The sequence below is a fragment of the Streptomyces sp. Inha503 genome (genome assembly GCF_047215865.1).
GTDB lineage: Bacteria > Actinomycetota > Actinomycetes > Streptomycetales > Streptomycetaceae > Streptomyces > Streptomyces lycopersici.
On the sequence record NZ_CP178360.1, the window covers coordinates 2,519,293 to 2,576,963 of the forward strand.

A 57,671-nucleotide genomic window follows, 5' to 3' on the forward strand; every position below is an offset into this window, starting at 1 on the left:
GATGCCGTAGCCACCGGGGTACGCACCCATGAAAACACCGGTATCAGTACCGCGTACGGAACCAGGCTCGATCCCGGCCCGCTCGAACGCCTCCCAGGACACCTCCAGCACCAGCCGCTGCTGCGGATCCATCGCCAACGCCTCACGCGGACTAATCCCGAAGAACGAGGCATCAAAACCACCCGCAGCATCCAGGAAACCACCCCGCAAGCGATAGGAGTCACCAGCTGCGGGCCCAAACAGACCCTCCACATCCCAGCCACGATCAGTGGGGAAACCAGAGACCGCATCCGTACCCGACTCGACCAAGCGCCACAGATCCTCCGGCGACGACACCCCACCCGGCAGGCGACACGCCATACCCACGATCGCCAACGGCTCGTCCTGCCCCACCACCGACACCGACGTAGGGACTGCAACAGGGGTTTCACCGACGAACAACTCCCCCAGCCGAGCAGCCAAGGCCGCCGGGGTCGGGTAGTCGAACACCAACGTGGCGGGCAACCGCAACCCCGTCGCCTTCGCCAGACGGTTCCGCAACTCCACCGCAGTCAGCGAATCCACACCCAGATCCCTGAACGCACCAGCCGCCGGAATCGTGCTGGCGTCGGCATGTCCCAGAACCGTCGCGGCGCCGTCACACACCACCTTCAGCAGCGCCTTCTCCCGCTCCACAGGCGCCAACCGAGCCAGCCACCGCACCGACGAACCGCCGGTAGAAGCAGCCCGCCGGGCAACCGGACGCTGCAACAAACGCAACAACGCCGGAACCTCGACATCACGCACAGGCTCCATCGCCGCAGCGAGCAAAACTGGCTCACCATGACGTGACGCCGCCTCAAGCAAACCCATCCCACGACCCGCAGAGATGGCCCGCAAGCCACCACGCCGGATCCGGTCACGATCCGTCTCAGTCATTTCGACGGTCAGACCACTGGCGTCCTCCCACAAACCCCACGCCACCGCCAGCGCAGGCAGACCCTCAGCACGACGCTGCTCCGCCAACGCATCCACGAACGCATTGGCCGCCGCATAATTACCCTGCCCCGCACTACCGAGCACACCAGCCGCCGAGGAATACATGACGAACGCCGCCAGATCGGCATCACGGGTCAGCTCATGCAGGTACCAGGCCCCGTCGGCCTTGGGCCGCAGCACCGTCTCCAGCCGCCGCGCACTCAGGGACTCCACCACACCGTCATCGAGTGCACCGGCGGTGTGAATCACCGCGGTCAACGGGTGTTGCGGTGATACACCGGCCAGTGCGCGTGCCAGCTCGGCGCGGTCCGATACGTCGCAGGCCGCGGTGTCGACCTGGGCGCCGAGCTCGGTGAGTTCGTTGATGAGTGTTTGGCCGGGGGTGGTGCGGGAGAGCAGCAGCAGATGGCGTGCGCGGTGTTCGGTTACCAGGTGGCGGGCGAGGATGGCTGCCAGGACGCCGGAGCCGCCGGTGATCAGGATGGTGCCGTCGGGGTCGGGCCGGCGGGGGATGGTGAGGACGATCTTGCCGATGTGGCGAGCGCGACTCATCCAGCTGAACGCATCACGAGCCTGACGGATGTCCCAGGCCCGCACCGGCAGGGGTTGTAGGACACCCTGTGCGAACAGAGTGAGCAGCTCAGCGATAATATCCCGCAGCCGGTCCGGGCCGGCGTCCATCAGGTCGAACGCCTGGTAGCTGGTACCCGGCCGCTCGGCGGTGACCTGCTGCGCATCGCGGATGTCGGTCTTGCCCATCTCCACGAACCGGCCGCCGCGGGGCAGCAGATCAAGCGAGGCATCGACAAAGTCACCACTGAGGGAGTTCAGGACGACATCGACACCCCGCCCGTGTGTGTTGTTGAGGAAGGTTTCCTGGAAACTCAGCGTGCGGGAGTCGGCGATGCGGGTGTCTTCCAGACCGGCTTCACGCAGGACGTGCTGCTTACCGGTACTGGCCGTCGCGAAGATCTGCGCACCCAAATGACGGGCGATCTGGGTCGCCGCCATGCCCACACCACCCGCCGCGGCGTGGATCAACACCGACTCGCCCGCACTCAGCCCGGCCAGATCCACCAACCCGTAATACGCGGTGGCGAACACCACCGGGACGGATGCCGCCGTAGTGAAGGACCAACCATCAGGAATCACACCCAGCATCCGACGATCAGCGATCGCGACCGCCCCGAACCCGCCGCCCACAAGACCGAACACTCGGTCTCCCGGGGCCAGATCCTGTACCTGCGGGCCGACCTCGAGCACCACGCCCGCGGCCTCACCGCCTGCCAGGCGTTTGTCGTCGACCATGCCGAGTGCCACGACGACATCGCGGAAGTTGAGCCCCGCGGCGCGTACGTCTATGCGTACTTCGCCGGGTTGCAGGGGCCGTTCGGCGGTGTCGGTGGGTACGAGAGCGAGGTCTTGCAGGGTTCCGCTGCGGGGTTGTTCCAGCAGCCAGGCACGACTGTCGGGAATCGTCAGCGGGCTGCTTTCCGGCGCATTCGCCCGCGCCAGCCGCGGCACCTCGAACCGGCCGTCGCAGACCCGTAGCCGCGGCTCATCGAGCCCGATGGTGGCCGCCAGCTGGTCCGGGGTGAGGGTGTCGTCGTCGCTTTCCACCAAAACGAACCGGCCCGGGTGCTCCGACTGGACCGAACGCATCAACCCCGACACCCCGGCGGCGGCCAAACCAGTTCCGGTCCGTACAACCAGCGTGCTGTCGGTGAAGCGTTCCCCGGCCAGCCAGGTCTGGACTGCCTGAAGAACCTGGGCGGTCAGCGTACGGGTCTGTGCCAGCGGGTCCAGCGGATCCAGCGGATCCAGCCGGTTCTCGCTGCGCTCGGGGAGTGCGGTGAAGACCACCACCTCGGGCACCGGCACATCTCCGCCCGACACCAGATCCTCGAACCGGCCAACCGTCAGACCGCTCTCCTGAGGGGCCGGGATCTCCGTCCACGTCAAGGCGAGCAGGTCATCGGCAGCGGTACCGAGCGCATCGGCCGTCACCGCCCGCGTTACGAGCGAGCCGACGGTAGCCACGGGCTGGCCGCCGTCGTCGGCGACCCGCACACTCCAGCCGTCCGCCGCCTGTGTCACCGCCACACGCAGCATCGCCGGCCCCGTGGCGTGGACCCAAACCTGGTTCCAAGAGAACGGCAGCCGCACACCCTGCTCGGCGGCGGTGTCGAGTGTGTTCAGATTGCTGGCGTGCAGAGCGGCGTCCAACAGCGCCGGATGTACCGCGAACCGTGCCGCCTCCTGCGCCTGCTCCTCAGCCAGAGCAACCTCGGCGAAGACAGTGTCCCCGTCGCGCCACGCAGTCCGCAGCCCCTGGAAGGCGGGACCGTACTCATAACCGGCCCCGGTCAGCTGGTCGTAGAAATCGCCCAGGTCCACCGACTGTGCCCCTGCGGGAGGCCAAGCAGCAAGCTCCGGCAGCGAGACCGTCGAGTCAGAGGCACTGACTGTCGCCGTGACGTGCCGGGTCCAGGTGTCCGTGTCGTCCCCCTGGGAGAAGACCGTCACCGCCCGGCGTCCGGACTCATCAGCCTCGGCAACCGATACGGACAGTTGCACACCGCCGGACGACGGCAGCAGAAGCGGGGTTTCGATCACCAGCTCATCGACGACGTCACACCCCACCTCATCGGCGGCGCGGACGACCAGCTCAACAAACCCGGTACCGGGCAGCAGCACACTGCCCCGCACCGCGTGATCAGCCAACCACGCATGCGTGGCCAGCGATACCCGCCCGGTCAGCACCACACCGTCGGAGCCGGGCAGCGCCACTACCGTGCCCAGCAGCGGATGTCCATCGGCGGTCGACCGGTCCACGCTCTTGAGCCAGTACCGCTGATGCTCGAAGGCGTACGTCGGAAGATCCAGCACCCGGCCCGGGACATTGCCCAGCACCGCGGGCCAGTCGACGGTCACGCCCTCGACAAACGCTTGCGCCAGAGCGGTGAGCATCCGTGCGGCGCCCCCGTCGTCACGACGCAACGTGGCAACCGAGACGACATCGTCGTCCATCGCCTGCAACAACACCGGGCTGGCGCTGACCTCGACGAACACGGTGTCACCCTGGGCACGCAGCTCGCCCACCGCAGAGTCGAAACCCACCGGTTCACGCAGGTTCCGGTACCAGTACTCCGCATCCAGGGGGCCCTCGACCCACGTTCCATCCACGGTCGACAGCCACGGCACCACCGGAGCCTGCGAACCGATACCCGCGGTGACACCCAGTAGCTCGTCACGGATCAGCTCGACATGCGGGGTGTGCGAGGCGTAATCGACGGCGATCCGCCGCACCCGCCCCCCTCGCGCCTCATGAACCGCCAGCACACGGTCCACCGCATCCGGCTCACCCGCGATCACCGTGGACGCGGGACCATTACAAGCCGCGATCCACGCCCCCTCGATCAACTCGACATCCCGCGCGGGCAACGCAACCGATGCCATCGCACCCCGGCCCGCCAGTCCCCGCGCGATCACCTGACTGCGCAACGTCACGATCCGCGCCGCATCCCGCAACGACACCGCACCCGCCACACACGCCGCGGCAATCTCACCCTGCGAGTGACCGACCACCGCATCCGGCCGCACACCGGCCACCTCCCACACCGCCGCCAGGGAAACCATCACCGCCCACGACGCAGGCTGAACCACATCGACCCGGTCCACCACCACCGGATCATCCAGCACCGCAAACAGATCCCAGTCCACAAACTCACTCAACGCCGCCGCACACTCGGCCATCCGCTCCGCGAACACCACCGACGAACCCCGCAGCGCACTGCCCATCCCCAACCACTGCCACCCCTGACCCGGGAACACAAACACCACCCGGGGGTCGGACACAGCAGCGCCGGTGCCAGTGCCGGTAACAGTGTCGTCGCCCAGCAGCACAGCCCGATGCTCGAACACCGACCGCGTCACCGCCAGCGTCGACCCCACAGCCCGCATATCCACCCCGGGCGACCCCGCCAGATACGCACGCAACCGGCCCTCGACCTCAGCCAGAGCGGACTCGGTCTTGGCCGACACCACCAGCGGCACCAACTCCGACGCCACCACGGGCGTCACAACAGGCTGGGCCTCCTCCGAAGCCTGAGCCGGTGCGCTCTCCAGGATGACGTGAGCGTTCGTGCCGCTGACCCCGAAAGCCGACACACCCGCCCGGCGCGGCCGACCAGTGACGGGCCAGGACTGGTTCTCCGCCACCAGCTCAACCGCGCCCGCCGACCAGTCCACATGCCGCGACGGCTCATCCACATGCAACGTGCGCGGCACCAGCCCGTGCCGCAGCGCCATCACCATCTTGATGACACCCGACACACCCGCAGCAGCCTGCGCATGACCGATATTCGACTTCAACGAGCCCAGCAACAACGGCTGCTCACGATCCTGGCCGTACGTGGCGAGCACGGCCTGGGCCTCGATCGGATCACCCAACGTCGTACCCGTGCCATGCGCCTCGACCACATCCACCTCAGCCGTGGTCAAACCCGCGTTGCTGAGAGCGGCCCGGATCACCCGCTGCTGCGAAGGACCGTTCGGCGCGGACAGGCCGTTCGACGCCCCGTCCTGGTTGACCGCCGAGCCCCGCACCACCCCCAACACCTGGTGGCCCTTGGCCTGAGCATCCGACAAACGCTCAACCAACAGCACACCGACACCCTCGGCCCACCCCGTGCCATCCGCGGCGTCGGCGAACGCCTTGCACCGGCCGTCACCCGCCAGGCCACGCTGCCGCGAAAACTCCACGAAACTTTGCGGCGTCGCCATCACCGTGACGCCTCCGACCAGGGCCAGCGAACACTCACCCTGCCGCAGGGCATACCCCGCCTGGTGCAATGCCACCAACGACGAAGAACACGCCGTGTCCACCGTGATGGCGGGGCCCTCAAGACCGAAGAAGTACGACACCCGCCCCGACAGCACACTCGCCGCACCAGCAGTCGCCCCAAAACCCTCAAGGTCAGCACCGGCGCCGTAACCACCGGGGAAACCGCCCATGAAGACACCGGTGTCGCTACCCCGAACGGAACCGGGCTCGATCCCCGCCCGCTCGAACGCCTCCCAGGACACCTCCAACAGCAGCCGCTGCTGCGGGTCCATCGCGAGTGCCTCACGGGGACTGATCCCGAAGAACGAGGCATCGAAGCCACCTACGGAGTCCAGGAAACCGCCCCGCACGCAGTACGACTTTCCGGACGCGTCCGGATCCGGATCGAACAGGCCCTCGACGTCCCAGCCACGGTCGGTGGGGAAACCGGAAATCGCGTCCGTACCCGACTCGACCAAGCGCCACAGATCCTCCGGCGACGACACCCCACCCGGCAGGCGACACGCCATACCCACGATCGCCAACGGCTCGCCTTGCCCCACCGCCGACACCGACGTACGTACCGGAGCAGCGCTCTCACCCGTGAACAGCTCCCCCAACCGGACGACGAGCACGGCCGGAGTCGGATAGTCGAACACCATCGTGGCGGGCAGCCGCAGATCCGTCGCCTTCGCCAGGCTGTTGCGCAGTTCCACCGCGGTCAGTGAGTCGATGCCCATCTCGCGGAACGTCTTGTCAGGTGCGTACCGATCGGCCGCGGAGAGGCCCAGAATGTCCATGACGCAGCTGCGGACCAGATCGCGCAGCGCCTGCTCTCTGGCGGCCTCTGCGGCCAGCAACTGCCGTGACCACGCTTGCTGTTGGGTGTTGTCGGTTTGCGCACCGACCAAGTTCCGGAGGAGCGGTGGAAGCGTGTCGGCCGCGGCCAGTGCTCGCAGACCGACGGTGTCCAGACGCGTGACAATGTGAGCCGAGTCGGCGGAAGCCATCGCGCGGCCCAGCAGGGGGCCTTGGACCACGACCGCTTCGGCTTCGGGTATGCCCCAGGCGATCGTCGTGGTCGGCAGGCCTTCGGCGCGGCGGCGCCGGGCGAGGGCGTCCACGGAGGCAGGCGCGTCTTGGCTGAAGACAACGAAGGCGGCGAGGTCGAGGCGTTTCGTGAGGCGGTGCAGCTGGTGGCTCTCGTGAGCAACGGCGGGACCGCCGGTGTGGATCACTGCGGTGAGGGGGTGTTCCGGTGATATCCCGGCCAGCGCGTGCTCCAGCCCGGCACGATCCGACACGTCACGGACCGCCGTGTCGACCCGGGCGCCCGACTCGATCAGCTCGTTGATCAGTGCTTCGTCCGGGGTGCTGCGGGAGAGCAGCAGCAGATGACGCACGCCCTGTTCGGCCACCAGATGCCGGGCGACGGTTCCCGTCAGGACGCCTGACCCATCGGCGATCAGGACCGTACCGCCGGGGTCGAGTTGCCGGGGAATGGTGAAGGTGATCTTGCCGGTGTGGCGGGCGCGGCTCATCCAGCTGAATGCATCGCGGGCCTTGCGGATATCCCAGGTCAGTAGGGGCAGCGGTCGCAGCACACCCTGTGCGAACAGGGCGAGCAGCTCGGCGATGATCTCTCGCAGCCGGTCCGGACCGGCGTCCAGCAGGTCGAAAGCTTGATAGGTGGTACCAGGCCGGTCCGCGGTGATCCGGTCCGCGTCGCGGATGTCGGTCTTGCCCATTTCCAGGAACCGGCCGCCGCGGGGCAGCAGGTCGAGGGAGGCGTCGACGAAGTCACCGCTGAGAGAGTTGAGGACGACGTCGACGCCCTGGCCGTCGGTGGTGTTCAGGAACGCTTCCCGGAAAGCGAGTGTGCGGGAGTCCGCGATCCGGGTGTCCTCCAGGCCCGCCTCACTCAGGATGTGCTGCTTGCCCGCGCTGGCGGTCGCGAAGATCCGCGCACCCAGGTGCCGGGCGATCTGAGTCGCCGCCATGCCCACACCACCCGCGGCGGCGTGTATCAGGACGGACTCGCCGGCGCTGAGGCCGGCCAGGTCCACCAGCCCGTAGTAGGCGGTGGCGAACACGATGGGGATGGAGGCCGCCGTCGCGAACGACCATGTATCGGGTATCGCACCGAGCAGACGGCGATCGGCGATCGCGACCGTCCCGAACGCACTTCCCACAAGCCCGAAGACCCGGTCTCCCGGGGCCAGGTCGGATACTTCCGAGCCGACCTCGAGCACCACGCCCGCGGCCTCGCCCCCCATCAGGCCCTCACCTGGGTACGTACCCAGAGCAATGAGAACGTCGCGGAAGTTCAAACCCGCGGCGCGCACGGATATCCGCACCTCGCCGGGGTGCAAGGGCCGCTCAGCGGCATCGGCGGGTACCAGGGCGAGGTCTCGCAGGGTTCCGCTGCGGGAGTGCTCCAGCAGCCACGCACGGTCCTCGGGGATCGTGAGCGAGCCGCTGTCCGGGGTGTTCGCGTGGGCCAGTCGCGGGACGAGTGGATTGCCATAGCGCAGCGCTACCTGTGGTTCTCCGAGCCCGGCGAGAGCGGGCAGGAGGGTGTCGTCGTCTTCGCCGTCATTGACGTCGACACCGTCATCGTCATCGACGTCAATGACGACGAAGACGCCGGGGTTCTCCGTCTGTTCCCTGCGGATCGCGTCCCATGCCGCCGCGTGCTCGGGGACCGGGATGTCGGAGGGACCGGTGTGCACGGCACGGCGGGTGACGAAGACGAGTGTCGAATCGGCACGCCGCTTGTCGGCGAGCCAGGACCGCGCGAGATCGCGGACCGCGTCGGCCAGGTCGGCGTCGTCGGACGCCAGGGAGTCGACGCGTACGACCACATGGCCGTCCGGGGAGGCCTGTTCCGGCAGTTCGAGGGGAATCCACTCCAGCCGGTGCAGGGTTTCGCCGCCGCTCGCTCCGGCGAGCAATTCGGCCGGTTCCTCCGTGAGGGAGGAGCGTTTCACCTTGCCGGACGCGGTCCGCGGGATGGCGTCGACCCGGTAGATCTCCTCTGGCACCTTGAAGTACGACAACCGTTCGCGGCACACGGTGAGCACCATGTCGGCGTCGACACCGCCCGTTTCCGGCACGACGTACAGCACGGGAACCTCGCCGAGCACGGGGTGCCGCTTGCCTGCCGCTGCCGCATCCTTGACCCCGGGCACGTCGAGCGCGACGGCCTCGATCTCGTGCGGGTGGATGTTCTCACCACTTCGGATGATGAGTTCCTTGATCCGGCCGGTGATGGTGACGTGTCCCGTCTCGCTGCGGCGGGCCAGGTCACCGGTGCGGTACCACCCGTCCGAGAGCACCTCGGCCGTGGCTTCGGGCTGCTCGTGGTAGCCGATCATGATGCTCGGCCCGCTGGCCCACAGCTCGCCCTCTTCGCCGTCCGCGACGTCGGCGCCGCTGATGGGGTCGACGAAGCGCAGGGACAGCCCCGGGACGGGGAGGCCGCACGAACCGGGGACCCGTTGTCCGCTGAGCCAGTTCACGGTGAGGGATCCGCTGGTCTCGGTGCAGCCGTAGGTGTCGAGCAGTGGTACGCCGAAGACGTCCTCAAAGCCCTCGATGAGGGAAGCGGGCGCGACGGAGCCGGCGACCAGGCCCATTTTCAGCGACGATGCCCGCGGTTCGAACGTGTCGGCGGCTCCCAGGAGATAGCGGAACATCGTCGGCACGCCGACGAGCACGGTGCACGGATGCTCCGTGAGCTCTTCGAGCACCTCGCTCGCCACAAAACCGTTCATGATCCGCGCAGTCGCGCCGACGGCGGTGGTGGCCAAGACACACAGGTGGAGGGCGAGGCTGTGGAACAGCGGCGCGGGCCAGAGCAGAACGTCGTTCTCGGTCAGCTCCCAAGCGGGGATATCGCAATACGCCGCGGACCAGAGGCCGCTGCCCTGGGTCGACAGGACGCCCTTCGGGGTGCCTGTGGTGCCGGAGGTGTAGAGCATCCAGGCTGCTTCGTCGAGCCCCAGGTCGTCGCGTGCTGACTGTTGGGGCTCGGCGGTGGCCAGCTCAGCGAATGAGCGTACCCCGGGCGGAATTCGTTCCTCACCCACCAGAACGATGGTCACAGCGGGGGCCGTGCGACGCACATCGTCGAGATGAGCGGAGTCAGTGATGACGACTACGGCGCCGCTGTCCGACAGGAAGTGGGCGACCTCGGCCTCGGTCGCGTCCGGGTTGAGCGGTACGGCCACCGCGCTGGCCCGGGTGATCGCCAGATAGCTTTCGATGTTCTCGACGCGGTTCCCCAGCAGGATCGCGACTCGGTCGCCCCGGTCCACGCCCATGTCCACCAGGTGCCCGGCGATCCGCCCGGTCCGCACGGCCAATTCGGCATGCGTCAGTGCGAGCCGCGAGTCCACGTACGCCATTTTGCCGCCGAGGCGTTCAGCATTCGCGCGAAGCAGATCATAAATGGGCCGTACCAGTTCCGCGCGTGACATTAATACACCTTCCGGCAAAGTACGGTGTTCTGATACCTCTAAACCGACCCTAAACCGACCCTAATCAGCCACCAGCGATGCACACCGACAATCTCTTCCGAACGATAGCAGCCTCACGGAGAAGTCCTCCATACCCCTCCACCCCCTATGTTGATCACCGCTCGATGCACGATTCAGCAGGCAGGAAGCCTAGGGGGTTGCGTGGACTGCGACCTGGGGTGTCTTCTTGGATCAAGTCACGCTCGGCCCTTCGGGCCATCTATTACGCCGCAGTCCAGCCGCGCCGCGAGAAGGTGCACACAGGTCACGGGGAGGACCCCGGAAACCGTCCATCGGATTTGTTTGGAAAGGCCGTCTCCGACCGCAGCTAACGAACGCCTTTCCAGGAGAGGTGAATGGCTTCCGACAGTCCCCGCCCAAGGCCTGTTAAACCAGCTTTCGCTGCTTCGCGGACTCGGCGTCAGCGTCGCAGAATTGACGAGGGCGGCATCAGTCGCGCGGATCGGAACGGGCCACTTCCGGCGTCTTTCTCGCAGCAACGTCTGTGGCTCATGCAGCAGCTCGCGCCCGACAGCAATTCCTATAACCTGCCACTCGTGCAGCGGCTGCGGGGCGCCCTGGACACCACGGTCCTCAGGCGCGCTCTCGGCCTCGTCGCAAGCCGTCATGAGGCGCTTCGGACCGCATTCGACGCGGAGGACGGCGAGCCACTCCAGCGGATCCAGCCCGCGGATGTCGTGTGCCTGCGAGAACTGGACGCTCGGGACGAGGACCACGCCAGAGCCTTGGTCCGGCGGGAGACAGCCGAGCCATTCGACCTGCACACCGGTCCCGTGATGAGAGCGTTGCTGGTACGGCTCGCCGACGACGACCACGTACTGGCGCTCACGGTGCATCACATCGCCGGCGACGGCTGGTCGCTGGCCATCCTGCGGATGGAACTCTCTGCCCAGTACGCGGCGCTGCTTCGCGGTGCGGAGGCCGATCTGCCCGCGCTCCCGTCGCAGTACGCGGACTTCGCCCAGTGGGAACGCAAGGCGTTGTCGGGCACCAAGCTCCGGAAGCGGCTGGACTACTGGCAGGAGAACCTGCGGGATGCCCCGATGGTGCTGGGGTTGCCGGCCGATCGGCCACGACCGCCGGTCGGCAGTTCGGACGCGGGCACGGTGGCGTGGTGCCCGCCGACGGAATTGGTGACCGCGGCCAAGGAGCTGAGCCGGTCGACGGGCACCACGCTGTTCATGTCGCTGCTGGCCGCCTTCCAGGTGGTGCTGTCCCGCTACGCGCGCACCGATGACGTCCTGGTCGGCACCCCGATCGCCAACCGCAATCACGCGGAGGTGGAGGGGCTGATCGGCATGTTCGTGAACACGGTGGTGCTGCGCGGCGATCTGTCAGGCGATCCGACCTTCCGCGAGCTTCTCCTGCGGACCCGTACGAACGCCATGGGCGCGTTCGCCAACGCCGAGCTGCCGTTCGACCTCCTCGTCGAGAAGGTCGCACCGCAGCGCGACCTGTCGGCGAACCCGGTCGTGCAGGTGCTCTTCCAGCTGATGCCGCTGGTGTCGAGCACGCTTTCGCTGCCGGGAGTCGCGGCCGAGCCTTTCGATATGAACCAGTTCTTCACCCGCATGGACCTGGAGTTTCATGTCTACGAGGATCCCACCGGCGACAGGTTGACGGGCGAGGTCTGGTACAGCCGAGCGCTGTTCGACGAGGCTCGTATGGAACGAATGCTGGATCAGTTCACGCTCGTCCTGCGCGGCGTACTCGACAACCCGGACGATCCGATCTCGCAGATTTCACTCGCGTCGGAGGTCGATACCGACCTACCGACGGTGGAATCGAACGAAACAGACCGAGCCTTGCCGTTCGATTCGCTGCCGGAATTGCTGGCGGACGCGGCAGCACGAAACCCCGATGCGATTGCCGTCGTCGATGAACGAGTCACGCTGACCTATGCCGAACTCGGCGGGCGGGCCAATAAGATGGCGCACCTACTGCGGCACAGAGGCGTTCGCCCCGGCGAACTCGTCGGTCTCTGCGTCGACCGGGGCGCCGATATGATCGTGGGAATGCTCGGCATTCTCAAGGCCGGTGCGGCCTATGTGCCCATCGACCCCGAGCATCCCATCGAGCGCACCCGTTTCGTGTTGGACGATTCCAACATATCCACGGTCATCGCACAGGAGGAACACCGGGCTCGATTCTCCGATGTCCGCGACATCGTTCTCCCGGACGACCCCGGCCTCGAAAGTCAGCCCGCAAGCGCGCCCGATGTGACGACCGACCGCAACAGCCTGGCCTATGCGATTTACACCTCCGGTTCCACGGGCCGTCCCAAGGCCGTACTCATGCCCGGCATCTGCGTCGTCAACCTGCTGCTGTGGCAGGAACGCACGATGGGTCGCGAGCCGGCCAGTCGCACCGCCCAGTTCATCACCGCGACGTTCGACTACTCGGTTCAGGAGATCTTCTCCGCGCTGCTCGGGGGCACGCTTGTCATTCCCCCCGACGACATACGGCTGGACCCCGCGCGACTCGCACAATGGATCGACGACAGCCGTATCACGCGTATCTACGCACCCACTACGGTGCTGCGCGCGCTGGTCGAGCACGTCGACCCGCACGGCACCGGCTTGTCGACATTGCGACACCTCTGCCAGGGCGGCGAGGCGCTCGTATTGGACGGCAAGCTGCGAGAGGTGTGCCTGCACCGCCCGCAGCTGCGGGTGCACAACCACTATGGCCCGGCGGAGAGCCAGCTCGTCACGGGCTACACGCTTCCCGAGGATGTCTCCGCCTGGCCGGCCACAGCCCCCATCGGGAAACCGATCGACAATACGCGCATCCACCTTCTCGACGACGCACTTCGTCCCGTACCCGACGGCGTACCGGCGCAAGTCTGCATATCGGGGATCGGTCTCGCCCGCGGCTATCTGGCCCGGCCCGAACTGACCCAGCAACGATTCATCACGCAACGATTCATCACCGAAGGTACCGGCTCGGAGCCGAGGATGTACCTCTCCGGCGACCTGGCCCGGCGGCTGCCGGACGGAAATCTCGAGTTTCTCGGGAGAATCGACGACCAGGTCAAAATCCGGGGCATCCGAATCGAACTCGGCGAAATCGAGACGATCCTGAACGAACACGCGGCCATCACTCAGGCCGCGGTGACCGTCCGAGAAGACGACCGCGGCGACAAACGACTGGTCGCCTACGTGGTGCCCCACTCGGATGGCAGGGACCTCGCCGTCGAATTGCGCGGTCATGTCGAGGCGCGGCTCCCCTCTTACATGGTGCCGTCCGCGTTCATCGTCCTGGACAAGCTGCCGCTGACGACGAGCGGAAAGACCGACCGGCGTGCGCTCCCCGCCCCGGAAAGCTGGTCACCGGCCCCCACCTTGCCAGTCTCCCCGCGTAACGCGACCGAATCCACGGTTTGCGGGATCTACGCTGACGTGCTCGATGTGCAGACCGTCGGCGTGCACGACGATTTCTTCGCTCTCGGCGGCCACTCGTTGCTCGCCTCCCGCGCCGTCTCGCGTATCCGTGCCGAGTTGGGCCGCGATCTACCGCTTCGTACGCTGTTCGACGCCCGGACTCCCGCTTTGCTCGCCCAGGCCATCGGGTCAATGCCGTCGAGGGACGTGCCCGTGCTCACGGCAGCGCCTCGGACCACGCCCGCACCGATCTCGCTGGCCCAGCAGCAGTTGCTCATGATGAGTGATTCGCTGCTCGACCTGGGTGCGTTTCCCGTCTGCCCGTACGGATTCCGGCTACGCGGCGAGATCGACCGCGGCGTACTCGACAGCGCTCTGACCCGGATCGTCGCGCGTCACGAGCCACTGCGAACAGGGTTCCGCGACGACGGCGACGGCTTCGTGCAGATCGTCCGCGAGCCGGCGCCGGTGAGGGCCGATTTCATCGAGGTGACCGGGAAGAACACGACCGACCGTGAAGCGGCGGCAGCAGAAGCGGCAGCAGAAATCGCCAAGAAGGAACTGGAACGCCCCTTCGACCTGGTCGACGGTATTCTGCTCCGCGCCGTTCTGCTGCGTCTGGAGCAAGACGACCACATCCTTGTCCTGATGTTGCACCACATCGCGGGCGACGGCTGGTCCTTCGATGTTCTGGTACGTGAACTGTCCATGCTGTATACCGAGTTGGCTGGCGGACCTGCCGCCAGGCTGGCGGAAGTCGACACGACGTACTCGGACTTCGCCCTCTGGGAGCACAAGGCCCTGTCCGGGCCCACTCGCGAGGAACACGACGCCTATTGGCGAGAGCACCTCAAGGACGCCGTCGCACTGGAACTGCCCACCGACAGGCCGCGAAAGCTTGCGGATCCAATCGGGAAATCCCTCGAATGGACGGTTTCCCCGGACGCGACATCCGCAGCGCGGAGGCTCGCGCAGGCAGAGGGCGTGACCCTTTACGAAACCATGCTCGGAGCCTTCACGCTGGCCGCGGCCGGGGCATCAGGTCTGGACGACATTTTGGTGGCGACTCCCTTCGCGAACCGTGGCCGACCCGAGATCGACCATCTGATCGGCTTCTTCGCCAAGGTCGCCGCCCTCCGTATCGATCTCTCCGACGATCCGACGTTCCGCGAGGTTCTGCGACGCGTCCAGACGGCAGTCCTGGGTGCCCACGCGCATCAGGACCTCCCTTATGCGGCGATGCAGGCCACGTCATCCGAACTTCCGCCGCCGCTGGTGCAGTTCCAGCTGATCAGCTCGCTGACCTCAGATCTCGTCCTGCCTGGCATCACCAGTGACCGCTTCGGGATGGCCGAGGCCGATCTGGGGGTCGGGAACGGCGAACTCGCCATCTGGCTCTTCGACGACGACAGTGCCCTGCACGGCACTGTCGTATTCGACGGATCCCTATTCGACCCATCGAGGATTCAGAGCCTCCTTTCCTCGGTCGAGTCGACGTTGCACGTTGTCTCTGCCACCCCCTCCGTACGCGTATCCAAGGCATACGCAGCAAACGGCCACGCAAGGAGATAGCGCCATGCCTGAGCAAGACAAAGTGGTCGAGTATCTTCGCTGGGCGACCGCAGAGCTGCACACGACCCGCGCCAAACTGGAAGCACTCACCGCCGCCAGCACCGAACCGTTGGCGATTGTGGGTATGGCGTGCCGTCTGCCGGGTGGGGTGTCGTCGCCGGAGGATCTGTGGCGCTTGGTCGAGTCGGGTACGGACGCGATTTCCGGTTTCCCCACCGACCGTGGCTGGGACGTGGAGAACCTGTACGACGCTGATCCGGACGCGTCCGGAAAGTCGTACTGCGTGCAGGGTGGTTTCCTGGATGCCGCGGCTGGCTTTGATGCCGGATTCTTCGGGATCAGTCCGCGTGAGGCGTTGGCGATGGATCCGCAGCAGCGGCTGGTGCTGGAGGTGTCCTGGGAGGCGTTCGAGCGGGCCGGGATCGAGCCCGGTTCCGTACGCGGTACTGATACCGGTGTCTTCATCGGCGCCTACCCCGGCGGCTACGGTGCCGGCGCGAGTGCCGACCTTGAGGGTTATGGCACCACATCCGGTCCCAGTGTGCTCTCCGGCCGGGTGTCGTACTTCTTCGGTCTCGAAGGCCCCGCCATCACGGTGGACACGGCGTGTTCGTCGTCGTTGGTGGCGTTGCACCAGGCGGGGTATGCGCTGCGGCAGGGTGAGTGCTCGCTGGCCCTGGTCGGTGGTGTCACCGTGATGGCCACGCCGGACGTCTTCACCGAATTCGCCCGGCAGCGCGGCTTGGCCGCTGACGGCCGCAGCAAGGCGTTCTCGGACAGCGCGGACGGTGCCGGATTCTCCGAGGGCATCGGTGTGCTGTTGGTGGAGCGTCTGTCCGATGCTCAGGCCAAGGGCCATCAGGTGTTGGCGGTGGTCCGCAGCTCGGCGGTCAATCAGGACGGTGCGTCGAACGGGCTGACCGCCCCGAATGGCCCTTCCCAGCAGCGGGTGATCCAGGCCGCGCTCGGCAACGCCGGTTTGACCACGGCTGAGGTGGATGTGGTCGAGGGACACGGTACGGGTACGACGCTGGGTGACCCGATCGAGGCCCAGGCGCTGCTCGCCACTTACGGCCAGGACCGTGAGCGGCCCCTGCTGCTCGGATCGCTGAAGTCGAACATCGGTCATACGCAGGCTGCTGCGGGTGTGGCGGGTGTCATCAAGATGGTGATGGCCCTGCGGAACGGTCTCGTGCCGCGCACGCTGCATGTCGATGAGCCGTCGCGCCATGTGGACTGGACGGTGGGTGCGGTCGAGTTGGTGACGGCGAACCAGCCGTGGCCGGACACCGACCGACCACGCCGGGCAGGCGTGTCTTCCTTTGGGGTCAGTGGCACCAATGCCCACGTCATCCTGGAAGGCGCACCCTCCACGCAGGCTGCGGACGATGTGCGGTCTGTGGAGACGCCGGTGGTGGGGTCGGAGCTGGTGCCCCTGGTGTTTTCCGCCAAGACGCTGCCCGCCCTGAACGGGTACGAAGACCGGTTGCGTGCGTATCTGGCGGGGTCGCCCGGGGTGGATCTGCCGGCTGTGGGAGCGACGCTGGCGGTGACGCGGTCGGTGTTCGAGCACCGGGCGGTGCTGCTGGGGGACGATACGGTTACCGGGACTGCGGTGTCTGATCCTCGGGTGGTGTTCGTCTTCCCGGGGCAGGGGTCGCAGCGTGCTGGTATGGGGGAGGAACTGGCCGCCGCGTTCCCCGTCTTCGCGCGGATTCATCAGCAGGTGTGGGATCTGCTGGATGTGCCCGATCTGGAGGTGAACGAGACCGGTTACGCCCAGCCCGCGTTGTTTGCGTTGCAGGTGGCTCTGTTCGGGTTGTTGGAGTCGTGGGGTGTTGGGCCGGATGCGGTGATCGGCCATTCTGTCGGCGAACTCGCCGCCGGATACGTCTCCGGGCTGTGGTCGTTGGAGGATGCGTGCGCTTTGGTGTCGGCGCGGGCTCGTCTGATGCAGGCTCTGCCTGCGGGTGGGGTGATGGTCGCTGTTCCGGTCTCCGAGGAAGAAGCAGAAGCGGTTCTGTGTGAGGGTGTGGAGATCGCTGCGGTCAACGGGCCGTCGTCGGTGGTTCTCTCCGGTGATGAGGCCGCTGTGCTGCGGGCCGCGGCCACGTTGGGGAAGTGGACGCGGTTGGCGACCAGCCACGCGTTCCATTCCGCCCGTATGGAGCCCATGCTGGAGGAGTTCCGGGCGGTCGCCGAACGTCTCACCTACCAAACGCCCCATCTCACCATGGCCGCGGGCGAGCAGGTGACCACACCCGATTATTGGGTGCGGCAGGTCCGGGATGTGGTCCGGTTCGGGGAGCAGGTGACCTCGTTCGAGGACGCGGTGTTCCTCGAGCTGGGCGCCGACCGGTCACTGGCCCGCCTGGTCGACGGCATCGCGATGCTGCACGGCGACCACGAGACACAGGCCGCGATCAGCGCCCTGGCCCACCTGTACGTCAACGGCGTGACTGTGGACTGGCCTGCGGTGCTGGGCGATGCCCGGGGCCGGGTGCTGGATCTTCCGACGTACGCCTTCCAGCATCAGCGGTACTGGCTCGAGGGCGCGGACCGGTCGGCTGCGGGTGGTCATCCGCTGCTGGGTGAGGCGGTGCGGCTGGCCGAGGCCAGTGGGGTGCTGTTCACGGCCCGGGTGTCCCGGAGCGGTGATCTGTGGCTGCGGGACCAGGCGGTTCTACCCGCAACGGCGTTGGTGGAGATGGCGCTGGCAGCAGCGGACGAGACCGGCTGCGGCCTCGTTGAGGAACTCACCGTGGAAGCGTTGCTGCTGCTCCCCGACAACGGCGCCGTCCAGGTACAAACCTGGGTGAGCGAACCAGACGAGACCGGACGGCGCCGACTCAGTATCCACGCCCGTTGCAGCGACAGTGAGCCCTGGACCTGCCTGGCCACCGCGACCCTGGCCACCGCGACCCTGGCCACCGCCACCCGCAGGGTGTCCGGCTGGCAGGCCGATGGGGTGTGGCCGCCGTCTGGTGCGGTCCCGGTCGGGGCATCGGTACCGTCGCTGCGCGGGGTGTGGCGCCTGGGCCGCGATGTATTCGCCGAGGTCGCTCTGGACGACACTCACGACGCCACCAGGTTTGTGCTTCATCCCGGTCTGATGGCCGCCGCGCTCACCGCCGTAGGCGAGGAGACCCCCGCCGTGTGGCAGGGCCTGACCCTGCACGCCGGCAACCCCGGCGAGCTGCGCGTCCGCCTCACCTCACACGATGACGGCACCCTGTCCGTGGACGCCACCGACAGCACGGGCCTGCCCGTCCTGACCGCCCGCTCCCTCACCCCGGGCACCGTCCCCGTCTACGAACCTGCCACCAGCACCGACGACCTGCTCACCCTGACCTGGACAGAAATCCCCACCCCTGAGCAGACCGGCCTGACGGTCGGCCGGTTCGAAGACCTGGTGCCGGAGGGTGATGTGCTGGTGCCCGGGGTGGTGGTCTTCACCGCGCTCCCCGACAGCAGCGAGAACCCGCCGAACCCGCTGGAACAGACCCGCGTACTGACCGCCCAGGTTCTGCAAACAGTCCAGGCGTGGCTTGGCGGGGATCGCTTCACCGACAGCACGCTGGTCGTACGAACGGGCACCGGGCTGGCGGCTGCCGCTGTGTCGGGGTTGATGCGGTCGGCGCAGTCCGAGCACCCCGGCCGGTTCGTCCTGGTCGAAAGCGACGACGACACCCTCACCCCGGACCAACTGGCCGCGACCGTCGGACTGGACGAGCCACGGCTGCGGATCTGCGACGGCCGGTTCGAAGTGCCACGGCTGACCCGTACGCATGCCGCTGAGCCTGAGGCTGAAGGGGTTTGGGATCCGGATGGCACGGTTCTGATCACTGGTGGTTCGGGTGTGCTGGCGGGGATCGTCGCCCGGCATCTGGTGGCCGAACGCGGCGTGTGTCACCTGCTGCTGGTCTCCCGCAGCACCCCGGACGGGGCACTGATCGGCGAGTTGGCCGAGTTGGGTGCCGCGGTGGAGACAGCGGCCTGTGACGTGTCCGATCGTGCTGGGCTGGCGCAGGTGCTGGCGGGTGTGTCGTCGGAGCATCCCCTGACGGCCGTGATCCACACGGCGGGTGTGGTGGATGACGGTGTGGTGGAGTCCCTGAGCGCGCAGCGGCTGGAGACGGTGCTGCGGCCCAAGGCCGATGGCGCCTGGCACCTGCACGAACTCACCCGGGACGCCGACCTGGCGGCGTTCGTCATGTACTCCTCGGCCGCTGGTGTGCTCGGTAGTGCGGGGCAGGGGAACTACGCGGCGGCCAACGCGTTCCTGGATGCGTTGGCGGAGCAGCGTCGTGCTGAGGGCCTGCCCGCGCTCTCCCTGGCGTGGGGTCTGTGGGAGGACGCGAGTGGTCTGACGGCGAGGCTGACCGATACGGACCGGGGCCGGATCCGGCGCGGTGGTCTGCGGGCCCTCTCCGCCGAGCACGGGATGCGGCTGTTCGACACCGCCTCACGCCACGACGAACCGGTTCTGGTAGCCGCGGCGATGGAGCCCGTACGGGAAGCCGAAGTCCCGGCGTTGCTCCGGTCGTTGCACCGCCCGATCGCCCGCCGGGCCGCTACCGCTGGCGGAGCGCGGTGGCTGGCGACCCTGACACCAGCCGAACGGGAGAAGGCACTGCTGAAGCTAGTGTCTGACAGTGCCGCCGTGGTTCTGGGACACGCCGACACCAGCACCGTTCCGGTAACCGCGGCGTTCAAGGATCTGGGCATCAATTCGCTGACCGCGGTGGAGTTGCGCAACAGCCTGGCGAAGGCGACGGAGCTGCGGCTGCCCGCCACGTTGGTGTTCGACTACCCCACCCCGGCCATCCTGGCCGCCCGGCTGGACGAGTTGTTCACCGGCGAGAACCCTGTCCCGGTACGCGGGCCGGTGTCGGCGGTTGCGCAGGACGAGCCGTTGGCGATCGTGGGCATGGCGTGCCGCCTGCCCGGTGGTGTGTCGTCGCCGGAGGATCTGTGGCGCCTAGTCGAGTCGGGTACGGACGCGATTTCCGGCTTCCCCACCGACCGTGGCTGGGACGTGGAGAACTTTGACCCGGCCGGTAAGTCTTACCGCGCTGAGGGCGGCTTCCTGGACGCTGCGGGCGGTTTCGACGCCTCGTTCTTCGGGATCAGCCCGCGTGAGGCGTTGGCGATGGACCCGCAGCAGCGGCTGGTGCTGGAGGCGTCCTGGGAGGCGTTCGAACGGGCCGGGATCGAGCCCGGTTCCGCACGCGGTAGCGACACCGGCGTCTTCATGGGTGCGTACCCCGGTGGCTACGGCATCGGTGCCGACCTCGGCGGCTTCGGCGCCACCGCCAGTTCGGTCAGTGTCCTGTCGGGTCGGGTGTCGTACTTCTTCGGTCTAGAGGGCCCCGCGTTCACAGTCGACACAGCATGTTCGTCATCGCTGGTTGCCCTGCACCAAGCCGGGTATGCCTTGCGGCAGGGTGAGTGTTCGCTGGCTCTGGTCGGCGGTGTGACCGTGATGGCCACGCCGCAGACTTTCGTGGAGTTCTCGCGCCAGGGCGGCCTGGCCTCCGATGGCCGGTGCAAGGCGTTCGCCGATGCCGCGGACGGCACGGGATGGGCCGAGGGCGTCGGCGTCCTGCTGGTAGAGCGTTTGTCTGACGCGCAAGCTAAGGGCCACCAGGTGCTGGCAGTGGTCCGTAGCTCGGCGGTGAACCAGGACGGGGCGTCGAACGGGCTGACCGCGCCGAATGGTCCTTCGCAGCAGCGGGTGATCCAAGCCGCTCTCAGCAACGCGGGCTTGACCACGTCCGAAGTGGATGTGGTCGAGGCGCATGGCACGGGTACGACGTTGGGTGACCCGATCGAGGCGCAGGCGCTGCTCGCGACCTATGGTCAGGATCGTGAGCGGCCGTTGCTGCTGGGTTCGGTGAAGTCGAATCTGGGTCATACGCAGGCTGCTGCCGGTGTGTCGGGTGTCATCAAGATGGTGATGGCACTCCGGCACGGTCTCGTGCCGCGCACGCTGCATGTGGATGAGCCGTCGCGGCATGTGGACTGGTCGACGGGTGCGGTTGAGCTGGTGACGGAGAACCAGCCGTGGCCGGATTCGGGTCGGCCGCGTCGGGCAGGTGTGTCGTCGTTCGGGATCAGTGGCACCAACGCCCACGTCATCCTGGAAAGCGCACCTCCCGCGCAGGCTGTGGAGAACACGGTGGTCGAGCCGGCGCCGGAGTGGGTGCCGTTGGTGATCTCGGCCAGGACGCAGTCGGCTCTGGCGGACTATGAGGGCCGGCTACGTGCGTATCTGGCGGGGTCGCCCAGAGTGGATATGCGGGCAGTGGCGTCGACACTGGCGGTGACACGGTCGGTGTTCGAGCACCGGGCCGTACTCCTCGCTGACGATACGGTCACCGGGACTGCGGTGTCTGATCCTCGGGTGGTGTTCGTCTTCCCGGGGCAGGGGTCGCAGCGTGCCGGTATGGGTGAGGAACTGGCCGCCGCGTTCCCCGTCTTCGCACAGATCCATCAGCAAGTGTGGGACCTACTCGACGTGCCCGATCTCGATGTGAACGAGACCGGTTACGCCCAGCCCGCTTTGTTCGCTTTGCAGGTGGCTCTGTTCGGGCTGCTGGAGTCATGGGGTGTTGGTCCGGATGCGGTGATCGGCCACTCTGTCGGCGAACTCGCCGCCGGATACGTCTCCGGAGTGTGGTCGCTGGAAGACGCCTGCACATTGGTGTCGGCACGGGCCCGCCTCATGCAGGCCCTGCCCCCCGGTGGGGTGATGGTCGCCGTCCCGGTCTCCGAGGAAGAAGCAGAAGCGGTTCTGTGTGAGGGTGTGGAGATCGCGGCGGTCAACGGGCCGTCGTCGGTGGTTCTCTCCGGTGATGAGGCCCCCGTACTGCGAGCCGCCGCTACGTTGGGGAAGTGGACGCGGTTGGCGACCAGCCACGCGTTCCATTCCGCCCGTATGGAGCCGATGCTGGAGGAGTTTAGGGCGGTCGCCGAAGGCCTGACCTACCGGACACCGCATCTCACCATGGCCGCGGGTGATCAGGCTGCGACCGCTGAGTATTGGGTGCGGCAGGTCCGGGATGTGGTCCGGTTCGGCGAGCAGGCCGCTTCCTACGGTGACGTGGTGTTCGTCGAGCTGGGTGCCGACCGGTCGCTGGCCCGCCTGGTCGACGGCATCGCGATGCTGCACGGCGACCACGAGGCACAGGCCGCGATCAGCGCCCTGGCCCACCTGTATGTCAGCGGTGTGGCTGTGGACTGGCCTGCGGTGCTGGGCGATGCCCGGGGCCGGGTGCTGGACCTTCCGACGTACGCCTTCCAGCATCAGCGGTACTGGCTCGAGGGCGCGGACCGGTCGGCTGCGGGTGGGCATCCGCTGCTGGGTGAGGCGGTGCGGCTGGCCGAGGCCAGTGGAGTGCTGTTCACGGCCCGGGTGTCCCGGAGCGGTGATCTGTGGCTGCGGGACCAGGCGGCCCTGCCCGCCACCGCGTTCGTGGAGATGGCACTGGCAGCAGCGGACGAGACCGGCTGCGGGCTTGTCGAGGAACTCACCGTGGAAGCGTTGCTGCTGCTCCCCGACGACGGCGCCGTCCAGATACAAACCTGGGTGAGCGAACCAGACGAGACCGGCCAGCGTCGGCTCAGTATCCACGCCCGTAACAGCGACGGCGAGCCCTGGACACGCCTGGCCACCGCGACCCTGGCCACCGCCACCGGCAGGGTGTCCGGCTGGCAGGCCGGGGAGGTGTGGCCGCCGGCCGGTGCGGTCCCGGTCGAGACCCGAGTACCGTCACTGCGGGCGGCCTGGCGCCTGGGCGGCGACATCTTCGCCGAGGTCGCCCTGGACGACACCCACGACGCCACCACATACGCCCTGCACCCTGCCCTCCTGCCCGCCGCCCTCACCACCGCCGGTGAGGAGACCCCCGCCGTATGGCAAGGCCTGACCCTGCACGCCCGCAACCCCGGCGAGCTGCGCGTCCGCCTCACCTCACACGATGACGGCACCCTGTCCGTGGACGCCACCGACAGCACAGGCCTCCCCGTCCTGACCGCCCGCTCCCTCACCCCGGGCACCGTCCCCGTCTACGAACCGGCCACCAGCACCGACGACCTGCTCACCCTGACCTGGACAGAAATCCCCACCCCTCAGCAGACCGGCCTGACCACAGGTCGCTTCGAAGACCTGGCCGACAGCGATGTGCCGGTGCCCGAGGTGGTGGTCTTCACCGCACTCCCCGGCAACGGCGACCCGCTGGAACAAACCCGCACGCTGACCGCCCAGGTTCTCCAGGCAGTCCAGACCTGGCTGGCCGGGGAACGCTTCACCGACAGCACACTGGTCGTGCGAACCGGCACCGGGCTGGCCGCTGCCGCCATCTCGGGGCTGATGCGATCGGCACAGTCCGAACACCCCGGCCGGTTCATCCTGGTGGAAAGCGACGACGACACCCTCACCCCGGACCAACTCGCCGCCACCGTCGGACTGGACGAGCCACGGCTGCGGATCAACGACGGCTGGTACGAAGTCCCACGACTGAGCCGAATCACCCCTGAACCCCCCTCTGATGAGATTTGGGATCCGGATGGCACAGTTCTGATCACGGGCGGTTCCGGCGTCCTGGCGGGGATAGTCGCCCGGCACCTGGTGGCCGAACGCGATGTGCGTCATCTTCTCCTGGTCTCCCGCAGCACCCCGGACGAGCCACTTATCGGCGAGCTCGGTGAACTGGGCGCCCAGGTGGCCACGGTGGCCTGTGACGTGTCCGATCGTGACGGGCTGGCGCGAGTGCTGGCGGGGGTGTCACCGGAGCATCCCCTGACGGCCGTGATCCACACCGCGGGCGTGCTCGATGACGGTGTCGTCGAGTCTTTGAACCGGCAGCGGCTCGACACGGTAATGCGGCCCAAGGCCGACGGTGCCTGGCATTTGCACGAACTCACCCGGGATGCCGATCTGGCGGCGTTCGTCATGTATTCCTCGGCTGCCGGTGTCATGGGTGGTGCGGGGCAAGGTAACTACGCTGCGGCGAACGCGTTCCTGGATGCGCTGGCCGAACAACGCCGAGCCGAGGGCCTGCCCGCGCTCGCACTCGCCTGGGGCCTCTGGGAGGACACCAGCGGCCTGACCGCCAAACTGACTGGCACCGACCACGGCCGAATCCGCCGCAGCGGCCTGCGAACCATCACCGCCGAGCACGGAATGCGGCTGTTCGACACCGCGTCGCGCCACAGCAACCCGATTCTGGTAGCCGCGCCGATGGACCCGGTTCGGGACGCCGAAGTCCCCGCGCTACTCCGCTCGTTGCATCGCTCGGTCGCCCGGCAGGCCGCCTCTACCGGCGACTCGTCAGCGCAGTGGCTAGCGGTCCTGGCACCGGCCGAGCGGGAGAAGGCACTGCTGAAGCTGGTGCGTGACAGCGCCGCTCTGGTCCTGGGACACGCTGACGCCAGTACCATCCCCGTAGCCGCAGCATTCAAGGATCTGGGTATCGATTCACTGACCGCGGTGGAACTGCGCAACAGCCTGGCGAAAGCCACAGGCCTGCGGCTGCCCAACACGACGGTGTTCGACTACCCCACCCCGGCCATCCTGGCCGCCCGGCTGGGCGCGCTGTTCACCGGCGAGAACCCCGTACCGGCACGCCCGTCAGTGTCGGTGGTGGGGCAGGATGAGCCGTTGGCGATTGTGGGTATGGCGTGCCGTCTGCCGGGTGGGGTGTCGTCGCCGGAGGATCTGTGGCGCTTGGTCGAGTCGGGTACGGATGCGATTTCCGGTTTCCCCACCGACCGTGGCTGGGACGCGGAGAGTCTGTACGACCCGGACCCGGATGCGCCGGGGAAGTCGTACTGCGTGGAGGGCGGCTTCCTCGACAACGCGTCCAGCTTCGACGCCTCGTTCTTCGGGATCAGCCCGCGTGAGGCACTGGCAATGGATCCGCAGCAGCGGCTGGTGCTGGAGGTGTCCTGGGAGGCGTTCGAACGGGCCGGGATCGAGCCCGGTTCCGTACGCGGCAGCGACACCGGCGTCTTCATGGGCGCCTACGCCGGTGGCTACGGTACCGGTGCCGACCTCGGCGGCTTCGCAGCCACCGCGAGCGCGACCAGTGTCCTCTCCGGCCGGGTGTCGTACTTCTTCGGTCTAGAGGGGCCCGCGTTCACAGTGGACACGGCGTGCTCGTCATCACTGGTGGCTTTGCACCAGGCCGGGTATGCCCTCCGGCAGGGTGAGTGTTCACTGGCTCTGGTCGGCGGCGCCACCGTGATGGCCACACCACAAAGCTTCGTGGAGTTCTCCCGCCAGCGCGGCCTGGCAACCGACGGCCGGTGCAAAGCCTTCGCCGACGCCGCAGACGGCACAGGATGGGCCGAGGGCGTCGGCGTCCTGCTGGTCGAGCGTTTGTCTGACGCGCAAGTTAAGGGCCACCAGGTACTGGCAGTAGTCCGCAGCTCAGCGGTCAACCAAGACGGGGCATCCAACGGGCTGACCGCACCGAACGGTCCTTCGCAGCAGCGGGTGATCCAAGCCGCTCTCAGCAACGCCGGTCTTGCGGCGCATGAGGTGGATGTGGTGGAGGCCCACGGCACGGGTACGACACTGGGTGACCCGATCGAGGCCCAGGCGCTGCTCGCCACGTACGGCCAGGATCGTGAGCGGCCCCTGCTGCTGGGCTCGCTGAAGTCGAACATCGGCCATACCCAGGCCGCCTCGGGTGTGTCGGGCGTCATCAAGATGGTGATGGCCCTGCAACACCACACGGTCCCCCGCACCCTGCACGTGGATGAGCCGTCGCGGCATGTGGACTGGTCGGCGGGTGCGGTTGAGCTGGTGCGGGAGAACCAGTCCTGGCCCGAGGGCGACCGGCCCCGCCGGGCCGGCGTGTCGTCCTTCGGCGTCAGCGGCACCAACGCTCACATCATCCTGGAGAGCGCACCCGCCCAGCCTGCGGAGGAGGCGCAGCCCGTAGAGGTGCCGGTGGTGGCCTCGGATGTGCTGCCCCTGGTGGTATCGGCCAAGACCCAGTCCGCTCTGACCGAGGCCGAGGACCGGCTGCGCGCCTACCTGGCGGCCTCGCCCGGGGTGGATCTGCGTGCTGTGGGGGCGACGCTGGCGGTGACGCGCTCGGTGTTCGAGCACCGTGCCGTGCTCCTCGGCGATGACACCGTTACCGGCACCGCCATGCCCGACCCCCGGGTGGTGTTTGTCTTCCCGGGTCAGGGGTGGCAGTGGCTGGGAATGGGCAGTGCGCTGCGGGAATCCTCGGTGGTGTTCGCCGAGCGGATGGCCGAGTGCGCGGCCGCCCTGCGTGACTTCGTGGACTGGGACCTGTTTGCGGTGCTGGATGATCCGGCGGTGGTGGACCGGGTCGATGTGGTCCAGCCCGCCTCCTGGGCGGTGATGGTTTCCCTGGCCGCGGTGTGGCAGGTGGCCGGTGTGCGGCCGGACGCGGTGATCGGCCACTCCCAGGGCGAGATCGCCGCAGCCTGCACAGCCGGTGCCGTATCGCTACGTGACGCCGCCCGGATCGTGACCTTGCGCAGCCAGGCGATCGCCCGGGGCCTGGCGGGCCGGGGCGCGATGGCATCCATCGCACTGCCCGCACACGAGATCGAGCTGACCGACGGCGCCTGGATCGCCGCCCACAACGGCCCCGCCTCCACCGTCATCGCGGGCACCCCGGAAGCGGTCGACCGTGTCCTGACCGCTCATGAGGCCCAAGGGACGCGGGTGCGGCGGATCACGGTCGACTATGCCTCGCACACCCCGCACGTCGAGCTGATCCGCGACGAACTGCTCGACATCACCGCCGGAATCGACTCGCAAGCCCTGGTGGTGCCGTGGCTGTCGACCGTGGACGGCACCTGGATCGAGGGCCCCCTCGATGCGGAGTACTGGTACCGGAACCTGCGCGAACCAGTCGGCTTCGCCCCCGCCATCAGCCAGTTGCAAGACCAGAGCGAGACCGTGTTCATCGAGGTCAGCGCCAGCCCGGTGCTGTTGCAGGCGATGGACGACGACGCGGTCACGATTGCCACGTTGCGCCGCGACGACGGCGACGCCACCCGGATGCTCACCGCCCTGGCACAGGCCTACACCCACGGCGTCACCGTCGACTGGCCCGCCATCCTCGGCACCACCACAGCCCGGGTACTGGACCTTCCGACGTACGCCTTCCAGCACCAGCGGTACTGGCTCAAGAACGTGGACCGGTCGACCGTCGACGGTCATCCACTGCTGGGCACGGTAGTGGCACTGCCCGGCTCCGACGGTGTGGTGCTCACCGGGCGGGTATCACTGGCCACCCACACATGGCTGGCCGACCACGCGGTCCGGGGCAGTGTCCTGCTCCCCGGTACCGCATTCGTGGAACTGGTCGTCCGCGCCGCCGACGAGGTCGAATGCGACACCGTCGACGAGCTCGTAATCGAAACCCCGCTCCTCCTGCCGCAGACCGGGGGCGTGCAACTATCCGTGTCCGTCGCCGAGGCCGACGAGTCCGGACACCGCGCCGTGACGGTCTTTTCTCGGGCGGACGACACGGACACATGGACCCGACACGTTTCCGCCACGATCAGCGCCTCTGACGCACCCCTCCCGCTGCCGGAGTCCGGCACCTGGCCACCAGCCCAGGCCCAGCCGATGAACGTGGCCGACTTCTACGACCAGCTGATGGCAGAAGGCTACGAGTACGGTCCCGCCTTCCAAGGGCTGCAAGCCGCGTGGCACGACGGGGACACCGTCTACGCCGAGGTCGCTCTGGCCGAGGAACAGGCACAGGAGGCGGCACGATACGCCGTACACCCGGTCCTATTCGATACGGCCCTGCACACCTGCACTCTGAACACACCCGACGCCGAGCAGGGTGTGGGGCTGCCGTTCTCCTGGAACCACATCCAAATCCACGCCGCCGGCCCGGCCACACTGCGTGTCACGGTGATACAGGAAGGGGACGGCTGGAGTGTGCGGGTCGCCGATGACACCGGCCGACCCGTGGCCACCATCGGTTCCCTCATCACCCGGCCGGTAACCGCCGACACACTCGGCTCCACCACGGACGACCTGCTCACCCTGACGTGGACGGAAATCCCGGCCCCCCAGGAAACCAGCCTGACCATGGGCAGGTTCGAAGACCTGGCGGACGACAACATGCCGGTACCCGACGTGGTGATCTTCACCGCACTCCCCACCAGCAGTGAGAACCCGCTGGAACAAGCCCGCACCCTGACCGCCCAAGTCCTCCAGGCAGTCCAGACCTGGCTGGCCGGGGAACGCTTCACCGACAGCACCCTGGTCGTACGGACCGGCACCGGGCCGGCCGCCGCCGCAGTGTCGGGCCTGATGCGATCGGCCCAGTCCGAACACCCCGGCCGGTTCATCCTGGTCGAAAGCGACGACGACACCCTCACCCCGGACCAACTCGCCGCCACCGTCGGGCTCGACGAGCCGCGCCTGCGAATCAACGACGGCCGGTACGAGGCAGCACGCCTGGCCCGGACCAACACCCCCGAACACAGCCCGCTGACGATCCCCGACAATCGTGCCTGGCTGCTGGAACACTCCCGCAGCGGAACCCTGCAAGACCTCGCCCTGGCACCCACCGACACCGCCGAACGGCCCCTGCAACCCGGCGAAGTACGCATAGACATACGCGCCGCGGGGCTCAACTTCCGCGACGTGGTCGTGGCACTCGGCATGGTCAATGACAACCGGCCGACGGGCGGCGAAGCGGCCGGGGTCGTACTCGAGGTCGGCTCCGCTGTATACGACCTGGCTCCGGGAGACCGCGTCTTCGGCGTGGTGGCAGGCTCGTTCGGGCCGGTCGCGATCGCCGACCGTCGCCTGCTCGCCGTGATGCCTGATGGCTGGTCCTTCACTACGGCGGCATCCGTCCCGGTGGTGTTCGCCACCGCGTATTACGGACTGGTGGATCTGGCCGGGCTGAGCGCCGGTGAGTCGGTGCTGATCCACGCCGCAGCGGGCGGTGTGGGCATGGCGGCGACCCAGATCGCCCGTCATTTGGGTGCGCAGATCTACGCCACCGCCAGCACAGGGAAACAACACATCCTGCGCGAAGCCGGTCTGGAAGACACCCGCATCGCCGACTCCCGCACGCTGAGCTTCCAGGAAACCTTCCTCAACAACACACACGGCCAGGGCGTCGATGTCGTCCTGAACTCCCTCAGCGGTGACTTCGTCGATGCCTCCCTCGACCTGCTGCCCCGCGGCGGCCGGTTCGTGGAGATGGGCAAGACCGACATCCGCGATCCGCAGCAGGTCACCGCCGAGCGGCCGGGTACCAGCTACCAGGCGTTCGACCTGATGGACGCCGGCCCGGACCGGCTGCGGGAGATCATCACCGAAATCCTCACCCTGTTCGGACAAGGCGTCCTACAACCCCTGCCGGTGCGGGCCTGGGACATCCGTCAGGCCCGTGATGCGTTCAGCTGGATGAGCCGCGCCCGCCACATCGGCAAGATCGTCCTCACCATCCCCCGCCGGCCCGACCCCGACGGCACCATCCTGATCACCGGCGGCTCCGGCGTCCTGGCAGCCATCCTCGCCCGCCACCTGGTAACCGAACACCGCGCACGCCATCTGCTGCTGCTCTCCCGCACCACCCCCGACCCAGCACTGATCGACGAACTCGCCGAACTGGGCGCCCGGGTCGACACCGCGGCCTGCGACGTATCGGACCGCGCCGGGCTGGCACGCGCACTGGCGGGCGTATCACCGCAACACCCCCTGACCGCCGTGATCCACACCGCCGGCGCACTCGACGACGGCGTCGTGGAGTCCCTGACCACACAGCGACTGGACACCGTGCTACGGCCCAAGGCAGACGGCGCCTGGCACCTCCACGAACTCACCCGGAACACCGACCTGGCGGCATTCATCATGTATTCCTCCGCCGCCGGGGTCATCGGTGGCGCGGGGCAGGGCAACTACGCCGCAGCCAATGCCTTCCTCGACGCCCTGGCCGAACAACGCCGGGCCGAGGGCCTGCCCGCACTCGCACTCGCCTGGGGCCTGTGGGACGACACCAGCGGGCTCACCTCCAGGCTGACCGACACGGACCACGATCGGATCCGGCGCAGCGGCATGCGAACCATCACCGCCGAGCACGGAATGCGGCTGTTCGACGGCGCGTCGCGCCACGGCGAGCCGGTCCTGTTCGCCGCGGCGATGTCTCCGGTGCGGGACGTCGAGGTCCCCGCGCTGCTGCGTGGACTTCAGACGGTGAAACGGCCGCAGGCCAGGACCGCGGCACGTGACGACGTCGGCTCGCAGCCCCTGAGCGCTCGTCTCACCGGCCGTACGAGCGTCGAGCAGCACCGCGTCATGCTCGAACTCGTGCTGGGAGAGGCGGCCTCCGTACTCGGCCACGGCTCGCCGGACGCGATCGCGACGGACACGTCGTTCAAGGATCTGGGCATGGATTCGCTGACGGCGATCGAACTCCGTAACCGCCTCATGGCGGAAACCGGGCTACAGCTTCCCGCCACGATGGTGTTCGACTACCCGACGGCGAACGCTCTGGCCACGCATCTGCTGGACAAGCTCGATATCCCGCCCGTACAGCAACACCTCGATCCACCGGCGCCGAGCACGGGCACCGGCCCGGCCGAACCGGTGGTGGATGAGCCGTCGGCGAATGAGCCGATCGCCATCGTGGCGATGGCGTGCCGGGTGCCGGGCGGGGTCAGTTCGCCGGAGGGGTTGTGGCGCCTTGTGGAGTCCGGTACTGACGTGATCTCCGGTTTCCCCACCGACCGTGGCTGGGATGTCGAGGGCCTGTTCGATCCGGACCCGGACGCCCCTGGTAAGTCGTACTGCGTACAGGGGGGCTTCCTGGACACCGCGGCCGACTTCGACGCTCCCTTCTTCGGTATAAGCCCGCGTGAGGCGCTGGGCATGGATCCGCAGCAGCGGCTGTTGCTGGAAACCACCTGGGAGGCGATCGAGCGCGCGCGGATCGATCCGAAGTCCCTCCGCGGCCGCGACGTGGGCGTGTACGTGGGTGGCGCGGCACAGGGTTACGGAGTGGGCGTCGACCAGCAGCGCGACAACGGGATCACCGGTAGCTCGGTCAGCCTGCTGTCAGGGCGGGTGTCATACGCGCTCGGGTTGGAGGGGCCGGGGGTCACGGTGGACACCGCGTGCTCCTCCTCCCTGGTGGCGCTGCATCTCGCGAGCCAGGCATTGAGACAGCGCGAGTGCTCGCTGGCGCTGGTGAGCGGGGTCTCGGTGATGTCCTCGCCCGCGATGTTCGTGGAATTCTCCCGCCAGCGCGGCCTGTCATCCGATGGCCGGTGCAAGTCGTTCGCCGCATCGGCGGACGGCACGATCTGGTCCGAGGGCGTGGGTGTCCTGGTGGTGGAGCGTCTTTCCGACGCCCGCCGGCTGGGGCACCGGGTCCTCGCCGTCGTCCGGGGCAGCGCGGTGAACTCCGACGGCGCGTCGAACGGGCTGACCGCGCCGAACGGCGCGTCCCAGAAGCGGGTGATCCGGCAGGCGCTGGCCGGGGCCGGTCTCACCGCGTCGGACGTGGATGTGGTCGAGGCGCACGGCACCGGCACAAAACTCGGCGACCCGATCGAGGCAGAGGCCATTTTGGCGACGTACGGGCAAGAGCGGTCGACGCCCGCCTGGCTCGGTTCGCTGAAGTCGAACATCGGTCACACCATGGCGGCGTCGGGCGTGCTCGGCGTGATCAAGATGGTGGAGGCGATGCGGCACGGTTCGCTCCCCCGCACGCTCCACGTGGACGACCCATCGCCTCACGTGGACTGGACGTCGGGAAGTGTCGCGCTGCTGACGGAGCACCAGCCATGGCCGGACGACGCCAAGCCGCGCAGGGCCGGTGTGTCGTCGTTCGGGCTCAGCGGTACCAACGCGCACGTAGTGCTGGAGCAGTACCAGGCGCCTGCCCCGTCAGCCACGCCGGTCACGCCGGTCACGCCGGTCACGCCGGTCACGCCGGTCACGCCGAACGAGCCCCGACCGCTGCCGTGGGTCTTGTCCGCGCAGAGCCCGAAAGCGCTGCGAGAGCAGGCCGGGCGGCTGTACGCCTCCCTCGCCGAGGACCCGGAGTGGAACTCGCTGGACATCGGATACTCCCTGGCGACCACGCGATCGGACTTCGCCCACCGGGCAGTCACGGTGGGATCCGGCCGGGAGGACTTCCTGCGCGCGCTGTCAAAGCTGGCGGACGGCGCCTCCTGGCCCGGCCTCACGACCGCGACCGCCAAGGCCCGGCGCGTTGCCTTCCTGTTCGACGGGCAAGGCGCCCAGCGGCTGGGAATGGGCAAGGAGCTGTACGACAGCTCCCCCGTCTTCGCCCGTGCCTGGGACACGGTGAGCGCCGGGTTCGACAAACACCTCGACCACTCGCTGACGGACGTCTACTTCGGTGAGGGCGGTTCGACGACGGCCGAACTCGTGGATGACACCCTCTACGCGCAAGCGGGCATTTTCGCGATGGAGGTCGCGCTGTTCGGGCTGCTGGAGGACTGGGGCGTGCGCCCCGACTTCGTCGCCGGGCATTCCATCGGTGAGGCAGCCGCCGCGTACGCAAGCGGGATGCTATCGCTCGAACACGTCACCACTTTGATCGTCGCCCGGGGGCGGGCGCTGCGGGCGACACCGCCGGGGGCCATGGTCGCACTGCGGGCAGGCGAGGAAGAGGTGAGGGCGTTCCTCGACCAGACCGGTGCGGCGCTGGATCTGGCGGCGGTCAACAGCCCCGAGGCCGTCGTCGTGTCGGGTGAGCCGGACGCGGTGGCGGGCTTCGAAGCCGCGTGGGCGGCGTCCGGGCGAGAGGCCAGGAAACTGAGGGTCCGCCATGCCTTCCACTCCCGCCATGTGGAGGCCGCGCTCGATGAGTTCCGTACGGCACTGGAATCCCTGAAGTTCTCCGCCCCGGCGCTGCCGGTGGTGTCGACCGTGACCGGGCAGCTGATAGATCCGGATGAGATGGGCACGCCGGAGTACTGGTTGCGTCAGGTCCGGCAACCCGTCCGCTTCCAGGACGCCGTCCGCGAACTGGCCGAACGGGGGGTGGGCACATTCGTCGAGATAGGGCCCTCCGGGGCGCTCGCGTCGGCCGGGATGGAGTGTCTGGGCGGCGACGCCTCGTTCCACGCCGTGCTGCGCCCGCGGTCGCCGGAGGACGTCTGTCTGATGACGGCCATCGCGGAGCTGTACGCGGGCGGGACGGCGATCGACTGGGCGAAGGTCTTGTCCGGCGGCCGGGCGGTGGATCTGCCGGTCTATCCGTTCCAGCACCAGTCCTACTGGCTGGCCCCGGACGCTGCCCCGGACGCCACGGGCGCCACAGCTGTGGCGCCCGTGGTCGAGGAGGAGGACGGTGAGTATGACGAGCCCTCCTATGCGGATGAGCCCCGCACCATGCTGGAACTCGTTCATATGGAGGTGGCGAGCGTCCTGGGCATGACCGACCCCGGCGTCATACTCGACGACTCGTCCTTCCTGGAGTTGGGATTCGACTCGCTCAGCGCCGTTCGGCTGCGCAACCGGCTGTCGAAGGCCACCGGACTCGACCTGCCGTCCACTCTGCTGTTCGAGCACCCCACGTCGGCCGAATTGGCCTCGCACCTGGATGCGCTGCTCGACTCCGATATTGACGCGGCCGGCGTTTGTGCACTTCTGGAAGAGATCAACGAACTGGATACAGAAGCCGTCGACATGACCGCGGCGGAACGCCAGGCCATCTCCGTACTACTGGAAAAGCTCTCAGCAAAATGGAAGACCGGGGACGAGTAAGAGGACGTCCCATGTGACGCGTCTACTCGTACTTGACATATCGGCCGGGCAAGAATCATTAAGGAAATGATGGAATGGGCAACCGTCTAAAGTTCAAATTTGCCGGACAGCTCCTCGAAGCTGTCAATCCGCGCCTTCAGGGCCACCCCTACGACGTACTGATGCGCCTCCTCGAGGGCGGCCGCATCGAAAACGTACTGGAATTGTGCGGCGGGACCGGATTCGCATCGCGAATGCTGGCCGAAAGGCATCCGAAGGTACAGGCCACCTCCATCGATCTGTCACCCGAGCTGACCGCGGTGGGCCGCCGCAAGTTGGCCTCGCGGGGGGTCGACAACGTCACCCTGGTCGAGGGTGACGTCGCCGCCTTGCCCTACCCGGACAACTCGTTCGACACCGTGATGTCGGCCTTCGGTCTGCATGAGGTCCCGACCGCGGGCCGCCTCAGCGCGATCCGCGAGTCCGTTCGGGTACTCCAGCCCGGAGGCCGCTTCGTCATCGTCGATCTCGACCGCCGGACCAAGTACGGGTGGACGATGGATCTCTTCATGAAGGTCATGGAGCCGAAGTTTGCCCCCGAGGTGTTCGGGAGCGGCCTGGTGGACAGGTTGAAAGACAACGGTTTCACCATCGACCATCACGAGTCGGCCGGGCCGAACGGCTGGACACAGTCGATCGTCGCCACCCTGGAGGCGTGAGCCGTCGTCATACGTCCGAGGGGCGGGCTCTGTGAGGCCGTCCCTCGGACGTATGACGACAAGCCGCACGGACGGCCTCCTCAGTCCTGGCTCAGTCCTTGGCTCAGTCCTGGGGTTCGAGCAGTTCGCCGGTCTCCTTGACCCGGACGTGGATCGCCCCCGACGGGCAGGCCTGCGCGACCGCGATCACATGCTCGTCCGCGTCGATCTCGCTCGCGCGGGCGCGCGACTGGTGCCCGTGCGTCTCGAAGTACGCGCCCGCGCTGGCCACGCAGACGGCCGAGCCGATGCATTCGCTCCGGTCGATCCACAGCTCCCATCGCGCCATGCCGCTCACCACGCCAGGGGCAGCGCTTCGAGGCTGGGCACCAGCCGCCCGCGCAGGAAGTTGATCTGCGGCTCCGGCACCGCGAACCGCAGCGCCGGGATGCGGGAGATGAGCGAGCCGAGCGCGGTCTGCATCTCCACCCGGACGAGCTGAGCGCCCATGCAGTGGTGCGCGCCGTGCCCGAGGGACATGTGCGGGTTGCTGGGCCGGTGGAAGTCGATCTCGTCCGGATGGTCGTAGACCTTGGGGTCGGTGTTGGCCGAGTACGTCTGGATCGCCACCGCCTCACCGGCCTTGACGATCGTGCCGCTGAGCTCGACGTCCTCCACCGCCATCCGGACCCAGCTCGCCTGCTTGGCGATCGGGATGATCCGGAGCAGCTCGTCGACCGCCTTCGGGATCAGCGAGAGGTCCTTTTGCAGTTCGGCGAGTTTCTCCGGGTGGGTCAGCAGGGTGTAGACGCTGTTGCCGATCGCGTTGGCGGTGGTCTCGTACCCCGCTATCAGCAGCGTGACGGCGAAGCCGACCAGCTCCGTCTCGCTGAGCCGGTCGTCCTTGTCACGGGCCCGCACCAGCGACCCGAGCAGGTCGTTGGTGTCCTGCTTGCGGCGTTCCGCGATCAGCTCGGAGAGGTAGAGGTAGAGCGACTGGCCGGCCGCCATCACGACTTCCTGTGGGTAGGCGCCGTTCGAGAGCATCTGGTCCGACCAGGTCCGGAACTTGTTCTGGTCCTCGACCGGCACCCCCAGCAGCTCACAGATCATGATGATCGGCAGCGGCAGGGCGAAGTCCTCCATCAGGTCGGCCGGGGCGCCCTTGGCCAGCATCTTGTCGATCAGATCGTCGGCGACCTCCTGGGTGCGCGGGCGCAGGGCCTCCATCCGGCGGCTGGTCAGCGCCTTGGTCGCCAGCCGGCGCAGACGGGTGTGTTCCGGAGGGTCCATCAGCATGATGACCGGCTGGTCCTGGATCGCCGGGAGGACCCGGGGCACGTCCTTGCCGAGCGTCGCGCTGCGGCTGAACCGCGGGTCCACGAACACCTTGGCGACGTCCTCCCAGCTGGTGGCCAGCCAGGTCTCCCCGCCGTACGGCATCCGGACCCGGCCGAGCTCACCGGCGTCCCGTAGCCGGTTGTACTCGGGGTGGACCTCGAGTCGCCGCATTTCGGCGAAAGGATAAGGGCAGGCCTTACGGGTCTCCCCCGGATCGGTCGTCGACATTACTTGTCTCCGTTCACACGCGGACGGCGATCTGGTGCCGGTAGCTTTCCATCGGCAGGCTGTCCATCTTCGGCACAAGGCCGAATCGGCTGAGCATTTTGACCGAAGCGGGCGGCTGGTAGTCCGCGAACGTGCCGCCGAACACCGTGATCTGGCTGTGCAGGGTGAGCGTGCGCGCAAGCCAGTTCATCCGTTGCTTGTTCAGGTTGCGGCGGAGGCGACTGTCCGGGGCCATCCGCCGGCGCACCGCGGCACGGACTTGCTCGGAGATGTCGTGATCGCTGACCCACTCCAGCTCGGATATCTCCGCTGTGATCCGCCGCATCGCCTGGAGGCGCTGCCGTGTGAACACGTCGATGTGCGACAGCGCGCCACCCGGGCGCAGCACCCGCGCGGCTTCCCGCAGGAAACGTCCCAGGTTCGGGTAGGTGTGCGAACTCTCGATGTTGACGAGCACATCCACCGAGGCGTCCTCGAAGGGCAGTTCCTCGGCGTCGCCCTGGACGAACCGCAGGGTGTCACCGCGGGACAGCGTGGCGGTGGCGCTGGCGATCGCCTTCGGTGCCAGGTCCAGCCCGGTCATCTGGGCGGTGGGGACGAGGCGGGAGAGGAAGTTGAGCCCCTCCCCCATCCCGCAGCCGACTTCCAGGACCGTCCGGCCGTCGCAGCTCTCCAAGCCCTTCGGAAGGTCGCGCAGGGCCAGGTAGTAGAGCTGCTCGCTGAATCCGTCGGTGCCGTACTCGGTGAAACCGGGTAGCCTGGCCTCGATCTCGGCGACGAACTCGGAATCGTGCACGCCCCAGTTCCACAGCTCGCCCTTCGCGGACATGCCGGCGGCGAAGTCGTAGATGGAGGAGCTGGCGGACTTGAAGGTGGCGGCCTTCTTCTCCGCCTGCGGGGTGCCGGATTCATCGAGGTTGATGTCCTCGATACCGCTGGTGAAGGCGGTCACGACATCGGGTTGGATCATGCGGGTCTCCGAATTCGCCGGATTGGTTCGATCATTGCTCTGGTGGATGAGCGCGCGCGAGATGGTCGGTCACCACTAGAGCGAGTACGGATCGAGGACGTCCTCGGGCGTCGACTCGATGGCCATCTTGCGGCCGAGGCCGAGCTCGTCGGCGAAGCCGAGCAGTACGTCGAGGGCGATGTGGTCGGCGAACGCGCTGCCGGTCGAGTCGAAGACGCTCAGGCCCTCCCGGTGCGGGGCGGCGGTCTCGGGGGCCGCGCACAGCTCGGCCAGTGACGGGCCGAGCTCCCGATCGGGCAGCTGCTGGAACTCGCCCTCGGTGCGGGCCTGCCCGGGGTGGTCGACGCAGATGAACGCGTCGTCGAGCAGCGCCTTGGGCAGTTCGGTCTTGCCCTGCTCGTCCGCGCCGATGCCATTGACGTGCAGATGTGCCGGGCGCGGTGCGGCCGACACCACCGGCCCACCGCCGACCGGTACCGAGGTGACGGTGCACAGGACGTCCGCGGTCGCCATCGCGGTCGCCGCGTCGGTGACCTCGACGGGCAGCTTGAGAAACGCGGCCCGGCCGGCGAACGACTCCGCGTGCTCGACTTTGATGTCGCTGATCAGGAGGCGTTCCAGCGGGAGGACGCGGCTGAGGGCGTGTGCCTGGGTGACCGCCTGGGCGCCCGCGCCGATCAGGGCGAGGGTGGCGCTGCCCGGCCGGGCGAGCAGCCGGGTGGCGACGGCGGCGACCGCGCCGGTCCGCATGGCGGTGATGGTGCCGGCGTCGGCGAGCGCGACCATGCTTCCGCTGTCGTCGTCGAGCCGCGACACGGTCCCGACGATGGTCGGCAGGTTGAAGCGCTCGAAGTTCTGCGGGCTGTAGCTGACCGTCTTCATCGTCACACCGATGCCCGACGCGCGGTGCGGCATGAACTCGATGACGCCCGGAACGTCGCCGCCGCGGGCGAAGCCGGTGCGCGGTGGCGGCTCGTCGGTCTCACCGCGGCCCAACCGTGCGAAGCCCCTGTGCACCTCGCTGATCAGCCGATCCATGATGACGTCGCGGCCGACCACCGAGAGGATCCGCTTGATGTCACGCTGGCACAGAACCTTGGTCTGCATGTCACCTCTCCTTCGTGCGCCTGACCCGGCGGGGTCTCAGGGATCTCGTCCTCACCGGCGCCGGCACGCAAGGCAGGTCACGAGCGGACATCGGCGACGCTAGCAGTCGGTTGACAACCCTCACCCCCCCAACTCCCCCCTGGATGATTCCGCAGCTCCGGGTGGCCGTTTGTAGGGGGTTGCGGGATCTGACGCGCCCGTATTTTCTTCCTGGTACGCGCCGGGGAACGGCGGGGAAGGGTGAGGCAATTGACTCCGCCGGCCACGGCACCGTACAGCCGCTTCGAGAAGCTCGGGGCGTCCGAACTCGAGGGCGACGAAACACTTCTTGGCGTCATCGAACACCGCGCTGGACACACCGGAGTTTCACTGGCCGAGGGCTATCCCCGGACGGCCGTGCACACGACGACTCGCGAGGACGAGGGGTTCGCCGAGGCGTGGCACGCGGAGGGACCGAAGGAATCGGGCAGCCACGGGGGCGTCGCCTGGGCTCGTACGGCCGACTACCTCTTCGGCGTCGCCCGGGTGCCCGAGGGCGACCGGTACGCGGCCGGCACCGCGGCCGTCTACACCGGAATCTTCGACCTGATCGGGACACTGGGGTACCCCAGTCTGGCCCGCACCTGGAACTACGTCAGCGGAATCAACACGCCGAACGCCGACGGCCTGGAGGTCTACCGGGACTTCTGCGTGGGCCGCGCCGAGGCGCTGGACGCCCGCGGGATCGACCCGGCGACCATGCCGGCGGCGACCGGAATCGGCGCCCACGGCGGCGGCATCACGTGCTACTTCATCGCCGCACGCACCGGTGACCGGGTCAACATGGAGAACCCGGCCGTGCTCACGGCTCACCGCTACCCGCAGCGGTACGGCCCGCGCCCGCCGGTCTTCGCCCGCGCCACCTGGCTCTCGCCGCCTGGGACGGACGACGGCCGGCTCTTCGTCTCCGCGACCGCCGGCATCCTCGGTCACGAGACGGTGCACCACGGCGACGTCGCCGCGCAATGCGAGGTGTCGCTTGAGAACATCGCCCGGGTGATCGGTGCCGAGAACCTGGGACGGCACGGGCTCCGCCGGGGCTACGCCCTCGCCGACGTCGACCACTTGAAGGTCTACGTACGCCACCGTGAGGACATTTCGACCGTACGTCGGATCTGCGCCGAGCGCCTCTCCCGCGAGGCCACGGTTGCCGTACTGCACACCGACATCGCCCGCACCGATCTGCTGGTCGAGATCGAGGGTGTGGTGGCGTGACCCCGCCGAGATGACCTGGGAGGACCACCGATGAGCACCGAAGCTCAGCAAGAGAGCACGCCCGCCGCGCGCTGCCCCTTCTCGATCCAGGACGGGCACCGCACGCTCCTGGAGACGGGCACGATCGGCGCGCATGAACTCTTCGGCGTCAAGCAGTGGCTCGTGGCCGCGGCCGAGGACATCAAGCTGGTCACCAACGACCCCCGGTTCAGCTCGGCGGCGCCGTCCGGGATACTCGGCGAGCGGCGCCCGGGCTGGTTCTCCGGGATGGACTCGCCGGAGCACAACCGCTATCGGCAGAAGATCGCCCGGGACTTCACCCTGCGGGCGGCCCGCAAGCAGGAGGAGTTCATCATCCAGGCGGCGGACGCCTGCCTCGACGACATCGAGGCGTCCGGTCCCGGCACCGACCTGGTTCCCGGGTACGCCAAGCGCCTGGCGTCCCTGGCCATCCACGACCTCTACGGCCTGAACGAGGAGGAGGGGCCCGTACTGGAGGGCCAGATGCGGGCCATGGAGGGCGGCACCGACATGGAGAGCATCAAGAGGCTGACCGACGAATTCTTCGGTCACGTCCTGGCGCTGGTGCGTGCCAAGCGGGAGCAGTCGGGCGACAAGCTTCTCCACCGGCTGGCCGAGGCCGGCGAGGACGAGATCCTGCTCAGCGACGACGAGGCGACCGGGGTGTTCGCCACGCTGCTGTTCGCCGGGCACGACTCGATGCAGCAGATGGTGGGCTACTGCCTGTACGCACTGCTCTCCCATCCCGACCAGCGGGCGGCTCTGCGGGAGAACCCGGACCTGATCGACGGGGCGGTCGAGGAGCTGCTGCGCTACCTGCCGCTCAACCAGCTCGGTGTGCCGCGGGTCTGCGTCGAGGACGTCGAGTTGCACGGCCAGACGATCAGCGCCGGCGACAACGTCATCCCGCTCTACTCGACGGCCAACCGCGACCCCGGCGTCTTCGCCGACCCCGACACGTTCGACATCACCCGCAAGCCCGAGCACAACTTCGCTTTCGGGTACGGCATCCACAAGTGCCCGGGGCAGCACCTCGCCCGGGTGTTGATCAAGGTCGCCGCGCTGCGCCTGTTCGAGCGCTTCCCGGACGTGCGGCTGGCCGGCGACGTGCCGATGAACGAGGGTCTGGGCCTGTTCAGCCCGGCCGAGCTGCGGGTCACCTGGGGAGCGGAGTGAGCGCGTCCGTACAGACCATCACGCTGCCGAACGGCAAGACCGTCGCACACGTCAACCCGGGCGAGGCGCGCTTCCTCTACCAGGAGATCTTCACCGAGCGGTGCTACTTGCGGCGCGGCCTCGAACTGCGAGCGGGTGACGTGGTCTTCGACGTCGGCGCGAACATCGGCATGTTCTCGCTCTTCGCCCACCTGGAGTGCCCCGGTGTCACGGTGCACGCCTTCGAGCCGGCGCCGGTGCCGTACGCCGCGCTCAGGGCCAACGCCGAGCGGTACGGCATCGCGGGCCGGTTCGAGCAGTGCGCGGTCTCGGACGTGGCCGGCCGCGGCAAGATGACGTTCTACACGGACACCACGATGATGTCGGGCTTCCACCCGGATCCGGCGACCCGCGCGGAGCTGCTGCGCAGGCTCGCCATCAACGGCGGGTACAGTGCCGAGGCCGCCGACCGGATGCTGGCCGAGCTGCCGGACACCAGCCAGGTGATCGAAACCTCCGTCGTTCGCCTCTCCGACGTCATCGCCGAGCGGGGCATCACCTCGATCGGCCTGCTCAAGATCGATGTGGAGAAGAACGAGCGGCAGGTGATGGCCGGGATCGACGCGGCCGACTGGCCGCGCGTCCGCCAGGTCGTCACCGAGGTGCACGACATCGACGGCAGGCTCGACGAGGTACTCACACTGCTGCGCGGGCAGGGCTTCACGGTCCTCAGCGAACAGGAGCCGCTCTTCGCCGGCACCGACATCTACCAGGTCGTCGCCCGTCGCGAGGACGCCTGACCGCACGCCGCCCGTTCCCCCTTCCCGAGCGGCGCGGTCTCGTGTCGTGCGCGGCTGTTCTGCTGCGGCTATTCCGCGTTGGCGAGTTCGGCCGGCAGGTGCTGGCGACCCTTGACTCCCAGCTTGCGGAAGACGTTCGTGAGGTGCTGCTCCACTGTGCTGGCCGTGACGAAGAGCTGGTCGGCGATCACGCGGTTGGTCTGGCCGCCGGCGGCCAGCGACGCCACCCGCCGCTCCGCGTCGGTCAGCGACTTGATCCGCTGCGGCAGGCCGGATTCCTCCAGCCAGCCGGGGCCTCCGGGCTTGGCCCCGAGTCGGCGCAGCAGCGGGGTCGCGCCGCACTGGGCGGCCAGGTGCCGGGCCTGCCGGAGCAGTCCCCGCGCCCGGCTGTGGTGCCTGAGCGCGCTGAACGCCTCGCTCAGATCGGCGAGCACCCGCGCCCGCTCGTACTGGTCGTTGCAGGAGAGCAGCAGGTCGGCCGCCTCATCGAGCAGGTCGACCCGCTTCGTCTGCGGGCTGTACGCCGCCTGCACCCGCAGCGTCAGAGCGCGGGAACGGGGTCCCATCGCATGGGTGAGCTGCTCGTCGATGAGCCGTCGGCCCTCGTCGCGGTCGCGGCCGTGCAGCAGCGCCTCGGCGGCGTCGACGCGCCACAGGGACAGACCGGGCGCGTCAACGCCCCAGTTTCGCATGCGTTCCCCGCAGGTGCGAAACGCCGTGTACGCCGACTCGTGCCGGCCCGTCGCGAGGCAGTACTGGCCGCGCGCCGAGAGCAGGTGCAGGCCGAACAGGCTGTCCCGGATGGCCTCCGGCAGCGGCTCGGCGAGCCACTTCTCCGCCCGCTCGGTCTCGCCCAGCCGGACGGCGGCGGCTACCGCGCTGCTCAGCGGTAGCGCGGCGGTGATGCCGAGCAACGACAGCCGCCGGTGGTCCAGAATGGCGCTGCCCGCCTCGACCGCCGCGGCCAGGTCGCCGCGGCGCAACGCGGTCTCGGCGCGCGGCCCCGCGTAGCCCGCCTCCTCCTCGTGCGACGCCCCGGTCTCGGAGACGAGCTTGTCGGCCCAGAGCTGAGCGGTGTCAGTGTTCTCCGCGTACAGCAGGGCCGTCAGCGCGGAGAGGGCGGTGGCGCCGTCCGCCGCCGAGTCAGCGTGCTTCAGGACATTCTCCGCCTCGGCCGCGGCAAGCTCGGGACGACCGTGGAGGGCCGACATGACGGCGTTATCGGCGATCGCACAAAGCCGGGCCGCCTTCGGCAGGTTCGCGAGCTCATCCGGCGGGAGCGGACGCGGCCGCCGATCCGGGCCGGACGCGCCCGGGCTGACGCCGGACGCGCCCGGGCTGACCAGCGCCAGCGATACCTCGGCGGCCCGCAGGTGGGCCCTGTCCTGGTCGGTGACCGCACGCGGGCGCTGCGCGGCCAGCACCTCGGCCGCCTCGCCGGACCGCCCGCCGGCGGCCAGCCAGCGGATCATCAGCGCCGCGTGCTCGGGGGAGAGCAGACCGGCACGGGCGGCGACGGTCAGCTCGTCGAGGTGCCGGCTGGAGGCCAGCGGGTTGCGGCGGCGCTCGATCGCCACGGCCTCGACCCGCAGCGCGGCCCGGGTGACGGCGTCGTCGGAGGCGTGGTGGGCCAGTTGCAGATAGTCGGACGCGGCGTCCAGCTCGCCGCGCACATGCAGCTCCTGGCCGGCCTTGGCGAAGATCTCGGCGGCCTTCGGGCCGTGCATGAGACCGGCGCCGGCCTGGTGGTGCGCGACCACTTCAACGGGTACGTCATCCAGCACTTCCAGAGCGGACCGGTGCAGTCGGCGGCGTTCCCGGGCGGACAGGTCGTTGAGTACGACCGAACGGGCCGCCGGATGCGGGAACCGCAGGTCGTGCAGCAGGCCGCCTTCGGTGAGGATCTCGGTCGCCTCGCCCACCGCGTCCGCGTTGAGCCCGCTGATCCAGCGCACCAGGGTGGTGTTGGCGCTCTCCCCCAGCACGGCGGCCACCCGTGCGACCCGCAACGGGACCGGGCCGCAGCGGTAGAGGGAACCGAGGTACGCCAGCCGGTACGCGCGGCCCGCGTTGATGCCCGTCCCGCCCGTCGCCCAGGCCTCCCGCACATCCTTGATCAGCCCATGGCCGAGGTTCAGGTTGCCGCCGGTCGCCCGGTACAGCCCCGTGAGCACGTCCTCGTCGACGTCGGGACCGAGGCCGGCGCGGGCCAGCTCGGCGATGTGCTTCGGGCTGAGCGGGCGCAGTACGATCTCGCGGTGGTGCCCCAGGCTGAGCAGCTCGGCGTGGAACTGTGAGTGGGCAGGGGTGAGCCGGCGCAACTCGGTGAGGACCATGGTGATCCGGGCCGGGCCGACCCTCCGGGCCAGGTGGAGCAGGCAGTTCAAAGAGGCGGTGTCGGCGTGGTGCACGTCGTCGATGCCGATCAGCACCGGCCGTTCGGCGGCGAGCGCCAGCAGGGTACGGGTGAGGTCGCCGCGCAGCCGGTTCTCGGCCTCCGGCGACAGGTGCTCGCCCGGGAGGGCCATGGCGGCTGGGTCCGGCACCTGGGAGGCGACCGCCGGGTTGTCGATGAGCTGTCCGATCAGGGCGTACGGGAGGGCCCGTTCCTCCTCGGAGCAGACCGCGCGTAACGTGATGGCGTCGCTCTTCGCGGCGGCCGCGTCCAGCAGTTCGGTCTTGCCGCAGGCGATCGGCCCGGTGATGGTGACCACCACGCCCCGGCCGTTGCCCGCCTGGCCTACAGCCTCCTCCAGTCTTCTGAGCTCGTCTTCGCGGGCGTCCAGTTCATAGCTCTCCACGGCAGGCATCACCTCACGTCGGACAACCCAATTGCTTTCCACCGCAAAGTATGTGACTGCGGACTATTCTGCGGCTGATCGACGAGTACATTGCGGAGTTCTAGTGAGGTTCTGGCCAAGCGGTCTGCTCGGACCTTCATCCGGCCCGGAACAGCCCGGGGTTGCCCTGTTTCGCGGCCCAGGAAGGTGCATATAACACGAACTTGAACCACACCGCCGTCTGATGGAATATGACCGCCATAAGACAAAGCCGGAGCAACACAGGCGAAGGGACCGGCGGATGACGAACGGCGCTGGGGTGGGCGATGGATCGCGCGGGCTGTTCTCCGTGGACTCCACCGTCCCGGGCGCGGCACCACAAGGATTTTTCCAGGCCTACCAGCGCGAGTGGGATGCGGAGCTCGGCGATGGCTTGCCACTGCGGAGCTCCAACCGGGACGTCACCGGTGACTTCCGGGTCAGGAGCCGCGCCGCCAAGGTCCGCGACGTGGCGTTCACCGATCTCCACAGCATGTCGGCCATCCGGACCGAGCACGCCCTGGGCGGCGTGGAGGATCGGGTACGGATGTACGTCGTGGAACGCGGCGCATGGCTGTTGCAAGGTTCGCGCGATGGGGACCGGCACACCGTGGCCGCCGGGCAGTTCCTCCTCCGGCACGTCGGGCAGCCGTGGCGCTTCGAGGCGGCGCCGCAGACGGCGGTGAAGATCATCCTCCTGCCCCCCGCGTCGCTCACACCCCTGCTGGGGAACCGGGCCGTCACCGGGCCTGCGGATTCGGCCGAAGTACGCCTGCTGGTGGCCCACGCGAATATGGTGTACGAGACCATGGCCGACCTCGGCCCGGCCGGTGTGCAAGCCGCCCACAGCACCCTGCTCGAACTGGCCCAGGCGGTGGCGAGGCGCCGGTTCGACGATGTGGAGCCCGGACTGGCTCCCGCGCTCGCCCAGGCCGCGAAGGATCTCGCGGACAGCCACCTCACCGACCCCGAGCTCTCTCCCACGATGCTGGCGCGTGAACTCAACGTCTCCTTACGCACCTTGCAGCGGGCGTTCACCGTGGCGGGAGAGTCGTTGATCGCCTACATCCGCCACCGGCGGCTGGAAGAGGCCCGCCGCGCTCTCATCGCATCGGCCGGCAGGCTGAGCGTCTCGGAGCTCGCCGCCCACTGGCAGTTCGCCGACAGCAGCCACTTCATCCGGATCTTCAAGAAGACCTACGGCCAGACGCCCGCCAAGTACGCCCGCTCGACCGGGCTGACCGAAAGCTGAATCCGCCCGCTCAACAGGCGCGGGCAAACTCAGCCGACGGGGCCGCCGTCGAAGTGCTCCACGGGGGCCACGTCCCCGGCCGGTGCGGCCACGTCCCCGGCCGGTGCGGCCTCGCCCATGGCCGCGGGCCGCCGGTCGAGCCCGAGCACGAGCGGCACGGCCAGCACGCTGATCGCGGTGAGGAATACCCAGGGCAGCGCGGCACCGCCCTCCAACAGCGCTGTGAGCAGCGCCGGGGCCAGGGCACCGCCGACCGACCAGGACATCTGGTAGACGCCCAGATAGCGGCCGCGCAGATGCTCGGGCGCCATCACCACGCTCAGTTCGCTGGTCGGCGGCGAGCTGAGGATCTCGGCCACGGTGTAGAGCACCATCGCGATCAGCAGCCCGGCGATCACCGCCCAGCCGGGCAGCGCGAGCAGTGTGCCGAAGACGGCGAACGCCGCCGCGTTGAGCAGCAGGGCCAGCACCAGCACCGTGGCCGGCCCGCGCGCCTCGATCCACCGGCTGGCGAGCGTCTGGAGCAGCGCGACCATCACCGTGTTCAGCACGACGAGCACGCCGACGATCCAGGCGCCGACGTCGAGGTTGTCGGCCACGTAGACGGCGAGCAGCACCGATACCACCGTGGAAGCGAAGACGAAGGAGATGTTCGCCCCGACCAGCCGCAGATACCGGGTGTCCTTCAGCACGGTGCGATAGCCGCCCGCGGGCCGTCCGGTGGTTTCGCCCGTCGACTGCTCCGGCTCGGCGGGTTTCGGCTCCGCGGGCCCGGCGTCGGCCGCCTCGCTCGGGTCCGCGCCCCGGAAGGTGATCACGAGCCAGCCCGCGACGGCGAAGGAGACCACGTTGACCGCCATGACCGCCCGCAGCCCGGTGACGGTCCCGATGCTCAGGGCCACCGCGGACGCGGCGCCGCCGAATCCGACGCCGACATTGCGCAGGGCACGGACGAAGCCGAACCAGCGGGCCCGCTCGACGCCCCGGGCGACCAGCACGATGAGCGGACTGTTGCCCATCCAGAAGGCGTTGGAACCCAGTTGCACCACGAACTGCCACAGCACGATCTGCCAGGCCGCGTGCGAGAACAGGAAGCCGATGAATCCGGCCACCGAGATCCAGTTGCCCGCGGCGACCACGATGCGCGGACCGTATCTGTCCATCAGAAGCCCGATAACGGGCGGAACGGGCAGGGCGAGCAACTGCCCGACGGTCAGCGCGGCGCCGACGGCGACCAGTGACAGCGACGTCGTCTTCACGAAGAAGACGACGGTGAACGCCATCACCAGCCCGTTTCCCAGACTGTCGATCAGATTGGCCGTGACGAACCGGCCCTTTCCCACGAGGTCCGGCAGACCCCAGGCCGTCTGAATCCGCCGCCACGCCGAAGGCGCGGGGGAATGCCGCGGCGTCATGGCTTCTCTCTACTTCGCCGCATCGACGGGCGATTCGCCCGCGGCAGGCACTTCGCCCCCGGCGGGCGGCTCGCTCTGGTGGAAGACGGCCGCGGCGCGCGCCCTGGCATGAGACATGCCCGAGATGATGCCGCCCGACCCGGCCGGCACCACCCTGGCGTCCGCTCCCGCACAACCCTGCGGGGTGTAGAACATGCCATAGACCGCATGCCATTCCTCGGTTTCCCCGGATACCGGGTCCACCACGAGCTCGGACCGGGGGATCACCCTCTGTTGTGCGATACACCCTTCGGCGGCGGAGTCCTCCAGAGCCCGCCGCCAAGTGGCGTCGTCCGTCTCCCAGCCCACCACGGCGCCGACTCCGCCGCCGCGCGCGTTGACCTTCAGGATCAACTGCTCGCGCCGCTCCAGGCATTCGTCGATGAGGTCGGTGTCCGTCTTGAGCGCGTCAGTGTTGATCAGCCGGGTCCAGGGCAGCACCCGGTCGATGGTCCGGCACTCGTCCTCGCCGAGGTCGCGCCGCCGCGCCGGGTCCGAAATCAGCGCCATACAGGCCTTGTTGGCGAACACGGTGCTGGAAAGCGGGGTCCACAGCAGCGTCCCGCCCGCCCGGTGCGCGTTCAGCAGGGGTGCGACCACGTCCCAGCCGCCGGGTTCCTCGGCGATCTGGTCCGGGACGAAGGAGCGGTAGACCACGTCGATCTTCGTGTCCCCGAGGTAGAGCGCGCCGCCGCGTTCGTGTACGTCCGAGACCTCGGCCACCAGGATGTCAAGGCCCGCCGAGCGCAGTGCGGACTGGAAGTTCAGCCAGAGCTCGCCGTAGTCCTTCAGACCGCCACGCCATTCCAGCAGGGCCACCACCGGCTCACGCCCGGGTGCCACCCGGGCGCCGAAGCGGCGCAGCGCCTCCACCACGGCGCGAACGGGATGCACATAGCCGAGCCGGTTCCGGCGCGCGAAGTCGGCGAAGGCGTCGACCTCCATCGTCGCCCGGGACATCTCACTCGCGAGGCCCCAGCCGCCGGTCTCGCTCCCCAGATTGGTTTCGAGGAGTTTGAATGAGGTGCCGTCGTGATACATGTCGGCCCGGCCATAGTAGGGTGGCACCAGGTCACCGAACCGCCGTATCACTTCCCAGCGGCCGTCGCTGATGCCGAGCACCGACCGGAATGCGTCTAGATCGCCGCCGAACATCCGGTCCGGCAAGGAAAAGAGTATTTCGACGAGACACCGCACGTCATCGGCGAACTCACGAATCTCACGCTCGGCGACGAAGAGGGGCCTGGCCAAATACTCACCGGGCCAGGATGCGAGCGTCGGGTAGTCCTTGACGTGCTGGGCGACCGTACGCAAGTCACTGCCCGGTATGCGGAACTCCTCGTTGTACTGGGCTGTTACTCGCTCCGCCGACATGACATCTCCCTGCTCGCTGGTGACTGGGCTCCTCGGCCCGCAGGGGCCACTGTTTCACCCCGGTCTCCCGAGCGACTCAATCGCGGCTCAATTGTGAGCCAACGGCCCCTGTGGACACGGACCATCTGTGTTAGTACTGGGAATACTTGAAACACCCGAAAGAAATGGTTCTACAGCCATGGGGGAACGTTTATTTCAGGAGGGGCCATGACCGCCACGACGGACACTTTCGCCGACGCCATCGGCGGGCTCGGTGACACCGAGTGGGACCGGCTCGCCGACGACAGGTTCCTTTCGTCGGCGCTGTGGCTGCGGGTGTGCGCCCTCGACCCCGGCTCGGTCTCCGGCGGACTGCACGTGGAGACCCCGGGCGGCGGCCGGGCCGCGATCCCCGTGGCGGCGGTGACCGACGAGCCCACCCCGGGCCTGCGGTGGCACGACCTGCTCACCGCGCGCGGCCTGCCGGCCCCCGAGCCGGGCGGTCTGCTCATCGGCCAGCGCCGCGGCTATCTGGCGCACCTGCTGACCGGCGAGGGAACCGATCGGACCGAGGCCGCCGCCGCGGTGCTCGACGCGGTCCGCGCGCTGCGCTCCCCCCTGCACGAGGAGTCGAAGATCGCCCGCGTGGCGATGTACCTGACCACCGAGGACGTGGGGACGCTGCGCGCGGCGGGGGTGCGGACCGCCCCGGTAGCGCTGACGACCGACGCCTGGATCGAAGTCCCGCCCGGCGGCTACCGCGCCTGGCTGGGGTCGCTTTCGGCGCACCGGGCCCGCCGTATCCGCAGCGAGATACGGAAGTTCGAGAGGGCCGGATACGAGCTGGAGCACCGGACGCTCGCCGAGTCCTGGCAGGACGTCGCCCGGCTGCTGGCCCGTTCGTTGGCGCGATACGGCAGAACTGTCGACGTTCCCCCGATGGCCGAGTCCTTCCGCAAGCAGGGTGAGCTCGCCGGTTCCCGGGCCGAAGTGGTGCTGTGCTCGCGCCCCGGCGAACCGCCCGTCGGCTTCTGCCTGTACTACCGCCTGGGCGACACCGTGTACCTGCGGGGGCTCGGCCTCGACCACGACCAACTCCTCTCGGCCGCCGAGTACTTCAATCTCACCTACTACATGGCGGCGCGGCTCCCGGGAGTGCGCTGGATTCACGCGGGCACCGAGACCGCGGAGGGAAAGGCGCTGCGCGGCGCGACGCTCCGGCCGCTGTGGCTGCTGGACCTGTCCGAGGACAGCCCGCTGGCCGGGTACGACGAGGAGATCCGCGAGCACAACCGCGCTCTCCTCGCCCGTCTGCGCGACTCCTCGCCCGCGATTTCCGACGCCCTGGAGTACGAGCTCTGGGAGCCGTACTGCTGAGGTCCGTGGGGCTGTTCAACCGTCCGTCGTGGTCGCCGAACAGCCCCACTCTTTTCTCCCACCAAGCCTTTGTCGCGGCGCACTTGAGTCGCGGTTGAGCCGCCAAGACCGATCCCGTGCCACACTCGGCCCATGCTCCACAGGCGTGCTGATCAATCTCTGATCGAACGGACAAGGCAAATTCGCAGGGGCCTCATGGGAACCCCGCTGATTCCCCTGACGGACGAGCAGTGCGACATTGTCGCCAAGCTGGAATTCTGCAATCCCACGGGAAGTAGCAAAGACCGTTCGGCACTGTGGATTCTGGAACAGGCAATCGGTCGCGGCGAGATAGCGCACGACACCACGGTGGTCGAGTCGTCGTCCGGCAACTTCGCGCTGGCCCTGGCCTTCTACTGCCGGATGCTCGGCATCTCCTTCGTCCCGGTCATCGACCCGAACTGCAACGAGGCCACCGAAGCCCAACTCCGCCTGCTGTGCGACCGGGTGGAGAAGGTATCCATCCGTGATGTGACGGGCAGCTATCTGAAGAATCGGCTGTCCCGGGTGCAGGAACTGCTGGTTGAACTCGACTCGGCCTATTGGCCCAACCAGTACGCCAATCCGGATGCCCGCGAGGCGCATTACCACTTCACCGCGGGCGAGCTGATCGCGCAGGCCGGCCCGCTCGACTATCTCTTCGTCGGCGTGGGCACGGGCGGCACGATCGCCGGGCTCTCCCGCCGGATCAAGGAAACGTATCCGGACTGCGTGGTCGTCGCCGTCGACGCCGAAGGCTCGGTGATCTTCGGGGGCCCGCCGAAGGAGCGGCGGATTCCCGGTATCGGCTCCAGCATCGTGCCGCCGCTGTGCGGACAGGCGCTGATCGACGAGGTCGAGATCGTCTCCGAGGCGCGCGCCGTGGAGGCCTGCGGCGTTCTGGCCGCCAAGTACGGCCTGTACGCGGGCGGTTCGACCGGCAGCACCTATGCCGCCGTCCAGGACTACTTCGCTCGTCACCGTCCCGGCGCGCACCGTCCCCGGGTCGCCTTCATCGCCGCCGACCGCGGCCATGCCTACGCCCAGACCGTCTACGACCCCACATGGGTCCAGCAGCTGCGCGCGGAGGCGGTACAGCCCCCCGGCGTCGAAACCCTGGCCGTCAACTGAAGGAGCACCACCCCGTGTCCACTCTGGCCCCGCCGCCCATGACCGTGATCGGCGCGGGCGACATCGCCGCCGAGACGGATCGTCACCGTCCGGAGCTCATCGACGTCGTCCGTGCCGCCTACCTCGCGCACGACGCCGGACAGAGCTCGAACCCGCACAGCTCGTTCCTGCGCTTCCCCCATCAGAGCCGGTCGCGCATCATCTCCCTGCCCGCCTATCTGGGCGGCGAGTTCGAGGTCGCCGGCAACAAGTGGATCGCCAGCTTCCCGGACAACACACGGCATGGAATCCCCCGTGCCTCGGCCACGCTGATCCTCAACGACTGCGTCACCGGCTATCCGTTCGCCTGCATGGAGTCCTCCATCGTCTCGGCGACGCGGACCGCGGCCTCCGCGGTGCTCGGCGCGCAGACGCTGCTCGGCGCGCGCCGTGCCCGCCGAGTCGGCATCGTGGGCACGGGGCTGATCGCCCAGCACGTATGGCGGTTCCTGCGTGATCTCGACTGGGAGATCGACGGCTTCCGGCTCTTCGACCTCGACCCGGCGGCGGCGGACCGCTTCGCCGCGGTCGTGTCCGAGCACACCGAGGCCGAGATCGTGGTCGCCGAAACGGTGGAGGAGGTGTTCACCGACTGCGACCTGGTCGTGCTCACCACGGTGGCCGGCGAACCGCATCTGCACGACCCCGGGCTGCTCGCCCACAACCCGGTGGTCCTGCACCTGTCCCTGCGCGACCTCGCCCCCGAGATGATCCTCGCCGCCCAGAACTTCACCGACGACGTCGACCACGCCGTACGCGAGCGCACCTCGCTGCACCTGACCGAACAGCGCACCGGCAACCGGGACTTCATCGACGGCACCCTCGCCGACCTGCTGCGCGGACGGCTGAGCCGGGACCACGGACGCCCGGCGGTCTTCTCACCGTTCGGACTCGGCGTACTCGACCTCGCCGTCGGCAAGTGGGTGCACGACCGGGTAGTCGCCGCGGGCCGGGGCCACCGCGAGGGGGACTTCTTCACCGGAGTGGGGGTCTGACGCATGAGCGCCTCAGCCGCCCCGCGCCCCGCCGGGGACCGGTACGTCGTCGTGGTGAACCACGAGGAGCAGTACTCGGTCTGGTTCGCCGACCGTGAGCTGCCCGCCGGCTGGACGGCCACCGGCGCGCAGGGCACCCGCCAGGAGTGCCTGGACCACATCGAGCAGGTGTGGACCGACCTGACCCCGCGCTCCGTACGGGCCTCACGATGACGGCTGACGCCCTCGCGACGGCCTGGCTGCGCGGGCTCGGCGGCCGTGAACTCACCGCGCGGCGGCGCCTGTTCGTCTTCCCGCACGCCGGGGCGGGCGCCTCCGCCTACCGGCTGGCGGCGCACCTGCCGGACACCGTCGAGGTCTGCACGGTCCAGTTGCCCGGCCGGGAGAACCGGTTCGCCGAACCGGCCCTGACGTCCCTGGACGACGCCGTGGCCACGCTCGCGCCGCTCATCGCGGACCACACGGACCTGCCGTACGCCTTCTTCGGACACAGCATGGGCTCCCTGATCGCCTTCGAGACGGCCCGGCGGCTACGCGCACTCGGTACCCGCCTGCCCGACCGCCTGTTTCTGTCGAGCATGCGCGCCCCCGGCCTGCCGGACCGCGACCCGCGGCACACGCTGCCCGATGACAAGCTGCTCGCCACGGCCGAATTCGACGGCGTGGACCCCGAGTTGCAGGAGCTGCTGCTGCCGCTGCTGCGCGCGGACCTGACGCTGTGCGAGACCTACACCCACCGGCCCGAGGCACCCCTGCCCTGTGCCTTGACCGTTCTGGCCGGCTCGGACGACGACAGTGTCGACGGGACGGAGCTCGCCGGCTGGCGCGAGCACACCTCGGCCGACTTCGAACTGCACCTGTTCCCTGGCGCCCCCCACCTCTATGTGCGGGGCGCGGAACGACAGCTGGCAGAGACGATCACGCGTACCTTCCCCGCACGGGGCTGAGAAGGGATCCGTTCATGGCGCCGACCACCCTGGTCGCACTGTGGGAGCGGCAGGCAGCCGCGACACCCGACGCGGTCGCCGTCGTCGCGGGAGCACACCGCGCCACGTACGCCGACGTGGACCGCCGGGCCACGGTACTCGCCGCCGAGCTACAGGCGCGCGGCATCGGGCCGGAGAACCTGGTCGGCGTCTGTCTCGGCCGTTCGGTCGAGATGGTCGTGGCCCTGCTCGGCATCCTGAAGTCGGGCGCCGCGTACCTTCCCCTCGACGCGAGCTATCCGGCCGACCGGCTGCGGCATATGACCACCGACTCGGGCGCCGGGCTGTGGCTGTGCGACGCGGACCACCGCGCGCGGGCCCTGGCGTCCGGCGCGGCCGACGTCCTGCTGGTCGAGGACCTCCCCGCGGAACCCGTCGCACCCGTGGCCCCGGTGGTACACCCGCACCACCTGGCCTACGTCATGTACACCTCCGGTTCGACCGGCCTGCCCAAGGGTGTGGCCGTCGACCACGCGGCGATCGCCTCGTTCCTGCGGAGTGTGGCCGAACGGCCCGGTCTCGGGGCGGACGACCGGGTCCTCGCGCTCACCCCGCTGTCGTTCGACATCTCGGCGCTGGAGCTGTTCCTGCCGCTGACCCGGGGAGCGACGGTGGTGATGGCCCCGCGCGCCGCCAACACCGACCCCGAGCTGCTGGCCGCCACCATCGCCGAGGCTGGTGTGAGCGTCGTCCAGGCGACCCCCACCACCTGGCGGATTCTGCTGGCGTCCGGCTGGACGGACGGGCACGGCCGGGTCCTGCTGTCGGGCGGTGAGCCACTTGATCCGCGGCTGGCCCGCGACCTGCTCGCCACCGGCGGCACCCTGTGGAACCTGTACGGGCCGACCGAGGCGACGGTGTGGGCCACCGCCGCCCGTATCGACGCCGTGGCCGACCGGGTCACGGTCGGTACGGCCCTGTCCAACACCCGGCTGTACGTCGTCGACGAGATCGGGCGGGAGGCCGGCCCGGGAGTCACCGGCGAGCTGTGGATCGGCGGCGCGGGCGTGGCGCGCGGCTACCTCAACCGGCCCGCGCTGACCGCCGACCGGTTCGTGCCCGATCCGTTCGGGGACGGCCACGGGCGCCTGTACCGGACCGGCGACCTCGCCCGGTGGTCCGCCGACGGCACCCTGGAGGTGCTGGGGCGCGACGACCACCAGGTCAAGGTGCGCGGCTTCCGCATCGAGCTCGGCGAGATCGAGGCCTGTGTGCGCAGCCACCCCCTGGTCACGGACGCGGTGGTGGTCGTCGACCGCGAGGCGCCCGGCGGCGACCAGCTGGTGGCGTACCTCGTGCCCGCGCCCGGCGCCAGGGACGTGTCCGGGGACCTGCCCCGTCAGGTCCGTGACCACCTCGCGCGGCGGCTGCCCGCCCACATGGTGGCCCAGGGCTACGCGGTGCTCGACACCCTGCCCCGCACCGCCGCGGGCAAGGCCGACCGCGGCGCCGTGCGGCGGATCCCGCACAGCCCGGTCCGGGCGAGCGGGCCGATGCCCGACGACGCCCCGCTGCCGCCGCACACCGCGGCGGTGCGCCGCGTATGGGCCGAGGTGCTCGGGCTCGGCGAGGTGTCCCCGTACGACGACTTCTTCGGCCTGGGCGGCCAGTCGCTCACCGCGGTACGGGCGGTGGCCCGGCTGCGTGCGGAGCTCGGCGTGGCGGTCGACTCCCAGTCGGTCTTCGCGCATCCGACACCCGCCGCGCTCGCCGCCGCCCTGGACGGGGTGGCGCCCTCGGACGACGAGCCGATCCCCACGGCCGGAACCGCCGAACTCTCCTTCGGCCAGGAGCGGATCTGGTTCTTCGAGCAGCTGAACGACGCGGTGCCCGCCTACCACCTGCCGGTCGCCCTGGGCCTGCCCGGCGGGCGCGTCGACCTGGCGCTGCTGGAGGAATGCCTGTCCGCGCTGGCGCACCGGCACCCGGCGCTGCGCACCGCCCTGGTCTGCTCCACCGTCGACGGCCGGGTCCGCCCCGAACCGCGCGAGGCGACCTCGGTGCCGCCGCGCCTCATCGAGGTCGCCGAGGAGGACCTGGACGCGCTGCTGACCGAGCGGATCCGCGCCCCCTTCGCCCTCGACCGCCCACCGCTGCTGCGCGCGGACGTGCTGCGCACCCCGAGCCGCGACATCGTGCTGCTGACAATCCACCACATCGCCTGCGACGGCGCGTCGATGGACCTGATGGTGCGGGAACTGGGCGAGTTCTACACGGAGCTCGCCGCCGGCCGCCGCCCCGCCCCGGCACCGCTGCCCGTGACGTACGCCGACTACGCGGCCTGGCAGCGCGACCGACTCACCGGGGCCGAGCTGGAGCGGCTGCTCGACCACTGGCGCGCCCGGCTGTCCGGCGTGCCCGTCCTGGAGCTGCCGACCAGCCGCCCCCGGCCGGCCGTCGCGAGCCACCGCGGCCGTCGCGAGCTGCTGCGCGTGCCCGAAGACTTGGCGCACCGGCTGCGCGCGCTGTGCCGGGCCGAGGGCGTCACCCTGTTCATGGGCCTGCTGGCCCCGTTGCAGGTGCTGCTCGGCCGGTACGCCGACGAGAGCGACGTCGCCGTCGGCACCCTGACGGGCGGCCGGCCGCGCCCCGAACTGGACGAAGTGGTCGGCTACTTCGTGAACACCGTCGTTCTGCGCACCGACCTGTCCGGCGACCCGACCTGGCGCGAGCTGCTGGGCCGCGTCCGCGAGGTCGCGCGGCAGGCGTACGCGCACCAGGAGCTGCCCTTCGAGAAGCTGGTGGCGCGGCTGAGCCCGGAGCGCGACTTGAGCCGCAACCCGCTCTTCCAGGTGCTGTTCGCCCTGCACGAGGAGCCGAGGGCCGGTCACCTGACCGAGCTGTACGACCGCAAGGAGCTGGAGGGACGGCTCGGCACCGCCCGCTTCGACCTCGCCCTCGATGTGACGGACCACGCCACCGGGGCCGGTGACCTCAGCGTCTCCATCGAGTACGCCACCGACCTGTTCGACGCCGACTTCGTCCGGGGCCTCGGCCGGCACTTCCTGCGGGTGATCGAGCAGATGGTGTCCGGCGCCACGGCCCGGCTGTCCGAGCTGGAGCTCGTCTCGGCCGATGAGCTGCGCGCCCTCGCCATCGGCGACCGGACCGAGCCACTGCCCGAGCCGACCACCCTGGTCCGCCTGTGGGACCGCCAGGTGCGGGCCACGCCGGACGCGCGCTGCGTCGTGGGCGACGGCCGGTCGCTGACGTTCACCGAGACCGACGCGCGGGCCTCCGCCCTGGCCCGGGAGCTGCGGGCCCAGGGCGTGCGCCCGGAAAGCCTGGTCGGCGTCTGCCTGGAACGCTCGGTGGAGCTGGTGGTCGCCCTGCTGGGCGTGGTGAAAGCGGGCGGCGCCTACGTCCCGCTCGACCCCGGCTACCCGCCGGACCGGCTGCGGTACCTGCTGGCCGACTCGGGCGTACGCCTGGTCGTCGCGGACCCGGGACACCCCGCCTCGGCCCTGTTCGGCGACGGTGTGCGGCTGGTGGCGGTGGACCAGGAACCCGGGGCGGCCCCCGGGCCGGTCGAGGAGGCACAACCCCATCACCTCGCCTATGTGATCTACACGTCCGGCTCGACCGGCAACCCCAAGGGCGTCGCGATCACCCACGCCAACATCACCGGGTTCCTGGAGTGGAACCAGCGGCTGTGCCGGCTCACCGGGCGGGACCGGGCCCTGCTCAACCACTCGGTGGCGTTCGACAACTCGGTCTGGGAGATCTTCCAGTGCCTGGTGTCCGGCGCCGAACTGCACCTGGCGAGCCCCACCGCCGCCTACGACCCCGAGGAGTTCCTGCGGGAGGTCGCCGAGCGCGGTATCACCACGCTCAACGCGACGCCCTCGCAGATGCGGATCCTGCTGGAGTCCGGTACGGATCCCGCTCCCCGGCTCGCCTCCGTGCGCCTGGTGTTCACCGGCGCCGAGGCCGTGCCGCACGATGTGGCCCGCCGCATCCTGTCCGCCACCGCGCCGGGATGCCAGGTCTTCAACGAGTACGGGCCCACCGAAGCGACCGTCACCTCGGCGTTCTGCCCGATCACCGAGGAGCTGCTCGACCGGCACGGCCATCGCCCGAGCGTCCCGTTCGGCCGCGCGACCGACAACGCGCGCCTCTATGTGCTGGATCCGCGGCTGCGCCCGGTGGCCCCGGGCTGCCGCGGCGAGCTGTACGTCGGCGGCAGCGCGGTCGGCCGCGGCTATCTCGGCAGGCCGGCCCGCACGGCGGGGGCGTATCTGCCCGATCCGTACGCCGCGGAACCCGGCGCCCGTATGTACGCCACGGGCGACGTGGTCCGGCTGCTGCCGGACGGAAACCTGGTCTTCCTCGGCCGCAACGACCACCAGGTCAAGGTGCGCGGTTTCCGCATCGAGCTCGGCGAGATCGAGTCCGCGCTCCAGGCCCACCCCGCCTGCGCCGACTGCGTGGTGGCCGTGCGCCGCACCAGCACCGGTGCGGACCAGCTGGCGGCCTATCTGATCCCCGAGCGGCCCGACCGGCCCGCCCCGGACCCGGCGGAACTGCGCGCCCACCTGGCTGAGCGGCTGCCGCCGTACATGCTGCCGCAGAGCTACACCGTGATCGACGAGATCCCACTCACCCCGAACGGCAAGGTCGACCGGG

20 protein-coding genes and 2 pseudogenes (2 of these 22 only partly in view) are annotated in these 57,671 nt (G+C 68.9%); 14 read left to right on the forward strand and 8 right to left on the reverse strand.

Annotation, left to right across the window (positions count from 1 at the left end; genetic code table 11):
- Positions 1–10,284 carry the 5' end (the start) of an SDR family NAD(P)-dependent oxidoreductase gene (locus tag ACJX2R_RS10220; RefSeq protein WP_413099802.1) on the reverse strand. Its footprint begins 15,501 nt before the window's first position, so only the first 10,284 of its 25,785 coding nucleotides appear in the window; it begins with the start codon at positions 10,282–10,284; its stop codon lies off the left edge, out of view.
- A gap of 395 nt (positions 10,285–10,679) precedes the next feature.
- On the opposite strand from ACJX2R_RS10220, the gene ACJX2R_RS10225 reads away from it, so the two are divergent.
- The 4 genes and pseudogenes from ACJX2R_RS10225 (at position 10,680) to ACJX2R_RS10240 (ending at position 34,766) form a co-directional block, all read left to right on the forward strand.
- A complete protein-coding gene (locus ACJX2R_RS10225; RefSeq protein WP_413099803.1) occupies positions 10,680–15,299 on the forward strand; it encodes an amino acid adenylation domain-containing protein in 4,620 nt (1,539 codons plus the stop codon).
- Positions 15,300–15,345: 46 nt separating this feature from the next.
- A pseudogene (locus ACJX2R_RS10230) lies at positions 15,346–32,433 on the forward strand (SDR family NAD(P)-dependent oxidoreductase); the annotation flags it as partial.
- A gap of 177 nt (positions 32,434–32,610) precedes the next feature.
- Positions 32,611–34,068 (forward strand): annotated as a pseudogene (locus tag ACJX2R_RS10235) (acyltransferase domain-containing protein); the annotation flags it as partial.
- Between the two features lie 74 nt (positions 34,069–34,142).
- Positions 34,143–34,766: a class I SAM-dependent methyltransferase gene (locus tag ACJX2R_RS10240; protein WP_262703207.1), complete on the forward strand. Its 624-nt coding sequence runs from the start codon at positions 34,143–34,145 to the stop codon at positions 34,764–34,766.
- Between the two features lie 103 nt (positions 34,767–34,869).
- Here ACJX2R_RS10240 and ACJX2R_RS10245 read toward each other — a convergent pair whose 3' ends face one another.
- From ACJX2R_RS10245 to ACJX2R_RS10260, 4 genes are all read right to left on the reverse strand, one after another.
- On the reverse strand, positions 34,870–35,094 hold the full coding sequence (locus ACJX2R_RS10245) for a ferredoxin (RefSeq protein ID WP_262703206.1): 225 nt from the start codon (positions 35,092–35,094) through the stop codon (positions 34,870–34,872).
- A 5-nt stretch (positions 35,095–35,099) separates the two neighbouring features.
- Entirely contained in the window at positions 35,100–36,257 is a 1,158-nt protein-coding gene (locus ACJX2R_RS10250; protein WP_413099804.1) for a cytochrome P450, read from the reverse strand.
- A gap of 70 nt (positions 36,258–36,327) precedes the next feature.
- The gene (locus ACJX2R_RS10255) at positions 36,328–37,284 is read right to left on the reverse strand and encodes a class I SAM-dependent methyltransferase (RefSeq protein WP_413099805.1); all 957 of its coding nucleotides are present in this window, start codon (positions 37,282–37,284) and stop codon (positions 36,328–36,330) included.
- Positions 37,285–37,359: 75 nt separating this feature from the next.
- Positions 37,360–38,391, reverse strand: a complete 1,032-nt coding sequence (locus ACJX2R_RS10260; protein ID WP_413099806.1) for an ornithine cyclodeaminase family protein — start codon at positions 38,389–38,391, stop codon at positions 37,360–37,362.
- 249 nt (positions 38,392–38,640) lie between these two features.
- Between ACJX2R_RS10260 and ACJX2R_RS10265 the strand changes: the two genes are divergently transcribed.
- The 3 genes from ACJX2R_RS10265 to ACJX2R_RS10275 are packed head-to-tail and all read left to right on the forward strand — an operon-like array spanning position 38,641 to position 41,621.
- Entirely contained in the window at positions 38,641–39,645 is a 1,005-nt protein-coding gene (locus ACJX2R_RS10265) for an FkbO/Hyg5 family chorismatase (RefSeq protein WP_413099807.1), read from the forward strand.
- Between the two features lie 30 nt (positions 39,646–39,675).
- Positions 39,676–40,842 carry a C9 hydroxylase cytochrome P450 gene (locus ACJX2R_RS10270; RefSeq protein WP_413099808.1) on the forward strand — a complete coding sequence of 389 codons (1,167 nt, stop codon included), beginning with the start codon at positions 39,676–39,678 and terminating at the stop codon, positions 40,840–40,842.
- Positions 40,839–41,621, forward strand: coding sequence for an FkbM family methyltransferase (locus ACJX2R_RS10275; protein WP_262703200.1), 783 nt, complete (start codon positions 40,839–40,841; stop codon positions 41,619–41,621). The genes ACJX2R_RS10270 and ACJX2R_RS10275 overlap by 4 nt, the downstream gene beginning before the upstream one ends.
- 68 nt (positions 41,622–41,689) lie before the next feature.
- Here ACJX2R_RS10275 and ACJX2R_RS10280 read toward each other — a convergent pair whose 3' ends face one another.
- Positions 41,690–44,422, reverse strand: coding sequence for an AAA family ATPase (locus ACJX2R_RS10280; RefSeq protein WP_413099809.1), 2,733 nt, complete (start codon positions 44,420–44,422; stop codon positions 41,690–41,692).
- A 280-nt stretch (positions 44,423–44,702) separates the two neighbouring features.
- Here ACJX2R_RS10280 and ACJX2R_RS10285 point away from each other — a divergent pair, with 280 nt between their 5' ends.
- On the forward strand, positions 44,703–45,692 hold the full coding sequence (locus tag ACJX2R_RS10285; protein ID WP_413099810.1) for a helix-turn-helix domain-containing protein: 990 nt from the start codon (positions 44,703–44,705) through the stop codon (positions 45,690–45,692).
- Between the two features lie 29 nt (positions 45,693–45,721).
- Here ACJX2R_RS10285 and ACJX2R_RS10290 read toward each other — a convergent pair whose 3' ends face one another.
- Both ACJX2R_RS10290 and ACJX2R_RS10295 read right to left on the reverse strand, forming a co-directional pair.
- Positions 45,722–47,107, reverse strand: coding sequence for an MFS transporter (locus ACJX2R_RS10290; protein WP_413099811.1), 1,386 nt, complete (start codon positions 47,105–47,107; stop codon positions 45,722–45,724).
- A gap of 9 nt (positions 47,108–47,116) precedes the next feature.
- The gene (locus ACJX2R_RS10295; protein ID WP_413099812.1) at positions 47,117–48,520 is read right to left on the reverse strand and encodes a hypothetical protein; all 1,404 of its coding nucleotides are present in this window, start codon (positions 48,518–48,520) and stop codon (positions 47,117–47,119) included.
- 207 nt (positions 48,521–48,727) lie between these two features.
- Here ACJX2R_RS10295 and ACJX2R_RS10300 point away from each other — a divergent pair, with 207 nt between their 5' ends.
- From ACJX2R_RS10300 to ACJX2R_RS10325, 6 genes are all read left to right on the forward strand, one after another.
- Positions 48,728–49,876 (forward strand): GNAT family N-acetyltransferase, encoded by a 1,149-nt coding sequence (locus ACJX2R_RS10300; RefSeq protein WP_413099813.1) that lies wholly within the window; start codon positions 48,728–48,730, stop codon positions 49,874–49,876.
- A gap of 195 nt (positions 49,877–50,071) precedes the next feature.
- On the forward strand, positions 50,072–51,025 hold the full coding sequence (gene sbnA / locus ACJX2R_RS10305) for a 2,3-diaminopropionate biosynthesis protein SbnA (RefSeq protein ID WP_413099814.1): 954 nt from the start codon (positions 50,072–50,074) through the stop codon (positions 51,023–51,025).
- A gap of 38 nt (positions 51,026–51,063) precedes the next feature.
- A complete protein-coding gene (gene sbnB / locus ACJX2R_RS10310; RefSeq protein ID WP_413105817.1) occupies positions 51,064–52,059 on the forward strand; it encodes a 2,3-diaminopropionate biosynthesis protein SbnB in 996 nt (331 codons plus the stop codon).
- Positions 52,060–52,062: 3 nt separating this feature from the next.
- Positions 52,063–52,272 carry an MbtH family protein gene (locus tag ACJX2R_RS10315; protein WP_413099815.1) on the forward strand — a complete coding sequence of 70 codons (210 nt, stop codon included), beginning with the start codon at positions 52,063–52,065 and terminating at the stop codon, positions 52,270–52,272.
- Positions 52,269–53,006 carry a thioesterase II family protein gene (locus ACJX2R_RS10320; protein ID WP_413099816.1) on the forward strand — a complete coding sequence of 246 codons (738 nt, stop codon included), beginning with the start codon at positions 52,269–52,271 and terminating at the stop codon, positions 53,004–53,006. Before ACJX2R_RS10315 ends, ACJX2R_RS10320 begins: the two co-directional genes overlap by 4 nt.
- 14 nt (positions 53,007–53,020) lie before the next feature.
- On the forward strand, positions 53,021–57,671 hold the 5' portion of the coding sequence (locus ACJX2R_RS10325; RefSeq protein ID WP_413099817.1) for an amino acid adenylation domain-containing protein. The gene runs 290 nt beyond the window's last position; 4,651 of the gene's 4,941 nt are visible here — the first part of the coding sequence; the start codon lies at positions 53,021–53,023; its stop codon lies off the right edge, out of view.

Bases quoted from the DNA above. Each gene is read 5' to 3' on its own strand.
- ACJX2R_RS10285 (WP_413099810.1), top strand. From the start codon at position 44,703: ATGACGAACGGCGCTGGGGTGGGCGATGGATCGCGCGGGCTGTTCTCC.
- ACJX2R_RS10300 (WP_413099813.1), top strand. From the start codon at position 48,728: ATGACCGCCACGACGGACACTTTCGCCGACGCCATCGGCGGGCTCGGT.
- ACJX2R_RS10225 (WP_413099803.1), top strand. From the start codon at position 10,680: ATGGCTTCCGACAGTCCCCGCCCAAGGCCTGTTAAACCAGCTTTCGCT.
- ACJX2R_RS10295 (WP_413099812.1), bottom strand. From the start codon at position 48,520: ATGTCGGCGGAGCGAGTAACAGCCCAGTACAACGAGGAGTTCCGCATA.
- ACJX2R_RS10240 (WP_262703207.1), top strand. From the start codon at position 34,143: ATGGGCAACCGTCTAAAGTTCAAATTTGCCGGACAGCTCCTCGAAGCT.
- ACJX2R_RS10290 (WP_413099811.1), bottom strand. From the start codon at position 47,107: ATGACGCCGCGGCATTCCCCCGCGCCTTCGGCGTGGCGGCGGATTCAG.
- ACJX2R_RS10260 (WP_413099806.1), bottom strand. From the start codon at position 38,391: ATGCAGACCAAGGTTCTGTGCCAGCGTGACATCAAGCGGATCCTCTCG.
- ACJX2R_RS10320 (WP_413099816.1), top strand. From the start codon at position 52,269: ATGACGGCTGACGCCCTCGCGACGGCCTGGCTGCGCGGGCTCGGCGGC.
- ACJX2R_RS10270 (WP_413099808.1), top strand. From the start codon at position 39,676: ATGAGCACCGAAGCTCAGCAAGAGAGCACGCCCGCCGCGCGCTGCCCC.
- ACJX2R_RS10250 (WP_413099804.1), bottom strand. From the start codon at position 36,257: ATGCGGCGACTCGAGGTCCACCCCGAGTACAACCGGCTACGGGACGCC.
- ACJX2R_RS10255 (WP_413099805.1), bottom strand. From the start codon at position 37,284: ATGATCCAACCCGATGTCGTGACCGCCTTCACCAGCGGTATCGAGGAC.
- ACJX2R_RS10245 (WP_262703206.1), bottom strand. From the start codon at position 35,094: ATGGCGCGATGGGAGCTGTGGATCGACCGGAGCGAATGCATCGGCTCG.
- sbnA (WP_413099814.1), top strand. From the start codon at position 50,072: ATGGGAACCCCGCTGATTCCCCTGACGGACGAGCAGTGCGACATTGTC.
- sbnB (WP_413105817.1), top strand. From the start codon at position 51,064: ATGACCGTGATCGGCGCGGGCGACATCGCCGCCGAGACGGATCGTCAC.
- ACJX2R_RS10315 (WP_413099815.1), top strand. From the start codon at position 52,063: ATGAGCGCCTCAGCCGCCCCGCGCCCCGCCGGGGACCGGTACGTCGTC.